This is a genomic window from Herbaspirillum lusitanum, from assembly GCF_046025995.1.
In the GTDB taxonomy this organism is placed as follows: Bacteria; Pseudomonadota; Gammaproteobacteria; order Burkholderiales; family Burkholderiaceae_D; genus Herbaspirillum; species Herbaspirillum lusitanum_A.
Genome location: NZ_JAQQFM010000007.1, coordinates 1 through 57,671, shown reverse-complemented (window position 1 = coordinate 57,671; position 57,671 = coordinate 1). Strand labels below are relative to the sequence as shown.

Below are 57,671 nucleotides of genomic sequence, written 5' to 3'. Positions count from 1 at the left end.
TTTCTACTGGCTGTGGCTGGACCCGTCGATGAGTTACTCGGCCGCTATCTTCTCCGGCAAGGACGATCAGACGCTGGAACAGGCGCAATACGCAAAGTACCGCCGCGTGCTGCAGCAATTGCAGGTCAAGCAAGGCAGCCGCGTGCTGGAAATCGGTTGCGGCTGGGGCGGCTTCGCCGAGACTGCGATCCGCGAAGGCGGTGTCAGCCTGACCGGCCTCACGCTGTCGGAACAGCAATTGCGCTACGCGCAGAAGAGATTGCAGGAAGCCGGCCTGGACGGTCGCGGTAATCTGCAACTCTGCGATTACCGCGACGTCGACGAGCCATACGATGCCATCGCCTCCATAGAAATGTTCGAAGCGGTCGGCGAAGAATACTGGGACAGCTACTTTGCCTGCCTGAATCGCAATCTGCGTCAGGGAGGCCGCGCCTGCATTCAGAGCATCGTGATTGACGACGCGCTGTTTGAGACTTACCGCAAGGGCACCGACTTCATTCAGCAATACGTGTTCCCGGGCGGCATGCTGCCCTCGCGCGAAGTGTTCTGCAAGCTGGCGCAAAAGCACGGTTTGCACGTCGCCGACATTTTCCCCTTCGGTCTCGACTATGCCGAGACGCTGGCGATCTGGCGTCGGCAGTTCCGCGCGCAACTGCGCGAAGTAAGGGTGCAGGGTTTCGACGAGCGCTTCATCCGCACCTGGGACTTCTATCTGGCGTATTGCGAAGCCGGGTTCCGCGCCGGAAATATCAACGTCATGCAATTCACGCTGATCAGGAATTGACGGCGCCAGTTCGGACGGCACTACTTCCACCACAAGAGGGCAGTCAGAATGGATACAGCACAACTCCGGGCAGGCCAGTTGCCGAGGAAGGCCCTCATCAATACACAGACAGCAAGAACCAGCCTTGTGCAGCCGCAAAGGCGATGGCTGATTCACTGCGCCACGCTGCTGGTGCTGAGCGTCATGCTGTGCATTGCCACGCTTCCCGGCGCACGTGCCGATGACGATAAATTGGCAGCGACAGCGGCAGCCGCGGCACCGCCGCATATCGCCCAGGCGCTGCCGCATGCTTTCGCCTCCGGCAGCGGCGGCTTTCGCTGGTTCGGCATGCGCATTTACGACGCCAGACTGTGGCTGGATCAGCCGCTGCCCGCCAATAGTGCGAACGCATTCGATGCCCTGCTGAAATCCTCGGCGCCGTTTGCGCTCGATCTGCGCTATGCGCGCAAGCTGAGCGGCAAGCGCATCGCCGAGGCCAGCGCCGATCAGATCGAGAAACTGGGACTGGGCAACCCCGGCCAACGCCAGCAATGGCTGGATCAGATGCGCGCCTTGTTCCCGGATGTTCAGGAAGGCTCTCACCTGAGCGGCATCTTCACACCGAACAAGGGTGTCAGCTTTTTCATGGATGGCAAAGCCATCGGCCAGATTGAAGATCCGCAATTCGGCAAAGCCTTCTTTGCCATCTGGCTGGCGCCTGAGACCAGCGCGCCCGAGCTGCGCCAAGCTCTGCTGAAAAAGAGCGCCGGCGAATGATGCAGGGCTCCGGCGCCCGGGCTGGCGACGATTCCGGCAAGCAGGCCATGCCATCAACAGAGCAGACGCTGAAGGCAGGCGCGCTGCTCAACTACGGCGCTTTCGGCCTGCCGTTGACCATGGCGGCGTTGCCGCTCTACATGTTCGTGCCGGCGTTTTACCAACGCCAGTTCGGCCTGTCGCTGGCGCTGATCGGGGCCGCCTTGCTGAGCTTGCGCATGGCCGATGCCTTGATCGATCCGTTGCTCGGCGCATGGGTCGATCGCGGTCACGAGCCAAGCCGGTACCGGCGCCTGACCGGCATCGCGCTGCTGCCGCTGGCGCTCGGTTTCGTCGCCCTGTTTCAGCCGCCGCAGCAATGGCTGACGCAATCCGCACTCGCCCTGGCGCCGCTTTACTGGCTGCTGGCGAGCACTGCCTTGTGCTATTTCGGCTTCAGCCTCGGCAACATCTGCCATCAAAGCTGGGGTGCGGCATTGACGCAGCAGCCGGGTCAGCGAACCCGGCTGGCAGCAGCGCGTGAAGGCGCCGGGCTGCTCGGCGTGGTGCTGGCATCGATCGTTCCGGCGCTGGTCGGCATGCCGGGGTTGAGCGGCCTGTTTCTGTTCAGCCTGGTGCTAGGCGCCTGGCTGTTGCTGCGCCGTGCACCTTTACCTGCTCGCGTCATTGTCCAGCCGGAATCAAAAAACATGGCCAGCGGCTGGCGCGCGGCGCTGTCGAACCAGGCTTTCCGCCGGCTGCTGGCAGTGTTTGTGCTCAACGGCATCGCGGCCGCCATACCGGCCACGCTGTTTCTGTTTTTTGTGGGCGACCGGCTGCAAGCGGCCAACTGGGCCGGCCCGTTTCTGCTGCTGTATTTCGTGTCGGCAGCGCTGTCGATGCCGGGCTGGGTGCGGCTGGCCAACAGCTTCGGCGAAGCGCGCAGCTGGTTGCTGGCAATGCTGCTGGCAGTGGCCGTGTTTATCTGGAGCTGGCAATTGCCGGCGGCGGCGCTATGGTCGTTCGGCCTGATCTGCATTTTGTCCGGCTGCGCGGCCGGCGCCGATCTGGTGCTGCCGCCGGCCATGCTGACCGGAATCATCGCGCGTGCCGGTCACAGCGGGCGCCGCGAGGGCAGCTACTTCGGCCTGTGGAACTGCGCCTCCAAACTGAATCTGGCGCTGGCCGCCGGGCTCGCCCTGCCCTTGCTCGACTACCTCGGCTATACGCCCGGCAGTCGCCAACCGGCGGCATTGGCGGCGCTGTCGTTTTCGTATGCGCTGCTGCCCTGCCTGCTGAAATTGCTGGCGGCGGCACTGCTATGGCGGATGCCCGCTCAGGCCAAAAGCTGAAGATCAATCAACAAGAACTGAAATCAAGGAGAACTCGCATGAAGCATCCCATGAACAATCCCATTTCCTCCCTCCGCCGCCCCTCTGGCGCCTTCATCCACAGCCTGCGTGCGATGTTCGCCGGTCTGCTGCTGTGCCTGCTGAGCGCCTGCGGCAGCATCGAACCCGCCACCTATGCACAGGAAAAACCGGTGCTCGACCTGCAGCAATATTTCAACGGCAAGCTGCAGGCGCACGGCATGTTTCAGGATCGCTCGGGCAAGGTGATCAAGCGCTTTGAAGTCGACATGGATTGTCAGTGGCAAGGCGAGGTCGGCACGCTGGATGAGCGCTTTGTCTATTCCGACGGCACGCGCCAGCGCCGCGTCTGGACCTTGCGCAAGACCGGGCCGAATACCGTCACCGGCACCGCCGACGACGTGATCGGCGAAGCGCGCGGCGAAATCGCCGGCAATGCGCTGCACTGGAGCTACGTGCTGGCGCTGCCGGTGGACGGCAAGGTCTACAACGTCAACTTCGACGACTGGATGTATCTGATGACCGACCGCGTGATGCTGAACCGCGCCGCCATGAGCAAATTCGGCCTCCATCTGGGCGACGTCACGCTGTCGTTCTACAAGCAATGATGGGCGCCATGAATCTGCCGATCCGCGACTGGCAAGGCAAGCGCGTATGGATCATCGGCGCCTCCAGCGGCATCGGCGCAGCGACCGCCCGCCTGCTGCTGAGCCGCGGTGCGCTGGTCGGGCTGTCGGCACGTAATGTCGACAAGCTGCAGGAAGTCAGCGCCGCGCACGCCAATGCCAGCATTGCGCCGCTCGACGTGACCGACATCGACAGCATCCGCAGTGCACATGCCGGCCTGCTGACGCAATGGCAGGCCATCGATCTGGTGCTGATCGTGGCCGGCAGCTATGTCGAAATGCGGGCCGACAGCTTCGATCTGGCGGCCGCGCAAAAGCTGGTCGACACCAATTTCAATGGCGTGCTGCGCTGCCTGGATGTGGCGCTGCCCGGCTTGCTGCAACGCGGCGCCGGCGGGATCGGCATCGTGTCCTCGGTGGCCGGTTATCGCGGCTTGCCGAAGGCGCTGGCCTACGGACCCGGCAAGGCGGCGCTGATCAATCTGTGCGAGTCGCTGTTCCTCGATCTACGTCCGCGCGGCATCTCGGTCTACCTGATCACACCGGGTTTCGTCGAGACCCCGCTGACGGCCGGCAACGACTTTCCCATGCCGGCGCTGATGTCGCCTGAACAGGCAGCGCAGGAGCTGGTCGCAGGTGTGCAGCGCGGCGACTTCCTGATTCATTTCCCGCGCCGCTTCACCAATGTCGTCCGGCTGATGCGACTGCTACCCTATCGGCTTTATTTCGCACTGACGCACAAGGCAACCGGCTTATGACTGACCATATCGCTACTGAGCACACTGATCATGCTGAGCACGCAGGCAACATCGTGCACTTCTTCGAAACGCTGACACTGGAGAGCGCGGCGCAGGTCGAGCGCATCTACAGCGAGGATGCCTTTTTCAAGGATCCCTTCAACGAAGTGCGTGGTCTGTCCACCATCAGAAAACTGTTCGAGCACATGTTCGTGCAGGTAAAAAATCCGCGCTTCGAAGTGACCGAGACCGTACAGCAAGGCGACCAGTTGTTCATGACCTGGAATTTCCTGTTCCACATGCCGCGCTACGCAACGCAGGAGCAATGCATACGCGGCGCCACCCATTTCCGTCTGGCGCCCGACGGCCGCGTCACTTATCATCGCGACTACTGGGACGCCGCCGAAGAGCTCTATGAAAAACTGCCGCTGCTGGGCAGCCTCATGCGCGGCCTGAAACACATCGCTAGAAAATAAAACGCATGCCTCAATTCGACAAGTCTCTGGTCTGGTTCCGCCGCGACCTGCGCATCAACGATCACGCCGCGCTGTATTACGCGCTCAAGCAAAGCCGCGCGGTGTATTGCGCCTTCATCTTCGATACCGACATTCTCGATCCGCTGTTGAAAGACGGTGTGCAACGGGATCGCCGCGTCGAGTTCATTCACGAGAGCGTGGCCGAACTCGACGCGGCCTTGCGCGCAACCGGCGGCGGCCTGATCGTGCGCCATGCCGCCGCGCCGGAAGAGATTCCGGCGCTGGCAAAAGAGCTGGGCGTGACTGCGGTATTTGCCGCCACTGATTACGAACCGCAAGCGATCGAACGCGATACGGCGGTGGCCGCGTCGCTGAAGCAACACGGCGCCGTTTTGTTGACGTGCAAGGATCAGGTGATCTTTGAAAAGGATGAAGTGCTGACGCAGACCGGCAGACCGTTCTCCGTATTCACGCCTTACAAGAATGCGTGGATGGCGCGGCTGGCGGCCGCCGACGGAGATTTCTTCCTCAAGCCTTATCCGGTCGATGCCTATCTGAGCGGGCTGGCGCCGCCGCCGGCCAATGTAAGACATGCACTGCCTGCACTAGCGCAGATGGGCTTCGAAAAATCCAATCTGCAGGAGCTGCGCATGCCGACCGGCATGTCCGGCGCGCAGCAATTGCTGGACGACTTCATCGACCGCATCGGCCAGTACGGCAGCGCGCGCGACTATCCGGCGATCAAGGGGCCTTCCTATCTGTCGGTGCATCTGCGCTTCGGCACGGTGTCGATACGCACGCTGGCGCGCACCGCGCTGCAAGCCATGCATGCCGGCCCGGGCGCCGGTGGCGCCGGCGCGGCGGTGTGGCTGTCGGAGCTGACCTGGCGCGATTTCTATTTCATGATCCTGCACCATCATCCGCGCGTCGCGCAACGCGCCTTCAAGCCGGAGTACGATGCCATCCGCTGGGAGCAAGGCGAACAGGCGCAGGAAGATTTTGCCGCCTGGTGCGAAGGCCGCACCGGCTATCCGCTGGTCGATGCCGCCATGCTGCAGATCAATCAAAGCGGCTACATGCACAACCGCCTGCGCATGGTGGTGGCGAGTTTTCTGACCAAGGATCTGGGTATAGACTGGCGCTGGGGCGAGCGCTATTTCGCACAGCATCTCAACGATTTCGACCTCTCGGCCAACAATGGCGGCTGGCAGTGGGCGGCCTCATCGGGCTGCGATGCGCAACCCTATTTCCGCATCTTCAACCCGGTCACGCAGTCGGAGCGCTTCGACGCCGACGGCAAATTCATCCGCCGCTATCTGCCGCAACTCGACAAGCTGCCGGCCAGGCGCGTGCATGCACCATGGACTGCGACGCCGGCCGAACTGCAGACGGCCGGTCTGAAACTGGGCACAGACTACCCTTACCCCATCGTCGATCACGCGCAGGCGCGGCAGCGCACGCTGGAGCGCTATGCCGTGGTCAAGAAGGCCGAGGTCAAAGAGGCGGCGCAAAAAGAAGAAGCGGACGACTGAGGCCGTCCGCTTCTTCTTTCGTTCCGAATGATAGCGCTCGTGTTCGCCGACTATTCCGACATCACCGGTTCCACCTTGGCGTTGCTCTGGAACTTGATCGGCGGCACCCGGCGCACCAGCATCAGACCGGCCAGCGCCGTCAGAATCGCAATCGCGATGCCCATGTGAATCGCGCCGACCAGCGCATCGCGCGCGGCATCAAGCAAGGCCGAGCCGTTGTGTCCGGCCTGCATCATCTGGCTCAACAAGGTCGATTGAATGTCGTGGTTGACCAGCACTTCAGGATCCTGAAACTCCTTCAGCCATTGCGCCGCATGGTCGCTTTCCAGCGCCTTCTGCACACCGCTGCCATACATCTGGCTGACCAGCGTGCCGGTGATCGCAGTCCCCAGCATGCCGCCTATCATGCGCAGCGATTGCAGCAAAGCGGTGGCGATGCCGAGATGCTCGCGGCTGGCGGCCTGTTGCGCAAACACCGTCAGATTCGGCAGCACCAGACCAAGCCCGAAACCACCCGCCAGCATGGTCGCCAGCATGAAACCGTTGGAGGTGCCGCGGCCTGACAGGACGATGCCCAGGCAGGACAGCGACACCAGCGCGAAGCCCAGCGTCATCATCATGTTGGGATTGGGAATACGCGTGATGATGCGGCCGTTGACGATGCTGGCCACGGTGATACAGGCCACCAGCGGCGTGATCAGCAGACCCGCCTCGCGCGGCGCCATGCCGAAACCGCCCTGGAACAACAGCGGCGCATACATCAGCATCGAAAACATCGAGAAGCCGGCCAATACCGACAGAATGAACAGGCTGGACAAGGCGCGGTCGCGCATCATCTCGAACGGCAGGATAGGTTGCGCGGCGCGCTGCTCCCACTTCCACAACGAATAGAAGGCGGCTACCGCGAATGCCAGCAAGCCGAGCATGCCCATGGTGAATCCGCGCTTGGGCAGCATCTCGACCAGCAGTTGCAGGCTGCCCAGCGACAGCGTGATGAGCACGGCGCCCGGCCAGTCCAGACGCATCTTGCCGGCATGCTTCATGTGGCGGATGTGGGGCACGAAGCGCCAGACGAAGAACAAGGAAATCACGCCCACCGGCAGATTGCAGTAGAACACCCAGCGCCAGCCCAGAGACTGCGTCAGAAAGCCGCCCAGCGACGGTCCCACGGCAGTCGCGATGCCGAACGAGGCGCTCAGGATCACCTGCCAGCGCAGCCGCACGCGCGCATCGGGAAACAGATCGGCGATCGATGCAAACGCGGTGCCGACCAGCATGCCGCCGCCTATGCCCTGCAGGCCGCGCGCCAGCACCAGAAACAGCATGCTGTCGGCGATCCCGCACAAGGCTGAAGCGGCGACGAAGATGATGATGGAGGCAATCACGAAAGGCTTGCGCCCGAAGTAGTCGCCCAGACGACCGAAGATCGGCACCGTGATTACCGAAGTCAGCAGATAGGAAGTGGCGACCCAGGCATACAGATCGAATCCCTTGAGCTCGGCGACGATGGTGGGCAAGGCCGTGCCGACAATGGTCTGATCCAGCGCCACCAGCATGATGACGAAGCAGATACCCAGGGTGGCCAGCAAAGATTCTCGGAACGGCAGCATTTGGCCGCTGGAGTGAGCGGCGTCGGTATGGAGAGACATGTGGGATGTGGTCCGGCTGTCGCGAAAGGCAGCTCAATGCGAATTCAGACTCTCATTTTACCAACGATGGGCTTTTTGTGCGGCGCTTAACACCTGCCCAAAGACATCAAATTGATGGCTACAGCCATCGCATCGCGGCCGACCATATCAGAACGATAAGTTTATTTGCCTTGCCGGCAACATCTGCGCGCTGCGCTGCTCTTTGAGCACAGCGCCTTCTTGAGAGGGAAGTCATTCACAAACCGTCCGGCACCTGTGAACCTGATGCGACTTCAATGCAATACCGGAAACGATGCGGCCCCATCCGACAGCTCGCCGCCAGGGCAGAAAGCTGAAAGATGAGGCCGGACTTGCTGGTCGCCGGGTCGAAGCCTGCGACCATTTTTGCTACTGCTTTTTCAAACGGAGTTGCATATGATTTACGCAACTCACGCCGACCTGTTTCAGTCGCCCGCCACCGTCATGTTTTCCAGCAGGATGGAGCCGGTTTCCTTGGTGCCGCGAATCAGAGTGTCGTTGCCGATGGCGACGATCTGACGCAGCATTTCCTTCATGTTGCCGGCGATAGTGATTTCCTCCACCGGATACTGGATCACGCCGTTCTCAACCCAGTAGCCGGAAGCGCCGCGCGAGTAATCGCCGGTGACGTAGTTCACGCCCTGGCCCATCAGTTCGGTCACCAGCAGGCCGGTGCCCATCTTTTTCAGCATGCCCTTGAAGGTGTCGGCCTTGGTGGTCAGCGTCGAACGCAGCGTCAGGTTGTGCGAGCCGCCGGCATTGCCGGTGGTCTGCATGCCCAGCTTGCGCGCCGAATAGGTCGACAGGAAATAGCCTTGCACCACGCCATCGCGCACCACTTCGCGGCGCTGCGTCTTGACGCCTTCTTCATCGAAGGGTGCCGAACCGACGCCGCCGACCACGTGCGGATCTTCCAGAATCTGGAGGTGGGCGGGCAAGACTTGCTGACCCAGCGAATCCAGCAGGAAAGTCGACTTGCGATACAAGGCACCGCCCGAGACGGCCTGCACGAAAGCACCGAGCAGACCGGCCGCCAGCGGCGCTTCGAACAGCACCGGACATTTTCGGGTCGACAGCTTGCAGGCGTTCAGGCGCGCCAGCGCGCGTTCGGCGGCATAGCGCCCGATGGCTTCCGGCTTGGCCAGCTTGCGCGGGTCGCGCATCGACGAATACCAGTCGTCGCGCTGCATGTTGCCGCCCTTGCCGGCAATCGGCGCCACCGAAATGGTGTGGCGCGAGAAAGGATAGCCGCCCATGAAGCCGCGCGAATTGGCGCCGACGAAGTGCGACTGCTGAGCGTAGACGCTGGCGCCTTCGCTGTTGGTGATGCGCTTGTCGGTCTCCAGCGCGGCGTTCTCACAGCGTTGCGCGATTACCACGGCTTCTTCGGCCGAAATCTGCCAAGGCGTGCACAGCTTGAGATCCAGCGGATGCATTTCCAGCATCTCGGCTTCCGGCAAACCGGCGCAGTCGTCGATGGCGGTGAAGCGCGCGATGTTGTACGCGGCCTCGACCGTTTCCTTCAAGGCCTGTTGCGAAAAATCGGAGGTGCTGGCATTGCCGCGCCTGACTTTGCGGCCTTCGCCGAGGAAGACGGTGACGCCGATGCCCTTGTCCTTGTTCTGCTCAATCGTCTCGACCTTGCCTTTGCGCACGGCTACCGACAGTCCGCTGCCCTCGCTGATATCGACCGCAGCATCGGATGCGCCCTTCTCTCTTGCATAGCGCAATACGTCCTGCGCCAGCTGTTTCAACTGGTCTTGACTGTGGGTAAATACGGTTTCGCTCATGAGCCTGTTTTCTAAGGAATGCGGTAAAACGGGTATGATAGCAGCCGTTTAGCTTTATTCAGGTTTACCCATGCCAAATCCCAATCGGGGCTCCTGCGGATTCCAATCCAACGAATTCGAACAGGAATACGATCGCCCTTCAAAATCACAGCTCAAGCGTGAGATGACCGCCCTGCAAAAACTGGGCGAAGAACTGGTTGCCGAGCCGCGCGACCGCGTCAAACGCGTGCCGATGCCGGAAGATGTGCGCGAAGCCATCCTCGAATGCCAGCAGATCAAGGATCACGAAGGCCGTCGCCGTCAGATGCAATACGTCGGCAAGAAGATGCGCACGCTGGATGAGGAAGAAATTGCCGCCATTCAACGCACGCTGGACAGCTGGCGCGGCGCCTCCAAGGCCGATACCGCCGCCATGCACGCACTGGAACGCCGTCGCGAAAAATTGCTGAAGGACGACCAGGCTCTGACCGACCTGATGGGACAACATCCGGAACTGGATGTGCAGCATCTGCGCACCCTGATCCGCAATGCCCGCAAGGAACAGGCCGAGAACAAGCCGCCCAAGGCGTATCGCGAAATCTTCCAGATCCTCAAGCAATTGCAAAAGGGAAACAGTTCTTCCAGAGAAGATGACGACGATGTCGACGCCGATGATGAATCGCGCGATGAAGACTGATCCCTCAGAACTGCTGATCGGTCTGGTCTCGATTTCCGACCGCGCATCCGGCGGCGTGTATCAGGATCAGGGAATCCCAGCCTTGCAGGAATGGTTCGGCGCCGCGCTGAGCAGCCCCTGGAAGATGGAAACCCGCCTGATCCCCGACGACCGTGCCGCCATCGAACAGACCCTGATCGAACTGGTGGACGAGGTCGGCTGCGATCTGGTGCTGACCACCGGCGGCACCGGCCCCTCGCGCCGAGATGTGACGCCGGAAGCCACGCTGGCGGTGGCCACCAAGGAAATGCCCGGCTTCGGCGAACAGATGCGTCAGATCAGCCTGCAGTTCGTGCCGACCGCCATTCTTTCGCGCCAGGTCGCGGTGATCCGCGAAACACCGGCACGCGCCGCGCTGATCCTTAACCTGCCCGGCCAGCCCAAGTCCATCAAGGAAACACTGGAAGGTCTGAAAGATGAAGACGGCAAGCAGAAGGTGGCCGGCATCTTCGCCGCCATCCCCTATTGCATCGATCTGATCGGCGGACCGTACATTGAAACCGATGAAGCGGTGTGCAAGGCGTTCCGTCCCAAGTCGGCGATTCGTCCTGCCGGCAAATAAGCTCCGCGCAGACGCCCTGCCTCTGCAAAAGTCAGACATAAAAAAAGCAGCGATCTCGCGATCCCTGCTTTTTTCGTTTGTGCTGCGGGCCAAGCAATAAGATCAGCTCATTTCGGGCAAGCCGGTTCATCATCGGCGCCGCACAGCACGGCACGGTTGAGCAGATCCAGATAGACCTGCAAGCGCTCCGGCGAAATACGGTAGCCGAATTGCTTGTTCTCGTCCTGCGTCGCCGGACGCCAGCCGAACTGCACCACGAACAGACTCTTCTTGCCTTCCACCACGGCGAACACGCTGCCTTCGCCATACGGCGCCGCCGCGCCATAACGATCGCAGAAACCGCCACTGATCGAGGTCGGTGCCGAGCCGGTCAGCGTATCCTTCTGACGCATCTGCATGAACTTGCCGGCGCAATTGCGTTGTACATTCTGCAGCACTTCGCCCACCGCCACCGACGACAAAGTCAGCTGACGCGCACGAATGCCATCCATCAGCGCGCTGCCCGGCAGCGTGCGGCGCTGCACCGACATATAACCCTCGCGCCAGGAATCGTGGGCCTCATTCGGCGGCAGGAACTCGACCACATAATCGCTGCCCGGATCGCCGTTCATGTAGGCCATGCGCCAGTTGGGCGGCGTCTGAATGATCAGATTTTCGCCATTGGGCTGAAACACGCTGCCCTCCAGCAGCTCGGCCGATACATTGGCGCTGGCCAGCAAGGCCGCCAGCATGACTGCAATCCACTTCATTTTCACTCCTTGCCGGAGCGGCGCCACATGCTGCGCATCGCCCGGTTTATCTTAACTATCGTATGATGTGCGGCTGAAGCATTCATCAGCCGGCGCAAAGCGGTATTGTGCACCAAGCATCCATCGCACGCTGGCAACTCCCGCAACAAACCATCGCATCAAGCGATCATCACGCCCCTCATCGCCATGACTACAGCTCTCGACACCATCCAGATCGAATCCGCGCCCAACCCGACTGCCGCCGTCATCTGGATGCATGGCCTGGGCGCCGACGGTTCCGACTTCGTGCCCATCGTGCGCGAACTCGACCTGTCCGGCTGCCCGCCAATCCGCTTCATCTTTCCGACTGCGCCGACCATGCCGGTGACCATCAACGGCGGCTACGTGATGCGCGCCTGGTACGACATCTTCACGCCCGATCTGGTGCGCCGCGAAGACGAACCCGGCCTGCGCGCCTCGCAAGCCCACATCGAAACCCTGATCGCCAATGAAAAGGCGCGCGGCATCCCTGCCGAACGCATCATCCTGGCCGGCTTCTCGCAAGGCTGCGCCATGACGCTGCAAACCGGCCTGCGCCACGCCGAAAAACTGGCCGGCCTGATGTGCCTGTCCGGCTACGCGCCGCTGGCTGCCAAGATCGCCGGCGAACGCCACGCGTCCAATCACGAAACACCGATCTTCATGGCACATGGCCGCATGGATCCGGTGGTGGTGATCGAGCGTGCGGAAAGTACGCGCGACATGCTCAAGGCACTGGGCTACAAGGTGGAATGGCACGAATATCCTATGCAGCACTCGGTGTGCGCAGAGGAAGTCGAAGACATAGGTGCGTGGCTAAGCAAAGTGCTGGCCTGATAACGATCCCGAAAAGCGCGATCCGACGCACGCGGTAGAAGCGCTCGAACAACGATAGCGACACCCGAAAACGCCCTGGCATGCATGCGCTGCCGGGGCGTTTTTGATCGGTGACAGAAGCTGATTTATTTCAGATGCACTTTCAGCTCTTCGCCTGCCTGACGCATTGCCGCCTGCACTGCCGGCACCTTTGCCAGCACGTTGAGCAGACCGAAGTCGTGGATCATGCCATCGTAACGCACGGTGGTCACAGCGACACCCGCCGCAGCCAGCTTGCGGCCATAGGCTTCGCCTTCATCGCGCAACACATCCTTTTCCGCAGTCTGAATCAGGGTCGGCGGCAAACCTCGCAGCTGGGCCGTGGTCGCTTGCAGCGGCGATGCATAGATCTCCTTGCGCTTGGCGGCGTCGGTGGTGTAGCTGTCCCAGAACCATTTCATCATGTTGCGGGTCAGGAAATAACCGTCCGCGAATTGGCCATAGGAAGCGGTGTCAAAACTGGCATCGGTCACCGGCCACAGCAGCACTTCCGAGCGCAGCGCAGGACCGCCCTTGTCCTTGGCCATCAAGGCAACCACCGCTGCCATGTTGCCGCCAACGCTGTTTCCTGCCACCGCCAGGCGTTTGCCGTCGACATTGATTTCCTTGCCATGTTCAGCCACCCATTTGGTGGCGGCATAGGCTTGATTGATCGCCACGCCATAACCGGCTTCAGGCGAAGGCGTGTAGTTCACGAATACCGCCACTGCGCCGGAATTGGCGACCAGATCGCGCACCAGACGTTCGTGGGTAGGGAAATCGCCGAGCACCCAGCCGCCGCCGTGGAAGAACATGAAGGCCGGCAAGGTCTGCTTCACACCTGCCGGGCGGACGATGGTCAGATTGATTTCCTGCCCCTCCACCACGATTTTTTTCTGCGATATATCGGCCTTGGGCAACACCAGCTTGACGCCAGCCTGCGCACCGCTCAGCACGGCACGCGCATCTTGCGGCGAAAGCTGCTCGATCGGCTTGCCCCCGCCGGCCTCCAAGGCCTGCAGGAAGCCTTGCGTGACCGGCTCCACACCGGCATCGCCGGCCGCGTAGGCATTGCTGAAGATCAGAGCGAGGGCTGCAACTGAGGATAATTTCTTGAACGATTTCATGATGTCTTCCTTTGAAGTGGAATGTCGCATGGCGACGGATTTGGCTAAGAAGCCGGCTTTGATACACACTAAAATTGCCAATAAAAAATACAAGCTATTAAATAGCGAACTACTTATATGCCATCGAATTTCCCAGACATTGCTCTGCATCCCGGATTCACAGGCCAGCACCAACAGCCTCAATTAATTACGCTATTAAATAGCGAGCTACTTAATTGACTTAAAAAATGCCCGCACACTTTGCCGTGCCGGGCCGTTGCATCAACTTGATGCTTCAGTCTTCCGAGTTCTTCAACAGACGGGCTCGCAAACTCATCAGTTCTTCCTTCATCGCCGCTAACTCATTGGCGGTCGACTCGGTGGCACGCAAGACTTCACGCGGAAGCTCGGCTGCCGCCTCGCGCATGGCCTCGGCTTCTTCGGTCAGCGACACCACCACCTGGCGCTCGTCGCTGATAGCACGCTCACGCTTGACCAGGCCCTGCGCTTCCATACGTTTCAGCAGCGGCGTCAAGGTTGCCGAATCCAGCACCAGACGCTCGCCGATATCGGAAACAGTGACTTCATTCTGTTCCCACAGCACCATCAACACCAGATATTGCGAGTACGTGATGCCGAGCTTGCGCAACAGCTTGCGATACAGCTTGCTCATGCTGAGCGAAGTCGAATACAAAGCAAAACACAGCTGGGCATCCAGTTGCGGGGCCGCCTTGCGCTTGTCTGTTTTCGAGTTCATGCAGCGGAGTTTAACTAGCCCGATATTAAATAGCAAGCTATTTAAATAAATATTTATGTACATTGCCTGATGAGTGCTCATCAGGCAATGCTGCTCCCTTAGTGCCCGCGCCGGCTCAGCGCAGCATGAACGACATCGACGACAGACTGTTCAGCACACGCACCGCGTATTCCACGCCGGGCGCATCGAACTGCACCGTCACCCCATCGATGCGCTCCAGAATCGGCAGCTGGCAGAACAGATCAGTCAAGGCAGTCGACTGCACTTGCAGACGGCAACGCAGCGGTGCGGCGATCACCAGCGGCGGACAGGATTCAGGATGGCTGCGGCTAGCGGCGAAGTGATGCACCGCCTGCATCGCACCGATCTCGATCAACTCGCAGGAGCGTGCCGGCGACAGCGACTCACCGCTGTTGGCGCCGTGCGCGCGTTTGGTTTCCACGAAAGTCACGTGCGGAAACAGCGCACGGTTTTCATCGATGAAGACATCGTCGCCGCTGCCGAAAATCACCGGCACGCCGTGCTCGCCGGCCAGGGCGCCGTACAAGCCGGCCTCGCCCAGCTCCATGTCATTGAGCCAGACTCTGGCGAAGGCAAAGCTGTTGATGGTGTGTGCGAGGATGCCGCGCCCCTGCGAGCGCGAGTGATAGCCCAGCATCATCACCGCATCGATCTGCTGATCGACGCCGCCCATCATGCCCAGCACGCGCGGCTTGCCGAGCACGCTGCGCGCTTCGGGATGCAGCAGATCGGGGATCAGATTGCGGAAGCCGCCATGCGAATCGTTGACCAGCACACGCGTCGCGCCGGCCGCCAGCGCACCGCGGATGGCGGCGTTGGCCTCTTCCGTCATCCAGCGCCGCGCACGTTCGTATTCGCCGTTGCCGGCGCGCGTCTGCTCGGGATGAAACACGCCGGCGACGCCTTCGATGTCGACCGAAATCAGGATGCTCAACGCATGCGATGCATTGACGTCGCGAGCGGCAGGCGAAACTGAAGAGGACTGTTCTTGCATGATGAATTCTTTCGCGGTTCAGAGAGAAGCGGCTTGCGCCGGCTTCGGATGACAGTTGGCTGAGTTCGGCTCAATGCATTCCAGCGGCTCAGGCGCCCTGTGCGTCGCCGGCTGCCAGCAGCTCGCGCAAGCCGACGCGGCGATGACCGTCACGCCCGCTCACGCTTTCTGCCGCATACAAGGCGTTCAGAATGGCTTGTTCGACGCTGTCGGCGGCGGCATAAAACAAGGGATCCAGCACCTGATCCTGCAGCAGCGACAGCTGCATGCTGGCGGCGCCGGCCTCGATCTGCTGCGCCGTTGAAAATGCCAGCGCGATATCGCCGCTGCCGTGGCCGTAGACCGAGCCGGTGCGCGCCAGACCGGCGGCGGCACGCGTAGCCAGCCGGCCCAACTGACGCGCATCGAGCGGCGCATCGGTGGCGAGGATCATGATGATCGAGCCTTTTTCAGGCGCAGGATCGGACAGCGACTTGTTGCCTGCCATTGATGCCAGCGCGGCGCCGGCGGCGACGCCATCGATCTTCAGATCCGGCAGCTTGCCGAAATTGGCGAGCACCAGCGCGCCGACCGTGTATTCGGCAGCAGCACCGCCCTGCAACACAACTGTGGCCAGCCGCGAAGCCGTACCAATGCCGCCCTTCAGTTCGAAACAGGACATGCCGCGCCCGGCGCCGACCGCGCCCTGCTGCACATCCTGCGACAGCGCCGCCAGCGCAGCGTGGTAATGCGACTCCTGCACGGCGAATGCCTGCTGATCGTTCAGATAGCCGTCATTGCATTCAAATACCAGAGGATTAAGCGTAGGCAGGCTGCGGCCGATTTCGGGGTTGTCTGCCAGCGCCGCACGGATCTGAGCGGTCGCAACCGTGCCGACCGCGAAGGTATTGGTCAGTGCAATCGGCGTTTCGAGCACGCCCAGTTCCTGCAACTGCATCAGGCCGACGCTCTTGCCGAAGCCGTTGATCACGCTGACCGCGGCCGGCAATTTGTGGGTGAACGGATTGCCTGCGTGCGGGGCAATCACGGTCACGCCGCTCTGCACTGCCCCCTGATCCAGCGTGCAGTGGCCGACGCGCACTCCTGCCACATCGGTGATGCTGTTGCGCGGGCCGGCCGCCAGGCGGCCCAGGTGTGGTGCGGTGTGGCGCATGACCAAATCAACGCTGATCGATCTTCGGATCCAGCGCGTCGCGCAAGCCGTCGCCCAACAGATTGAAGGCCAGCACCGTCAGGAAAATCGCGATGCTCGGAAACAGCGCGATATGCGGCGAGGTCATCATGTCGGCGCGTGCTTCGTTGAGCATCAGGCCCCATTCAGGCGTCGGCGATTGCGCACCCAGACCGAGGAAGGACAGACCGGCCGCAGTGATGATGGACGTGCCGATGCGCATCGTGAAATACACCACGATAGGCGAGATCGTACCCGGGAAAATATGGCGCCACATGATGGTCATGTCGCTAGCGCCGATACTGCGCGTGGCTTCGATATAGGTCAGGTTTTTCAGCGACAGCGTATTGCCGCGCACCAGCCGGGCAAAGGCCGGGATGCTGAACACCGACACCGAAATGATGACGTTGGTCATGCCGCCGCCGAGGATGGCGACGATGCCGATCGCCAGCAAAATGCCCGGGAAGGCGAACAGCACATCGCACACGCGCATGGTGATGCGATCCCACCAGCCTTCGTAGTAGCCGGCCAGCAGACCGAACACAGTGCCGATGATGGCGCCGATGGCGACCGACAGGAAGCCCGACGCCAGCGAGACACGGGTGCCCATGATGATGCGGCTGAAGATGTCGCGCCCCAGCGAATCAACACCGAACCAGTGCACCCAGGTCGGCGGCGAATTGAGCGCATCGTAGTCGAAGAAGGTCTCGGGATCGAAAGGCACGATCCACGGCGCCAGGATCGCGATCAACACCAGAAACACCACGAAGCCGCCGGCCGCCAGCGCCAGATGCTGCTTCTTGAACTTGCGCCAGAACTCGCGCCAGGGCGTGCGGATTTTCTGCCCGGCGGCGGTGGTCTGGATCGGCGTCGGCGGCGGCAAAGGCAGGCCGGATTCCGTGATGGGTGAATTGGATAAGGACATGTTCAGCTCACTTGAAACGGATGCTGGGATTGATCACGGCATACAGCACGTCGACCACCAGATTGATGAAAATGAATTCCAGCGAGAACAGCAGGATCTCGGCCTGAATCACCGGGTAGTCGCGCATCTCGACGGCATCGACCAGCAGCCGGCCCATGCCGGGCCAGTTGAACACCACTTCCACCAGGATGGAACCGCCCAACAGGAAGCCGAACTGCAGCCCCATCATGGTCACCACCGGGATCAGCGCGTTGCGCAGGCAATGCTTGATGACGACCACGGTCTCAGATAAGCCCTTGGCGCGCGCGGTGCGCACGAAGTCTTCCTGCAGGATTTCGATGAAGGAGGAACGGGTAAAGCGCGCCATCACCGCCGCCACCGCGGCACCCAGCGTAATAGAGGGCAGGATGTAGTGGCGCCAGGTATCGGCGCCCACGGTCGGCAACCAGCCCAGCTTGACCGAAAAAATCTGCATCAGCACGATGCCCAGCGAAAACGCCGGGAAGGAAATGCCGGATACCGCCAGCGTCATGCCGAGCCGGTCGGGCCAGCGATTGCGCCAGACTGCGGACGAAATGCCGATCACCAGACCGAAGATCACCGCCCACACCATGGCGGCCAGCGTCAGCCACATGGTGGGCCAGAAACGCTCCATGATTTCGGTGCTGACCGGACGCTTGGTACGGATAGAACGGCCGAAATCGCCTTGCGCGGCGTTGACGAAGAAGTTGACGAATTGTTGCGGCAGCGGCTTGTCGAGGCCGAGATCGGCGCGCACCAGCGCCACAGTCTTCTCATCGGCTTCCGGGCCGGCCGCCAGCCGCGCCGGATCGCCCGGCAACAGGTGGATAAACAGAAATACCAGTACCGCCACCAGCAGCAGCGTTGGAATCAGACCCAGCAGGCGTTTTAGGACATAGGAAAACATAGTGCTCTCAAAAAATGGCTGCCTGGCGCCGGTGGCAAAAAATCTTGGACATGCTTGTGGTGCCTGTTACTCGTTACTTGGCTTTATTTGCTTGTTGCTGCTTGCGCGCCGATCGTCGGCATCGCACGCAAATCAGACTGTGGCTTTAAAACTGCGGAAACGGAACGGCGGCAATCAAGCCTGCCGCCACCCTGCTTCCGCTTACATCCTTACATCGCTTGAAACGTTTGCGGCAATTACTTCAGTTCGATGTTTTCAAACTCGAAGGCCTGGTCAGGCATCACATACATGCCCTTCAGGTTCTTGCTGCGGGCGTACAACAGCTTTTCGGTCACCAGGAAGGCCCATGGCGCATCCTTCCAGATTTCTTGCTGAGCTTCCTTGTACAGCGCTTCTTTTTCCTTGCGGTCGGTCACGGTCAAGGCCTTGGCGATGGCAGTGTCGACCTTGTCGCTCTTGTAGTACGCAGTGTTGAACAGGCGTGGCGGCATGGATTCCGATGCCAGCAGCGGACGCAGGCCCCAGTCGGCTTCGCCAGTGGAGGACGACCAGCCGGCGTAGAACAGGCGTACCGGTGCAGTCGCAGGATCCTGCCAGCTTTCCACGCGTTCCACGCGCTGGCCGGCTTCCAGGGCGGTGATCTTCACCTTGATGCCCACTTGCGCCAGCTGTTGCTGCAGGAACTGCACGATCTTCATCGCGGTGGTGTGGGTGTAGGCCGACCACAGTTCGGTTTCGAAACCGTTCGGATAACCGGCTTCAGCCAGCAGCGCCTTGGCCTTCTTCACGTCATACGGCCATGCACCGCTTTTGTAGGCGTAGTCCACGCCCTGCGGCAGCACGCCTTCCATCGGCATGGCATAGCCATTGAACGCCACCTTCACCAGCGCCTGCTTGTTGATCGCGTAGTTGATCGCTTCGCGCACCTTGGGATTGTCGAACGGCTTTTGCTTGACGTTCATCGACATGTAGCGCTGGATGATCGACGGTCCGGCGATCACGTCCAGGTTGCTCTTGCTCTTGAGCAGATCGGCCTGTTCGTATGGCAGCGGATAAGTCCACAGTGCTTCGCCGGTCTGCAGCATGGCGGCGCGCGAGTTGTTGTCGATTACCGGCTTCCACAGGATTTCGTCGACCTTCGGATAGCCGGTCTTCCAGTAACCGTCGAACTTGGCGACCTTCAGATAGTCGGTCTGTTTCCATTCGACGAACTTGAACGGACCGGTGCCGACCGGATGGAAAGCGATGTCCTTGTTGCCGTACTGCTTCAGCGCGGCCGGCGAGATCATGACCGCCGATGGGTGCGCCAGCACGTTGATGAAGGCCGAGAACGGTTCCTTCAGCACGATCTTGACGGTGTAGTCGTTCAGTACTTCGGTCTTGACGATGCGGTTGAACAGGTTGTAGCGCTTGAGCTTGTTGTCCGGATTGGTCACGCGGTCAAACACCGCTTTGACGGCGTCGGCCTTGAACACGGTGCCGTCCTGGAACTTCACGCCCTGGCGCAGACGGATGGTGTATTCCAGACCGTCCTTGCTGACCAGATAACCTTCCGCCAGCACGTTGATCAGCTTCATGTCCTTGTCGAAACCGAACAGACCTTGATAGAAGGACTTGGCCACCGACAGCGAGAGCGTGTCGTTGGCGTCGTAAGGATCCATGGTCGTGAAGGTCGAGGCCACAGCCAGGGTCACGGTCTTGGCCGCGAACGCTTGTGCCGCACCGAATTGCATGGCCGCGCCCAGTGTCCCAATGGCCAGCCATTTGACGGCGGACATCCTCTTCTGTGTTGCTGTTGTAGACATTTGTCTCTCCTGATCAGTGAGTGCGTGGTTAAAACTGCGATTGAATGACTGCATCGACTACAAGAAAAAAACCAAAACTGCCGTACTGCCTTGCTGCTTGCTCAATATCAATATTCAAATTCAAACTCAAAATGCGGCCGAGATGCGATGCGTCGCGACGAAATGGCCGGGCCCGATCTGTTTCAGCGGTTCGACCTTGGGCTCATCGCCGACCAGCCGGATCGGACTGGGAATCTCATCCGTCTGCAATTTCTTGCCTGGCTGGCGCTGGGTGGGATCGGCCACCGGCACCGCCGCCATCAGCTTGCGGGTATAAGGATGCTGCGGATTTTCAAAAATCGCGCGACGCGGGCCGATCTCGACGATCTGGCCCAGATACATCACCGCCACGCGATGGCTGATGCGCTCCACCACCGCCATGTCGTGCGAAATGAAGACAAAGGAAATGCCCAGCTCGGCCTGCAGGTCCAGCATCAGATTGACGATCTGCGCCTGGATCGAGACGTCGAGCGCCGACACCGATTCATCGGCAATCACGATCTTCGGATTCAGCGCCAGCGCGCGTGCGATGCAGATGCGCTGACGCTGGCCGCCGGAGAATTCATGCGGATAACGCTGCGCATGTTCCGGCAGCAGGCCGACGCGGGTCAGTAAGGCATCCACGCGTTCCTGCGCGCCCTCTTTCATGCCATGCACCAGCAGCGGCTCCATGATGGAGTAACCGACCGTCATGCGCGGATCGAGCGAGGCGAACGGATCCTGAAAAATGAATTGAATGTCGCGCCGCAGATTGCGCAGCTCGGACTTCGGCAGTTCAGCCAGATTGCGACCGCCGAATTCGACGCTGCCGCCGCTCAGTTCGACCAGACGCAGCAAGGAACGGCCGGTGGTCGATTTGCCGCAGCCGGACTCGCCGACAATGGCCAGCGTCTCGCCGGCATACAGATCGAAGCTGACGCGCTCCACCGCGTGCACGCGCTGTTTGACGCGGCCGAAGATGCCGCTCTTGACGTCGAAACGGGTGGTCAGATCGCGTACCTTCAGAATCGGCTGGCGCTGCTGCGCGGCGATCTCGGCCTGGCCCTGCAATTCTTCAGCGATGCCTTCCGGCTTGGCTTCCGCCGCCACATCAATACCGAAGCGGCGCGGCACGTCGGTGCCCTTCATCGAACCCAGACGCGGCACCGCCGCCAGCAGGCTTTGCGTGTAAGGATGAACCGGTGCGGCGAAGATGCTGCGCACATCGTTTTCTTCCACCTTCTCGCCACGGCACATCACCACCACGCGATCGGCGACTTCAGCCACCACGCCCATGTCGTGGGTGATGAAGATCACGCCCATTTTCATTTCTTCCTGCAGCGCGCGGATCAGTTGCAGGATCTGCGCCTGAATCGTCACGTCCAATGCCGTGGTCGGCTCATCCGCGATCAGCAGCGATGGCCGGCAGGACAAGGCCATCGCGATCATCACGCGTTGCCGCATGCCGCCCGACAACTGGTGCGGGTGACGCCCCAGCACGCGCCTGGCCTCGGGAATGCGCACCATCTCCAGCATGCGCAGCGCCTCGGCCTGGGCCGCGCTGTGGCTCTTGTTCTGATGCAGACGGATCGATTCGGCGATCTGCTCGCCCACCGTGAACACCGGATTGAGCGAAGTCATCGGCTCCTGAAAGATCATCGCGATCTCGGCGCCGCGAATGCCGCGCATGGTTGAATTGCTGGCCTTGACCAGATCCAGAGTCTGACCGCTGCGGCGCTGGAACTGCATTTCGCCGCCGATGATGTGGCCGCCGCCATGCTCCACCAGACGCATCATGGCCAGCGAAGAAACCGACTTGCCGGAACCGGATTCGCCGACGATCGCCAGCGTTTCACCGGCCGCAACATGGAAAGACAGATCGCGCACGGCATCCACCGTCCGCTCCGAGGTAGCGAAGCGCACACTGAGATGCCTGACATCGATGACGTTTGATTGCTGCATGTGCTTCCTTCTGTCCTTCGCAGCCGCTAGCGGGCTGCTGCGCTGTTACGAATATTCAAATACTTCTCTGCTGATTCCGCTGCCCGGCTTGCAGCACTTGCTGCGGTCAATTTCACCTAAGGCGAAATTTGTGCCTGCCGGTGCAAATGGCCGAATCAGCGATAAATCTCGGTCACCGGCGCCAGTTCACCGCGACCGTAGCCGCGATACATGCCTTCGGTGTTGAACGGCAGGCAGACGTTGCCCTGCGCATCCACCGCGATCAGGCCGCCGCGACCACCGACCGCCGGCAGGATCTTCATCACGACCTTGGTAGCCGCAGTTTCCAGCGAATCGCCGGCATACGCCATGCGCGCTGCAACATCGTAGGCAGCCACGGTGCGGATGAAGGCTTCGCCGGTGCCGGTCGAGGAGATCGCTGCAGTGGAATTCGAGGCGTAGCAGCCGGCGCCGATAATCGGCGAATCGCCGACGCGACCGGGCTGCTTGTTGGTGATGCCGCCGGTGGACGTGGCCGCCGCCAGATTGCCGAAGCGATCCAGCGCCACGGCGCCGACGGTGCCGAATTTGGTGTCGGGATCGATCGGCGCTTTTTCCGCCTGCGCAGTCTTTTCAGTGAACGCCAGCGACGAGGCATCATGATCCAGCATCACGCCGGCCTGCCCACGCGCGCGCTGCCATTGTTCGTAACGGGCGTCGGTGTGGAAGTAATCAGGCTCGACGATGGCGAGCCCTTGTTCGCGCGCAAAATTTTCAGCGCCGACGCCGGCCAGCAGAATGTGATCGGTGTGTTCCATCACGCGTCGCGCCGCCAGTATCGGATTACGCAGGCAGGTCACACCGGCGACTGCGCCGGCTGCCAGCGTGGCGCCATCCATGACCGCGGCATCGAGCTCGAACTTGCCGGCGCGCGTCAATACCGCGCCCTTGCCGGCGTTGAACAGCGGGCAGTCTTCCAGCAGCCGTACCGCTTCGGTGACCGCTTCCAGCGCCGAGCCGCCGGCGTTGAGCACCGACTGGCCGGCGCTGACGATCTCGGCCAGCGCTGCGTGATATTTCGCTTCGTCTTCAGCCGTCAGGGAACCGCGCGCGATAGTGCCGGCGCCGCCGTGAATTGCAATGACCGGAGTATTCATTTTCTGTTCTGAACCTTTGTCTCTTTCGTTTCTTTTAGCTTGGCGGAGCCGCCGCCATGGCCGCGCTCCACCAATTGTTTCTTGCTCACCGCCTGCGCCGGCGGACGCATCTGCTGCTCCGGCAGATACAGCCAGGGCAGCACGAATTCGGCCATTTCCGATGCGGCCTGCACCGGCCGCCGCGCTCTGTGTGCCACAGCATCGCACAAAGCCTGAATCAGCATCAGCGCCGAGGCATCCGAGGTCGGCGACAGGCTGCGATCGGTGCGCACAAAAATCGTCACATCGGCCAGCGGCACCAGCGGCGAAGACGGCACATCGGTAATCGCCAGCACCTTGGCGCCCTTTTCCACCGCGCGCTGCGTCAGCCAGACGGTGTCCGACACATAGCGCGGAAACGCCATCGAAATCACCAGATCGCGGCTGTCGAGCTTGAAGAACTGACGCCCCGCCTGCGACGGCCCGCCGGGGTAGGCCGCCGAATTCACGGTGCGGCAATACGGCTCCAGCGCATGCGCCATCAAACCCGACAGATAGGCGCTGGCGCCGAAGCCGGTGATGAAGATGCGATCCGCCTTCAGGATCATATCGACCGCCTGCTCGCAGTGCTCCGGCACCAGCATCTGACGCGTGGCTTCGATGTTCAGAATATCGTTTTCCAGCGCACTCGCCATGATCTCGGCACTGCTGGCGGCGCGCTGCACTTCGCTGCGCAGCTTTTCCACCGGCGCCAGCGTCGAAGCGAAGTCCGCCACCAGCGCGGCGCGGAACGAGGCGTAACCGTCGAAACCCAGCGCATGCGCAAAACGGTTGGCAGTCGCCACCGACACGCCGGCCGCTTCCGACAGCTCATCAATGGTCATGGTGGCCGAGCGGAACGGATTGCCCAGCACGTAATCAGCCGCCTTGCGGTGCGATTTGGACAAGTCCGGATACAGCTTGCCCAGCATGCCGGCGATGGCGCCTGCGCCCTTGAGCGTACTGGATTTTGGTGACGGCATGGCTGATGTCATACGGACCCGTGGAAGCTGCAAAAATCGACTATGCTGAACTTTGCAGTGCACGTCGTACGAATGAATCGCACGCATCCCCACAAATGAAACTCACAATAAGTCGCGCTACTCTGCACGCTGCTGGCGTGCTTTTGTTTTAATGATCGACTGCCGGATGCTGGCCCCGAATCAGATCGCGCTGTGGCATCAGACAAAGCCATCAACAAGAATACGCGTCCGAACTTGCATCCTTATGAAAAATGTAAATATATTTTCATTTTTTTCCAAAGTAAAGGAAATATTCTTTCAAAAATCAAATAAGCAAATGCATGCACCAGACTTAGGCAAATGGAAGCAGGAATGCACTTTTATTGGTAGATTTTTTCTTGCATCGCACCAAAAATGAATTGGTGAGCAGCGCGGGTTCGGGCCGCAAATAATATTCAAACGGTGCAGATCCTGATCCACTCATCCACTCCGCCATCACACTTCAGCACCCCGCAAAACTCACGCCTCACCTGCGGACAGGAGTATCCTTGCGCGCTCAAGCCTTACGCATGCAAAGCAAGGTATTCAATCCCAGTCTCTAGCCAGGTCTCTGCCGCATCGCCATGAACATCCGCTTTCTCGAAACCTTCGTCTGGCTGGCCAAGCTGAAGAATTTCCGCCTGACCGCCGAGCGTCTGCACACCACCCAGGCCGCCGTTTCCAGCCGCATCGCCTCGCTCGAACAAGACTTCGGCGTGCGCCTGTTCGACCGCGGGGCGCGCGAAGTGGCGCTGACCACCGACGGCAGCAAGGCGCTGGTGTATGCCGAACGCATGGTCAAGCTGATGCGCGAGATGAAGGACGACATGTCCGACAAGCAGGTCTATGCCGGCGTGATTCGCATCGGCGTGATCGAGTCCATCGTGCATAGCTGGTTTCCGGATTTTCTGGGGCGCCTGCACAAGATGTTTCCGCGCCTGCAGATCGAGATCGCCAGCGACACCACGCTGCATCTGCGCGAGCAGTTCAGCAAGGGCAACCTCGATCTGGTGCTGCAGGCGGAGCCGGTCATCGGTCCGCAGGTCAGCAACATCGCGCTGTGCGAATTCCCGATGCGCTGGGTCGGCAGCCCCAAACTGGAGATCGGCAACGAAACCCTGACGCTGTCGGAACTGGCGGCGTTTCCGGTGGTGAGCTTCGCCCGCAACTCGGGGCCGCATGAAGTGATCGAGCGCCTGTTCTCCAACAGCGAACGCGGCGCGCTGCATATCAATTGCATCGCCTCGGTGGCGACCATGATCCGGCTGGCGACCGACGGCTTCGGCATTGCGGCGGTGCCTCCTGCCATCATCCAGCGCGAACTCAATGAAGAAACGCTGCATCTGCTGCGGGTCGATACCGAGTTCCCGGCGCTGACGCTGATCGCCTGTTTCCGCACCGATCACGACAACCCGCTGACCGAAACCGTGGCGCGCATCGCGCAGGAAACCGCCTCCGACTTCGCACTCAATTGGGGCCAGGAAATCGCGCGGCTGCCGACACATTTGTCGGGCGGCAAGACCGGGGCCGAAGAAAATACGCCGGACTGAGACTATCCGGATCGGCGGAGACAGACCGAGCCGAAAACGGCGCCGCCCGCGCCGCGCAAGGACTGGCGGGTCGATCTGAATATCAGGACCAGGCGCCGGCCGGGCAAGATCTGCGACGGCGAAGGGGCATCCCGGCAAGCCGCCGGCGAAGACTGCAAGCGGCACCACAATCGGGCAAAGGCGACCCACTTTTGCTCATAAGATTTTTCAATCATTTCTGTTCAGATTTTCTTGTTGGACAGCCCTCGCCCGTCTCCCCATACTGAATTTAAGCGAACAACGCTGGCCGCCTCTGCAATTTGCACGACACGCTCAACGGACCTTGCAACAGATTCGCTATAAATAATATCCGTCCGATCCGGCGCTTCCACGCTCCGCTACAAGAAGAACAGCCCGGATCGATTGCCCTGCTCAATGACCGCCCACGCCTGACCAGGGCGGCGCTGCGCACCGGCAATTGGTACATGCCGTACATGCCGTACATACGTACATCGACGCATCGACATATCAATATGAACGGTCGCCACAAGCAACCGCAACACACTCAGGAGGTATTCATGACTTATTCATCGTCCGCCACGCTCAAGCCGCTGGCCGGCGCCAGCGGCGCTTCATCCGTCAGCATGGAGCTGACTTATCGCAAGATCGCCTGGCGCCTGATTCCGTTTCTGGTGTTCCTGTTCGTGCTGGCCTGGATCGACCGCGTCAACGTCGGCTTCGCCAAACTGCAGATGCTGCAGGACCTGCAATTCTCGGAAGCCATCTATGGCCTCGGCGCCGGCATTTTCTTCATCGGCTATTTCCTGTTTGAGGTGCCGAGCAATCTGCTGCTGGAAAGAATCGGCGCACGCAAGACGCTGGCGCGCATCACCATTCTCTGGGGTCTGGCCTCGATGGCGATGGCCTATGTCACCACCCCGCTCAGCTTCTATGTGCTGCGCTTCATGCTGGGCGTGTTCGAAGCAGGTTTCTTCCCGGGCGTGGTGCTGTATCTGACCTATTGGTTCCCGGCTGAACGCCGCGCGCGCGTCAATGGTCTGTTCATGACTTCGTTCGCGATTGCCGGCGCTGTCGGCGGCCCGATTGCCGGCCTCATCATGAGCAGCATGGAAGGCGTCGGCCATCTGGCCAACTGGCAGTGGCTGTTCATTCTGGAAGGGATTCCTTCGCTGATCGCCGGCGTGTTCGTGCTGATGTATCTGCCGGAAAAACCAGCCAATGCCAAATGGCTCAGCGAAGCTGAAAAGAATGCCGTGACGCAGGCGCTGGTGGCTGAAAACACTGCCGCCGGCAAGCACCTGTCGTTCAAGGATGCCTGTGCCAACTACCGCGTCTGGATCTGCGCGGCGGTGTACTTCTGCGTGGTCAGCGGCAATGCCACCATCGCCTTCTGGACGCCGTCGATCATCAAGGAAATCGGCATCAAGGGTAATCTGCAGATCGGCCTGATCTCGGCCATCCCCTTCATCGCCGGCACCCTGGCCATGATCTGGAACGGTATCCACTCCGACAAGACCGGCGAACGCCGCATGCACTGTGCCATCGCCACGCTGATCGCCAGCGCCGGCCTGATCATGACCGGCCTGACGCTGGGCAATGCCACCGCCGCTCTGTGCGCACTGACGCTGGCCGCCATCGGCATCCTCGCCGCGTTCCCGGTGTTCTGGTCGCTGCCGGCCGCCTTTCTGGCCGGCACCGCAGCCGCCGGCGGCATTGCGCTGATCAATTCGATCGGCAATCTGGCCGGCTTCGTCGCGCCTTACCTGATCGGCTCACTCAAGACCTCCACCGGCTCGCTATCTTCCGGCCTGTACTTCGTCGCCGCGCTGGAATTCGCCGCCAGCTTCCTGGTGGTGCTGTTCTTCAAAAAGTCCCGATAAAAGTCCGGATAACTGCGGGCATGGCATGGGCGGCAGTCTTCACAAGGCGCCACCCGGCCATAGATACAGACGGCAATCGCAACAAGGGCTTCACCCCTATTAAGAATTAAGGAACTGGTTTCATGAAGATCTCATTTTTGACAGATGACGCAGCCCAACCCACGCTCAACGTCGACATCCATACCCTGATCATCGCCGGCTGGGCCGGGCGCGACATGGCCGCCATCGAACATCACATCGAAGAACTGGAAGCGCTGGGCATTTCGCGTCCGAGCGCAGTGCCGCTGTATTACCGCGTCTCCAGCAATCAGCTGACGCAGGATGCGAACGTGCAGGTGCTGGGCGGCGAATCCTCGGGCGAAGTCGAAACCTTCGTCTTCAATGCCGGCGGCGAACTGTATGTCAGCATCGCCTCCGACCATACTGACCGCAAGCTGGAAGCGCACAGCGTGGCCTTTTCCAAGCAGGCTTGCGTGAAGCCCGTGGCTTCGTCGGCCTGGAAACTGAGCGAGGTGGCCGAGTATTGGGATGAACTGGTGATCCGTTCCTGGATCATCGAAAACGGCATCAGCGTGCTGTACCAGGAAGGCACACTGGCCAGCCTGCGCACACCTCAGGATCTGATCGCCGGCTTCACCAAGGGTGAAGTCACGCTGCCGGAAGGCTGCGGCATGACCTGCGGCACGGTCGGCGCCATCGGCGGCATCCGCCCGGCGACCTCGTTCACGATGGAACTGTTCGACCCGCGCCGCCAGCGTTCGCTGCGTCACAGCTATGTGACCGAGACCCTGGCTGAAGTGGCCTGAGGTCTCAAGCTTCGACACGCCTGGAGACTGTCGCCGGCGTCCCGGCTTTATGCAGGACGACGGCGACCGCATCGAGCTTCGCGCACTTGCCACAACGATGCGATACTCTCTCCTCCCCCATTGACTGCACCTGAATCCATATCAACATGTATCCCAGACTGTCCCAACTCGCCGCCGATCTCGACGCCGGCCGCACCACTTCCGCTGAACTGACCGAACAGGCGCTGGCAAAGATCACCGATGCCGGCGGTGAAGGCGCACGCGTCTTCACCAAGGTCTATGCAGATCAGGCGCGCGCCGCCGCACAGGCCTCCGATGCGCTGCGCAAGGCCGGTCTGCAACGCTCGGCCATCGACGGCCTGCCGGTTTCGGTCAAGGATCTGTTCGACGTCGCCGGCGATACCACGCAGGCCGGCTCGGTGGTGCTGCGCGGCAAACCTGCCGCCACCGAACATGCGACCGTGGTCAAGCGCCTGCTGGCAGCCGGCGCGGTGATCATCGGCCGCACCAACATGACGGAATTCGCCTACTCCGGCCTCGGCATCAATCCGCATTACGGCACGCCGCGCAATCCATGGCAGCGCGAGATCGACGGCGGCCGCATTCCGGGCGGTTCTTCTTCCGGCGCGGCGATTTCGGTGACTGACGGCATGGCGGCAGCCGCCATCGGTTCCGACACCGGCGGTTCGGTGCGCATTCCTTCTGCGCTGTGCGGGCTGACCGGCTTCAAGCCGACCGCGCGCCGGGTCGACATGCGCGGCGTGCTGCCGCTGTCGCTCAATCTGGACTCCATCGGCCCGCTCGCACCCAGCGTGCGCTGCTGCGCGTTGCTCGATGCAGTGCTGGCCGGTGAAGAATTCGATCTGCCGGCGCCGATGCCGCTGCGGGGTCTGCGCCTGCTGGCGCCCACCAACATCGTGCTGGACGGCATGGATGCACAGGTCGCCGCCGCCTATGAAAAGGCGCGCAACAAACTGCTCGCCGCCGGCGCCATCATCGACGATCAGAAAGTCGCGGCCTTCGACCGGCTGGCAGCGATCAATGCCAAGGGCGGCTTCAATGCCGCCGAAGCCTATACCTGGCATCGCGCCCTGATTGCCGAAGCCAAGGACGCCTACGACCAGCGCGTGGTGTCGCGCATTCTGCGCGGCAAGGACATGAGCGCCTCCGACCTGCTGGACGTGATCAATGCGCGTGGGCAATGGATCGCCGAAGTCGAGCAGCAACTGGCCGGCTACGACGCCATGCTGATGCCGACCGTGCCGCTGGTGGCGCCGCGCATCGCCGATCTGCAAGCCAGCGACGAAGCCTACTTCGGCGCCAACGGTCTGATGCTGCGCAATCCTACCTTCATCAACTTCCTCGACGGCTGTGCGCTGTCGCTGCCCTGCCATGCCGCCGGCGATGCGCCGGTGGGCCTGAGCATCGCGGCCAAGGCCGGCGACGACAAGCGTCTGCTGGCCATCGGTCTGGCGGTGGAGGCGCTGCTGGCGAACTGAACAGCAAGCTGCGGCAAATAAAAAAGGGAGCGTACCGTGCAGGTTCGCTCCCTTTTCATTTGTATTGTCGCTTTGTCATTCAGACAGCGGCAATGGTGCATCGCATGGCGCGAAGACCTCGGCCGCTCAACCCGGCCACCTTGAAATTCTTCGCCACTGCCCTATGTCATGACTAAACGGAGCGCTTCTTGCGCAGCCTGGCCGCACCGTTCAAGGCAATTCGGCAGGGCTTCAAACTGTCGGGAGACGACTCCATGTACACTTGCCCGATTGCAACGAGCAGCTAAAATTACGGCAGATCCGAATCTGGCCGCGTTTTATCACTAAAATACAAACCCTTCAGCGCCCTGCGCGTTTCATCGTTAATTTTCTTCCTGCATGGCAACTAAAAAAACATCCCCGTCCGATTACAGTGAATCATCGATCCGCGTCCTCAAGGGCCTGGAGCCGGTCAAGCAGCGTCCGGGCATGTATACCCGCACCGAAAATCCGCTGCACATCATTCAGGAAGTCATCGACAACGCCTCCGACGAAGCGCTGGGCGGTCACGGCAAGACCATCATCGTCACGCTCAATGCCGACGGCAGCGTCAGCGTCGAGGACGACGGCCGCGGCATTCCGGTCGGCCTGCACCCTGAAGAAAAGGTGCCGACCGTCGAAATCGTCTTCACCCGGCTGCATGCGGGCGGCAAATTCGACAAGGGTTCGGGCGGCGCCTATGCATTTTCGGGCGGCCTGCACGGCGTCGGCGTCTCGGTCACCAATGCCTTGGCGACGCGCCTGGAAATCACGGTCTGGCGCAAGGATGATCAGGGCCGCGGCGTGCACCAGCTGGCATTTGCCGATGGCGATCTGATCGAAAAACTGAGCTCACGTGCGGCCGGCTCGGGCGACAAGAAATCCGGCACCCGCGTTACCGTGTGGCCCAACCCCAAGTACTTCGACTCGCCGGTGATTCCGCAACAGGAACTGCAACGTTTGCTGCGCTCCAAGGCAGTGCTGTTGCCGGGCGTGAAGGTCACGCTGATCAACGCCAAGAGCGGCGACAGCCAGACCTGGCAATACGATCAGGGCCTGCGCGGCTATCTGCAGGAAATGCTGGCGCAGTCCTCCAGCAGCGAACCGCTGATTCCGCTGTTTGAAGGCGAGCAATATGCCGGCAAGGATGCCGAAGGTTTCGCCGAAGGCGAAGGCGCGGCCTGGGTGGTGGCATGGACCGAAGACGGCAATGCGGTGCGCGAGTCTTACGTCAACCTGATCCCGACCTCCAACGGCGGCACCCATGAATCGGGCCTGCGTGAAGGCTTGTTCTCGGCCGTGAAGAGTTTTGTCGAAATGCACTCGCTGCTGCCCAAGGGCGTCAAGCTGCTGGCCGAAGACGTGTTTGCGCGCGTGTCCTTCGTGCTGTCGGCCAAGGTGCTGGACCCGCAATTCCAGGGCCAGATCAAGGAGCGCCTGAACTCGCGCGATGCGGTTCGGCTGGTGTCCACCTTCTCGCGTCCGGCGCTGGAGCTGTGGCTGAACCAGCACGTCGAATACGGCAAGAAGCTGGCCGAACTGGTGATCAAGCAGGCGCAGAGCCGTCTGCGTTCGGCACAGAAAGTCGAAAAGAAAAAATCCTCCGGCGTGGCGGTGTTGCCGGGCAAGCTGACCGATTGCGAATCCAGCGACATCAGCCGCAACGAACTGTTTCTGGTCGAGGGCGACTCCGCCGGCGGCTCCGCCAAGATGGGCCGCGACAAGGAATTCCAGGCCATCCTGCCGCTGCGCGGCAAGGTGCTCAATGCCTGGGAAACCGAACGCGACCGCCTGTTTGCCAACAATGAAATTCACGACATCGCAGTGGCCATCGGCGTCGATCCGCACGGCGCCAGCGACACGCCGGATATCTCCGGTCTGCGCTACGGCAAGATCTGCATCCTGTCCGATGCGGACGTCGACGGTTCACACATTCAGGTGCTGCTGCTGACCTTGTTCTTCAAGCATTTCCCCAAGCTGATCGACAACGGCAACATCTGCGTCGCACGGCCGCCGCTGTATCGCGTCGATGCGCCCGCGCGCGGCAAGAAACCGGTGCAGAAGCTGTATGCGCTGGACGACGGCGAGCTGGAAGCGATCGAAGACAAGCTGCGCAAGGACGGCCTGAAGGAAGGCGCCTGGAGCATCTCGCGTTTCAAAGGCCTGGGTGAGATGAATGCCGAGCAATTGTGGGAAACCACCATGAATCCGGACACCCGCCGTCTGTTGCCGATCGGCCTGGGCGAACCGGGGCAGGAAGCTTCGGAAGCGCGCTTCACCATGCTCATGGGCAAAGGCGAAGCCTCATCGCGCCGCGCCTGGATTGAAGAGCACGGCAACGAAGCCGAAGCGGATATCTGACATGCCCGCCATGGCGCCACGCTGCACGCTGACCAGGCTGAATAAGCTGACCGGCACCCTGATGCTGGGTGTCGGTTTGCAGCTGTGCGTGCCGCCGGTGCTGGCCCAGCGTCTGGTCACCTACACCGATGCCGATGGCGTGTCGCATACCCATGCGCAAACGGACAACGAACCCAGCACCGACAACAAGAGCATCGTCTATCGCTACACCGATGCGGACGGCGTGTCGCACTTCTATGCCGAAAGGGTGGAAAATCGCGACAAGCTGCTGGCCAGCAGTGCCGCCACGCTGAACCATCCGGGCAGCAAGCAGGCCGGCGCCACCGAAGCCGATCCGCCATTCGTGCGGACCATGATGGCGCATCCGGATGCGCGCAAGTACGACGGCTTGCTGACGCAAGCCTCGGGCGAATTCGGCGTGGATGCCGCTCTGCTGAAGGCGGTGATGACAGCCGAATCGGGCTTCAACGCTGGCGCGGTCTCGAACAAGGGCGCGGTTGGCCTGATGCAGGTGATGCCGGCCACGGCCGAACGCTACGGCCTGCAGGGCGACCGCCGCAAGAGCCTGAATCAGAAGCTGAGCGATCCAAAAATCAACATCCGCCTGGCGGCCCGCTACCTGCGCGACCTGATGGCCATGTTCCCGCAACGCGCCGAGCTGGCGATCGCCTCCTACAATGCGGGCGAAGGCGCGGTGCAGAAGTACGGCAACAAGATTCCGCCCTATCCCGAAACCCAGGGCTATGTGCGGCTGGTCTCGCGCTTTTACCAGCTCTATCGGCCGGGCGGCGCCGTCGATGTCGCCGGCGCAGATCGCACGGGCCCGGCCGGCAACAACAAATCGCGGCTGCAGGTCACGCTGCCGCCGCACAGGCCAAATATGCCGGCGCCAGAGATCGCCGGCACTAGCACCACATTGAACGATCAACACGATTAACCAAGTACGCAACGAAAACACTGCTCCATGACCGAACAAGCCAACCTGTTTGACCAGACCCCGCCACCGCCGGAAGGCGAATCGCTGACGCTGTCGACCTTCGCCGAACGCGCTTATCTGGACTACGCCATTTCGGTGGTCAAGGGCCGCGCCCTGCCCGACGTCGCGGACGGCCAGAAGCCGGTGCAGCGCCGCATCCTGTACGCGATGAATGAGCTGGGCCTGAACGCCACCGCCAAGCCGCGCAAATCGGCCGCCGTGGTCGGCGACGTGCTGGGTAAATTGCATCCGCACGGCGACCAGTCGGTGTACGACGCGCTGGTGCGCATGGCCCAGGACTTTTCGCTGCGCTATCCGCTGATCGACGGCCAGGGCAACTTCGGCTCGCGCGACGGCGACGGCGCGGCGGCGATGCGCTACACCGAAGCACGCCTGACGCCGATCAGCAAACTGCTGCTCGATGAAATCGACATGGGCACCGTGGATTTCCAGCCCAACTACGATGGTTCGACCGAAGAACCCAGGCTGCTGCCGGCGCGCCTGCCCTTCCTGCTGCTCAACGGCGCCTCCGGCATCGCGGTCGGCATGGCGACTGAAATCCCGTCGCACAATCTGAATGAAGTGGCGCGCGCAGCAGTCGCGATGATACGCAATCCCAGGATCGAGCATGCCGAGCTGATGACGCACATCACCGGCCCTGATTTCCCGGGCGGCGGTCAGATCATCACTTCGCAGGCGACCATCTCCGAGATGTATCAGAGCGGGCGCGGCAGCCTCAAGGTGCGCGCGCGCTGGAAGATCGAAGACCTGGCGCGCGGCCAGTGGCAGGCGGTGATTACCGAGCTGCCGCCGGGCGTGTCCTCGCAAAAGGTATTGGAAGAAATCGAAGAGCTGACCAACCCCAAGATCAAGCTCGGCAAGAAGACCCTGACGCCGGAACAGCAGACCCAGAAGCAAAGCATTCTGGCGCTGCTCGACACCGTGCGCGACGAATCCGGGCGCGAAGCGCCGGTGCGTCTGGTGTTCGAACCCAAGTCCAAGAATCAGGACCAGACCGAGTTCATGCACACGCTGCTGGCGCAGACTTCGCTGGAAACCAGCGCCTCGATCAATCTGGTGATGATAGGCGGCGATGGCCGCCCGCGTCAGAAGGGCCTGGGCGATATCCTGCGCGAGTGGATCGACTTCCGCTTCACCACCATCACCCGCCGCACCCAGTTCCGCCTGCAAAAGGTCAATGACCGCATCCATATTCTGGAAGGCCGTGAAGCGGTACTGCTCAATATCGACAAGGTGATCAAGATCATCCGCGAGTCGGATGAACCCAAGCCCGCGCTGATGGATGCCTTCAAGCTGTCCGACCGCCAGGCTGAAGACATTCTTGAAATCCGCCTGCGTCAGCTGGCGCGTCTGGAAGCGATCAAGATTCAGCAAGAGCTGGCCGAACTGCGGGGCGAAAAAACTTCGCTGCAGGATCTGCTGGACAATCCCGCCTCGATGAAGCGTCTGGTGATCAAGGAAATCGAAGCCGACGCCAAGCAGTTCGGCGATGCCCGCCGCACCATCATCGAAGCGGCAGAACGCGCCGTGGTGGAACAGCGCGTGATCGATGAACCGGTCACCGTCATCATTTCGCAAAAGGGCTGGGTGCGTGCCCGCACCGGCCACGGCCACGATGCCGCGCAATTCACCTTCAAGGCCGGCGACGGCCTGTACGGCGCCTTCGAGTGCCGCACGGTGGACAACATGCTGGCCTTCGGCTCCAACGGCCGGGTCTACACCATCGCCGTCAACGCCCTGCCCAATGCCCGCGGCGACGGTATCCCGGTCACCACATTGGTGGAGCTGGCCAGCGGCAGCAACATCCTGCATTACTTCGCCGGCCCCGCCGACACCGCCCTGCTGCTGGCCTCCGACACCGGCCTCGGTTTCATGGCCAAGGCCAGCGACATGTTCGGCCGCGTCAAGGGCGGCAAGAGCTTCTTCACGCTGGACGAAGGCGCCACCCCGCTGGCCCCGCGCGTGATCGCCGCCGAAGCCGGCGCCGTGGCCTGCCTGTCGCAGCAGGGCCGGCTGCTGGTATTCGGCCTGGACGAAATGAAAACGCTGTCGTCCGGCGGCCGCGGCGTGATCCTGATGGAGCTGGAGAAAAACGAGAAGCTACTGGCGGCGCAAGCCATCAGCCAGCGCGGCGTGATCGTCTCCGGCATCGGCCGCGGCGGCAAGGCGCAGGACGTAGCCCTGTCCGCCAGCGCCCTCGCCCCGCACATCGGCAAACGCGCGCGCAAGGGCAAGGCGCTGGAATCGAAACTGAAGGCAAATGCCTTGACGGCTCAGAGCTGATGAAAAAGCCGCAGAAACCCGGCGGCTGATATTGCGATACTGCAGCAGGCCTGAAAAGAAAAGCCGGCATCCCTTCAACGGGACGCCGGCTTTTTCTATCGTGCTGAACTGACTCTTCTCAGTTCAGTTGAGCTGACCTCCGCGTAGCAATGCGTTATCGCAATGCCGCGCAAGCAAATCAATGTTGAGCGCCGCTGCGCCACATCACCAGCAAGGCCGCCACACAGGCCAGCGCGCCTGCCATGAAAGCCGATGGATAACCGTAAAGCCCGATGACCACGCCGACGATGGGCCCGGTCAGGCCGGCCGCGACATCAACAAAGGCCATGAAGCTGGCCACCGCCAGTCCGCGCGAATGCGCCGGCACATTGGCCATCGCCTGCAAGCCCATGGAAGGAAATACCAGCGAGAAGCCGATGCCGGTCAGCACTGCGCCCGCCAGCGCCATCGTCGGATCGTGCGCCAGCCACAGCAGCAACTGACCGCAAAACTCAATGGCCACCGATACCGCGCCGACCTTGCGGCCGCCGAGACGATCGGGCAGATGCGCGAACAGCAGACGCACGCCGATGAAGCCGACCGAAAAGCCGAAGATGGCATTGCCTGCCCCATCCCAGTTGTGGGTCTTGTATAGCAGTACCAGAAAACTGGAGAGAATGGCAAACGGCATCGAGCTGAGCGCGGCCGCCATGCCGAAACGCCAGATCAGACTCATCACGGCGCGGAACGGCAAACCTTCGGTATGACCGCGCACCACCGCCAGCGCGCCCAGCATGCTGGCAATCGCGAGACCGATCAGGGGTAAGGCGATGGTGCTCCAGGCGATACCTGAGAAACCGTAGCGCTGCTGAATCAACACGCCGAGCAGGCCGCCGACGCCGAGCGCCGCGAACATGGCGATGCCCTGCCATGCCATCACCTTGCTGGTGCGCGGCACGCCGACGCGGCCTATGCCCCAGGTCATGGCGCCGGTCAGGAACAGGCTTTCGGCCGGGCCCATCAATAGCCGGCCGGCGATCAGCACGATCAGACTCCAGAGCGGGTCTGCGATCCAGGTCGAGGCGAGATAGATGAAGCCGGCACAGGAAGCCAGCGGCAGGCCGATGCAGACCGCGCGCTTGGGCCCGAAGCGGTCGCTGTAGGAGCCGGAAAACTTGCGTGTCAGAATGGTCGAGAACGACTGGATGCCGACCACCCAGCCGACGATCAGCGCGCTGTAACCGAGCACGCCGTTGACGTGCAGCGGCAAGGCCGAGAGCGGAATGCCGATGGATAGGAAGCCGGTGAAGATGATCGCCACCAGCGGCAGCAGACTACGTGCCGTCGAGCGTTCGGTGGTGGAAGGATGAGTGCTGGTGGTCATGCGGCGCGTCCTGTCTGAATCTGGAACGGCAAGCCGGCGCTGTCATCGCAGCGGCATTCATGCAGACTCATGTCGCCTTGCGCGCGCCGTGTTTGCGGAGCTCATTTCTCTCAGCCTGGCCCGGAGAATTCTGCGGCGATTATACGCAGCTTTCCCACCCGCATTTATGCATGCTGTTTATGGTCGTCATTCATGGCGACGATGCGCAGGCTTGCCTGATCTGCAACATGGCAAGAGCATCGAGCCAAGTCCGGCAACGCAAAAAGGCCCGCCGGATGGCGGGCCTTTGAGCACCGGCGCGGCGCTGATGTCGCGCCCCGCTTTTACTACGCCTCTACTGCGATTGCCTCATGCCGTGAACAGCTCAGGCAGCGGCGCGTTCCAGACGCTGCACATTGCTGTCGAAGGCGCCGATTTCGATCTTGCGTGGTTTCAGTGCTTCAGGCACTTCGCGCACCAGCTCGATATTCAAGAGGCCGTTTTCCATTTGCGCGCCGACCACCTTGATGTGATTGGCCAGCTGGAAGCGTTGCTCGAAATCACGCGCGGCGATGCCGCGATGCAGGAAGTTGGTTTGCTGATCTTCCTTCTGTTTGCGGCCGACGATTTTCAGGGTGTCGTTTTCAGTTTCGATTTCGATTTCACTGCGGGCGAAACCGGCCACGGCCATGGTGATGCGGTACTTGTCTTCGGCCACCAGCTCGATGTTGTATGGCGGGTAGCTCGGTTGCGATTCTGCACGTTGCGCACTGTCGAACAATTGGGCCAGACGGTCAAAGCCGATGGCGGAACGGTACAGGGGAGAGAAGTCGTAGGAACGCATGAAAATATCCTTTCAAATTTAAGCGATAAGTTTTCGCAGACCTCGCGTTTGAGCATCTGCTGTTACCGATATACGGATACGATTTTCTATTTCAAGAGATTTTTTTCAATCTTTTTGATGCGCTTTCCAGAGCTGATTTTCTCTCCGTCAATTTGATTCAGACCCCTTGAATTCCTCAGCCTCAGCCCATATGGAGATGCGTCTGCGATTTAACAACAGGCCCTTCCAGCATGCCCTCCCGCCACTTTTTCGGGTTCTTCTGCGCGCACCTCTTACAGGCGACGTTCGCGGAAATAAGCCTGCAATTCCTGACCGGCCCGCGCCCCTTCCATCTCGGCAACTCCCACACCACCCGCCAATCCTTCCATGCTGAAAAACCGGATATCTTGCAGCCCTATGGTTGCCAGCGCGAGCTTCAGATACGGCCTCAGGAAATCCGGCTGGCGACTCGTCTCACCTGAAAATCTGCCACCGGATGCAATCGCCACAAACACCGGGCGGTCGCGCAGCAGCCCGAGCTTGCCGTCCGGCGTAATAGCGAAACTGCGCCGCACGCGCACCACATGATCGATCCAGGCCTTGAGCGATGAAGGCACGGTGTAGTTGTGCATGGGTGTAGCGATCACCACGCAATCGGCGGCCTCCAGTTCACGGATCAACAGTTCGGAGCGTTGCAGCGCGTTGAGCTGTTGCATGGCATTTTCACAAGCAGCATTGCCGCCTGCTTCCGATTCTTCCGATTCTTCCGATGCCTCGGGCGATCCCAGCGATACAGCGTATTCGCTATCCACATGCGGCAGCGCATCCTTCCATAAAGCGCGTTCGCGTACCTCGGCCCCTGCGTATTTTTGCTGGGTCTGCAAACATGCAATGATGCTTTGCGAGAGGCGATAGCTGTCCGATTCCAGCCCTCGCGGACTGGTGCTGATGTGCAAAATATTCATTCAGGTTTTTCCATATTGACGATGACTTGAGCGCACACCGCATTCCCGATTTGGCAACGTGTCTTATTGATCCAGTTGCTTGCCGAAACGCATGGAGCTGCTCAGCAAGCCCTGCCGAAAATAGAAGCGCTGCGCCAGGGCATTCGACAAGCCGGTGTCCAGCACCAGACGACGGCAAGCGGCCGCGCGCGCCAGAATCGTCAAGGCATCCAGCAGCCGTGCGCCCCAGCGCTGCCCGCGTGCGTGCTCAGCGCTGATCAGATCGTCCACGTAGAGAAATTTTCCGTACACCAGATTTTCCTGCAGCCGATAGCCGGCAATGGCGACCACCTCGCCGCCCTCCCAGGCCGCCAGCATGCGATAGCTGTCGGCAGCCATGCGCGTGATGCGCTGCATGAAGTCGGCTTCGTTCTCAAGATGTGGCCGCAGCTGCTTCATGACGGCATAACAGGCGCGCTGTTCGGCTTCGCTGTCGGCGTGCCGCAGGGCAAGATCGGCGATGGTTTCGCGCGCGGCGATAGCGCGCTCCGGCAAACTGTTTTGTTGCATGATGCATTTCCTCCGATTGTCTCGAGGGGTTTATCCTAGCGAGTCAATGGCATAATCATCAGAGCCAAGAAATGACATAAAGACTGGGCCATGAAAAAATCAGACATGCATGCATTGCCGCCGCTCGACCCTGGCGCCGCCGAACCGTTCTACCGGCAGATTTATCTGCGTTTCCGGCACGCAATTGCCGAAGGTCTGCTCAAGCCGGGCGAGCGTATTCCGGCGGCGCGCACGCTGGCCGAAGAGCTCGGTCTGGCGCGCGGCACGGTGGAGGCGGCCTATGCCCTGCTCAATGCCGAAGGCTATGTTGAAACACGCGGTCAGGCCGGTACCGTGGTCACCCCGGGACTCAAACCCGACTCGGCGGCCCTGCCCGCTGCAAGACCCGCGTCATCAAGACCCGCAGCCTCAAATGCCGTCTCAAGAAACACAGGAACATCGACAAAGCCGGCCTCGATATTGCTGCCGCCGCTCAGGCCGTTTCAGTTGGGCGTGCCTGCGCTGGATGCCTTCCCGCGCAAGATCTGGGCACGGCTGGCGGCGCGCGCGGTCAGGGCCACGCAGATTCCCGACATGATGTATCCGCAGGTATTTGGGCAGCAGGCGCTGCGGGTGCAGATCGCGCGTTATCTGCAACTCTCGCGCGGCATCGTCTGCGCGCCGGAACAGGTGTTCGTCACCTCAGGTTATCGCGACAGTCTGGCGCTGGTCGCGCGCGCCTTGCTCAACAGCGGCGATCAGGTATGGATAGAGGATCCATGCTACCAGCCTAGCGCCGATCTGCTGCACATGGCCGGTATGCGTCTGGCGCCGATACCGGTAGATGGCGAGGGTCTGCAGGTCGGACAAGGACTGCAGCTGGCGCCCAGAGCGCGTGCTGCAGTGGTCACGCCGGCGCATCAGAGTCCGCTCTGTGTCTCGCTCTCGCTCCCGCGTCGCATGGCCTTGCTGGACTGGGCCGCGCGCAATCGCAGCTGGATTGTGGAGGACGATTACGACGGCGAATACCGCTATGTGGGCCGCCCGCTGCCGGCGCTCAAGAGTCTGGACCGGGCTGATCGCGTGCTGTATTCCGGCACCTTCAGCAAGGTGCTGTTTCCGGCGATACAACTGGCGTATCTGGTGGTCCCGCTGTCGCAGGTGACGCGCTTCGAAGAAGTCAGACGCGCCTTCGGCACGGGACAGCCGGCGCTGATGCAAAGCATCGTCAGCGAATTCATGGCCGAGGGTCATTTCGCCCGCCACATCCATCGTATGCGCAAACTCTACGCCGAGCGGCGCGAGATCGCTGCAGACGGGCTGGGCGCGGTGCTGGGCAAGCAGGTGCAGATCGAAGCCCAGCCGGGCGGCATGCACCTGATCATGCGGCTGCGCGGCCGTCGTTCGGATCGTGCACTGGCGGCGCGTATGCATGAAGACGGCATGTATGGTCACAGCATGGCGCAGCGCCTGCATCAGGCCGCGCAGCCGCCGGCGCTGCTGCTGGGCTTCACCAATATCGATACCGCGCGCAAGGCGCAGGAGCTGGGAAAGCGCTTGCTGGCGCTGCTGTGACAACGACGATGCACCCCATGATCATGGCCCAGTAGAAAATCGTGGTCTTGGCACTTCCCGATTAGGCCAAGCGCTTGCATGATGAGGGCTCTGTATCGCCGTATTTACCCCACATTCACTCTCTTCCAGAGGCTGTCATGAGCAAACGTTTCGATATTTTCAAGCACGCCCCCGCCGCCTATCAATCGCTGATCGCGATCAAGACCTATCTGCAGGATTGCAGCCTGCCGCATGCGCTGGTGGATCTGGTCAATCTGCGCATCTCCCAGATCAACGGCTGCGCCTTCTGCATCGACATGCATTCGCGCGATTTGCTGAAGCACGGCATGAAAGTCGACAAGCTGGTGCTGGTGCCGGTCTGGCGCGAAGCCGCCGAGCTGTTCGACGCCCGCGAGCGCGCCGCGCTGGCCTGGGCTGAAGTGGTGACGCGGGTCGCCGAAACCGATGTGCCGGACGCCGACTACGCAGCCGTCTCGGCGCAGTTCAGTGAAAAGGAAATATCGGATCTGACCATGGCCGTCTCGCTGATGAACGCCTTCAACCGTATCGGCGTCAGCGCGCGTCTGGTGCCGGCCGCCGTCAGTCAATAAGCGGATTCAGGCCGCCTTCAGGGCCGCCACCAGCGTGCGCAACACTTCGCGGCAGCGCGTCTCCTGCAGGGTGGAATGCAGCACGATCTGGGCCAGCGGCAAGGGCGGCAAGCCTAGCCTGGCGCCGATCTCGATGACGTCCGGCGGCGCCGTGCGATGCAGCAAGGCGGACACCGCCAGCCCGGCGCTGACCGCAGCGCCGACGGCGTGAATGCCGCCGCCGATGAACACTTCCATCCACGGTATGCCGGAGTCATCCAGCCGCCGCAAGGCGAGGTCGCGGATCTTGCAGGAAGTGGAGAAGGTCGCCACGCGCAAGGTATCGCCGGCCCGATATTGCCACTGCGGCGCGGCGAACCAGCCTATCTTTTCTTCCATCACCAGTTCGCCGTCGTTGTCTTGCGGTTCGCGCCGCACGATGGCGGCATCCAGCTCGCCGCGCTCGTATTGCTGCATGACCTCGCGTGAAGGCGCGATCCTGACTTCGATCACGACACCCGGATCGTAGCTGTTGACCTGCGACAGCACGCCGGCGAATCCTATGCCGGCGACATGATCGCTGATGCCGACCGAAAAGCGCCCGCCCTCCTGCTGCAGCTGGCCCATTGCACGATCATGCGCGGCCAGCAAGTCGCGCGCCGCCGGCAGGAATTGCTGGCCGTCGGACGACAGCCGCACCAGACGCGGCGTGCGTTCCAGCAGACGCCGGCCGAGGCGCTGCTCCAGCCGTTTGAGCTTGAGGCTGATGGCCGACTGCGTACTGTCCAGCGCTTCCGCCGCGCGCGTAAAACTCTGCAGATCGGCCACCAGCACGAAGGCTTGAATCGCATCCAGATCGAGCGGTCTTTGCATGGGCTTTCCTCCAGGCATGCATCAATCATTTCAATAAATCATTACTGAAATACTTGAAGATGCGTTTTAAAAATGATTGAGAGATCGTAGCATGGACTCAGGCGCTGGGACATGCAGTGCCGGAAACACCGCCATCCAACCATCAGATCCATCCTTGAAGGAGAAAAATCATGCCCCTGGTCCGAGTCTCCATGCTGCGCGGCAAACCGCCCGCCTACCGCGCCGCCATTCTGGACAACATTTACGAGGCGCTGCGCGACAGCTTCAACGTGCCGGAAGACGATCGTTTCATGGTGCTGAGCCAACACGATCCCGAAGAGCTGGTGTTCAGCCGCAGCTACATGAACATCCAGCGCTCGGACGACTTCGTGCTGATCCAGCTCACCGTCAGCAACACCCGCAGCCAGGAACAGAAGCAGGCGCTGTACCGGCGCATTGTGGAACGCCTGGGCGCCGATCCCGGCATCCGCCCCGAAGACGTCATGATCAGCCTGGTGGAAGGCGACAAGGGCAACTGGTCATTCGGGCATGGAGTGGCGCAATACGTGGTCTGATCGCGATTTCCAGGGCGGACGAAACTGATAGGATGGCAAACATTATTATTTTCAATTGCAGCACGCAGCTTGCCATTTTTTCATGCCAGCGCCTGCCCGCCTTCTTTCATGCGAACCCGCTTAAGCGCCCCCTCCGGCTCAACTTCCGCTTCCGCCTCAGCCTTGTCGCGCACGCGTCTTCATCAGGCACGACTGCGCGCGCTGGCCTGCGCCACGCTTGCCACACTGTTACTGCTGGGCGGCTGTTCCTCCAGTAAATACTACGATCCGAGCAAGTCCAATCGCACACCGGATGGCTTCCGCAACAACTACCAGCAGGAGCCGCGCGCGTCGTTCTGGAAATGGCAATGGGAGCGCCTGACGCAGGGCTTGCCCAAACCGCCGGCCAATCATTATGAGTTCGAGATGGTGCGGCCCGATTTCGAATGGCTGAAGGACAATCGCACCGTCAACAGCGCGACGTGGATCGGGCATGCCACTGCCCTGCTGCAGATCGGCAACAAGAATGTGCTGACCGATCCGATGTTCTCCGAACGCGCGTCGCCGTTTTCTTTCGTCGGGCCCAAGCGCAAGGCGCCGCTGCCTGCCGTCATCTCACAATTGCCGCATATCGACATCGTGGTGATTTCACACAACCATTACGACCATCTGGATAGGCCCAGCATTGAACAGCTCAATCTGCAGCCGGGCGGCCCGCCGCTGTTTCTGGTGCCGCTGGGCGTGGCCGAATGGATGAATCAGATCGGCGTAACCAATGTGCGCGAGCTGGACTGGTGGGACAAGAGCTCGATCGAGAACCTCGATATCTTTTTTGTGCCGGCGGCGCACTGGTCGGCACGCGGGCTGTTCGATCGTTCCGAAACCCTGTGGGGCGGCTGGGTGCTGCGCAGCGTCGCGCCGCCTGAACATTCACGCGCGACGCGGAAGCCCTTCATGCCGCCGGCCTCGATTTATTTTGCCGGCGATACCGGTTACTCCAAGGATTTCCGCGATATCGGCGAGTATTTCGGCGGCTTCGATCTGGCGCTGATCCCAATCGGCGCTTATGCGCCGCGCTGGTTCATGCGTACTCAGCACGTCGATCCCGAGCAAGCGGTGATGATTCATGAGGACGTGCACGCCAAGCGCTCTTTCGGGATTCACTGGGGCACTTTCGAACTGGCCGACGAACCACTGGACGAGCCGCCGGTGCTATTGCGCGAGGCCGTCAAAAAAGCCGGACTGCCGCCTGATTCCTTCATCACCATCAAGCATGGCGAGACGCTCAAGCTGAACGAATAGCAAGAACAAACGCGCCGCCGGCATACACGCCGGCGGCGCTGATTCCCACGGGGCAAGCGCCCGCCTTTCAGAAGCGCCAGGTAGCAGATACTGTTCCGGTCAACTCGGCATCCCCGCCGCGCCACAGCGTAGTCGACATAAGCGCATCCACCACCATGTTCTCCTTCACCCGATAGGACACGCCGGCCTGCAGGCCGAGACTGTCGCGTGCAATCACTTCGCTGCGACTGCTCATGGCCGAGCCGGCATACCCGGCGAAGCTGGCGTTCTGGGTAATCGATCTGTCCAGCATTTCACGGCTCCAGCTGGCCTGCAGATTGGCCCGGAAACTGCGGCCCGACGGCAAGACAAAATCGGTGCGCAGTTCGCCGCCCAGACGCGTACGCAGCGAACGGAAAGTATTGCGGTCCAGCTGCAGGCCCGGTCCATCGCTATTGTTTTCGGTGACCGCCGGCCGGTACAGAGTGGTGTAGTCCATCCCGAGCAAGGGGCCGGCGCTGGTCGCGTCGCTCAGACGCCAGCGCCAGCCGCCGCCCAGCGAGGCGGTGGCTGCGGCGCCGGTCCAGGTGCCACGCGGCATGGCGCGGTAGCCGTTGAAGGCGATCTGGCGTTCCAGCCGCCCCTCTTCCACGCCGACGCGGGCTTGCGCGAAGGCATGCGGCCCGGCTTGCGGATCGGGGGCAAAACCGGCATGCACGCCGACATCCAGCGCAGTGCTGTCGCCGGCCGCCGAGGTCTGACCATCGACGCGGGTGGTCTGGCCGCTGACGGCGCCGTGCAAGCCCAGGCTCCAGGCATCTTGCTCGCTGGCGGCGCGCTCCAGCCCGAACACGATGCCGTAGGTATTGCCGTTGGCGCCGGCGGCGGCACTGCTGCGCCCACGCCAGTAGCCGCTGGCGAAGGGCATGGCGAAGGCGCGCCAGTCGCGCCCCGATTGCTGCCCGGGGCCAAAACCGGATGCCCCCGGCGCGCGCGTCTGCGCCACCATGTTGCTGATCTGCCGCTCGCGCAGCAGCGCACCGGAAAACATTTCGCCGTAGGCCAGCGGCGACAACTGCCGCAAGGCCGGTGCAATGGCGCTGCCGTCGGCGGCAGAAAAATCCAGCGCCGCCACCAGCGATTGCATGTCGCCACGGGCGTTGCCGGCCAGCGTGTCCATGACCGCCCCGACTTCTGCGGTGTTGTCGTCGGTGGCATAACGCGAATACGCGCGCGCGGCGCGGCTGACATCGATACGGTAGAACTCCCCTCCTGCGGCGGAGGCAGTGGCGCTCAGCGTGGGCGAGGCCAGCAACGCAGTCACGCCCGAGAAGGCGCCGGTGAGGCTGGTCGCGCGCAACCATTGATCCGTGGTAAAGCTGAAATTGTTGGCGAACCAGCTGCGTTCCGGCGCGATCGTCAGCGTGCCGTCCAGCGTGGCGTTGCCGCTCACCAGCAGGCTGCTGTAGGCGCCCGCGCCCGACACCGCGACCTGCAAGGTCCCGCTGGCGGTCTGCACGTAATTGCCGACGATGCCGATGTTGCCGCCTGCCGGTAAAGGCGCCAGCGTGCCCTGATTGATGAAATGGCCCAGGCTGTTCAACTGGTAGCGGCTGTTGCCGGCCAGCGTCGCGCCCTGCTCAATGTCGACCTGATACACCTGATGGGCGCCGTTGATCAGGCTCACGCCGCCCTGAAACGCCAGCGCCAGATTGTTGATGCCGGTGATATTGCCGTCGTAGCGCAGCGCGAAGCTGGCGTCTGCGGCGGAAGTGGCGTGACCGTCGGCATCGGCCAGCAGGCCGAAGCTGAGCGTCGTCAGGCGTTGCGCGCCGCCGCCGTCCACCTGCGCATAGTCTGAGCGGATGTCGCCCTGCAGCGAGGCGCCGCGCATCACATTGATCTGGCCGACGTAGGCATTGCGCGAAATGTAGATCGCCGCATCACTGCCGGCCAGACGGCCGGTCAGGTCGAAACGCGTGACCAGCGGACCGTTCAGCTCGTCCGGCATCGCTCCTGTGGCTTGCGATCCCTCATAAATGTAGGAGCCGCGGTAATCGCTGTCGTTGCCGAGTATGTTGTTGCCGAAGTCGAAGCTGGCGGCAATGCCGTGCAGGCCCAGCGCCTGTACATCGCCGCGCTGGGTGAAGCTGTGATTTTTGCCGTAGGTGAACATCACGCCGCGCCCATAGGCGCCATCGGCATACACCCGCGTGCCCGGCAGGATGATGATGTTGTTGCCCTGGCCATCGACCCGGATGCCGGCGCCGCCGGCCCCCGCCGACAACAGGTCGGCGCGCTGATAGATGGTGTTGTAGCTGCCGTAGACATGCAGGCCCAGGCCCAGTGTGGCGGTATTGTAGGTATTGGGCAGATAGTCGGTGCCGTCGGCGTTGCGCTGAAAGAAGCCGTCGTCGTTGTACTTGGTGATGCCATCGCCGTAGACCGAGGAGCCGAAGAAGTTGCGGCGGTCGATGTCATAGCCCAGGTCCTGCAGGATCGCCAGTTCGGCCTCCATGAAGGTGGTGTAGTTGCGATAGTTCTGATGGCTCATCAGGCTGTTCTTGAGCTCGACGTGCGACATGTACGGCGGGTCGGGGTTGGTCGCCGTGCCGGTGCTCAGCGGAATCCCGCGCATGCCGGAGCCGGCCAGCACCTCGCTGACATGAGCGCCGGTGAAATAGCCGGTATTCAGACGCACGTCGAAGGCATTGTCGGTCGCCACCTGGAGGCAGGTCATGCACCAGATCACCTGCCCCGGTTGCGCCGGATTGCCGTTGTCGTCGCGCAGATGCGCGGTCCACTGATTGATGTTGTCGCTAAATTTGTATGCAAGGTAACCGAAAGGCTGGGCGGTTTCACTGATTGATGAACTGATGCCCAGCGCATGGCCGATCTCGTGAAAGGCAACTGCCGGCAAATCCCAGCCGCTCTCGTTGCGCGGCAGCTGCGACGGGACGTAGGTATTGGTGCTCACCGGCAAATTGCCGATCCCCACAAAGCCATGCGCTTCAAGGACCAACGCCCCCGGATCGAGATTCTGCAGCGCCGCCTGAACCTGTGTCGGCGCGATGATCAGACCGGGCACCGACGGGCTGTAGGCATGCGCATTGTCGTTGTTGTTTTCGCTGCCGATGTTGATCACCGCCGGCGCCTGCCCCGGTATTACCTTGATGTAATTGGCCCACTGCTGCAAGCCGGCCAGCGCTTGCTGCTTGAACATCTCCGACAGCGCGAACGGCGAGGATTGACGACCATTTTCATCCTCCATATAAGCGCCATCGCCCGGTGCATAAAAGCGCGCCTCGAAGATCGGCACGCCATTGGCATCGTTGATGGTATGCGGCTCGTATGCCTGTGCGTACGAACATGCCAGCATCGCCGCTGCGGCGGCGATGACCTTCAAACTGAATCCCTTCATGACACCCCTGTCTGCGGATGGGCCGACACGCACCCGGGCGCGATGCTTAACATCACGCCATTTTTTGTAAAGACAGAACTTTACAAAGTACCGCGGGCGGTCAAATGCGACAAATAAAGGGAGTTTTCGGGTCTTACTTCGTGCGGCTCGGCAATGCTCGCCATAGGGATGAGAGCGGCGACGGCATGATCCATGCCGTACCCCTTGCAAATACTGACGTATCACTGACAACACGCTGCATATCAGGCTTCGGCATGGTGACGAACTCGTATTTATGGGCGAGACGAAAAATCATCGCGGCAATGAGGCGGTTTGGAAATCAGATTCTTGCCCCAAAGAAAAAGCCCGCATCGGAAGATGCGGGCTTTACGGGAAGTGCTGGTGTGCAACCCTGTCTGTGAAACATCAATCCACGATGAACAGCTTGGCGCCGATAGTCGTCGAAGAACGATGCGGTTCCGCATTGTCCGCCACCTGATAACTGACGCCGGGCTTGAGCATGAAGGTGCGGCCATCTTCCAGTTCGGTCAGCAATTCGCCTTCCAGACACAGCAGGATATGCCCCTTCACGCACCAGTGATCGGCCAGATAGCCGGGTGTGTATTCCACCATGCGCACCCGGATATCGCCGAACTTGCAAGTGCGCCACAGCGCCTTGCCGGTGATACCCGGGTGCTCGGTGGCCTCGATGGTGCTCCAGTCGGTGGTGCCGAATGGCAGTTGGTCTATGCGCATCGTCGCTTACCGCTTACAGCTTGGAAGCGATCAGCTTGCCCAGTGCTTCGATGCCGACGCGGATCTGCGCCGGCGGCACGGTGACGAAGCTCAGGCGCATGGTGTTGCGCTCCGGCGTGTTGGCGAAGAACGGCGCGCCCGGCACGAAGGCCACCTTGATCTTTTCAACGGCTTCGGCCAGCAAAGTACCGGTGTCGATCTGCTTGGGCAGCGTGACCCAGACGAACATGCCGCCTTCCGGCTTGCTCCAGCTGCAGCCGGCCGGGAAGAAGTCTTGCAGCGCGCCCAGCATGGCTTCGCACTGATCGCCGTACAGCTTGCGGATGGTCGGCACGTGCTGCTCGAGGAAACCGTCCTTGATCGCTTCGTACACCACCATCTGCGTCAGCTGCGCGGTGTGCAGGTCGGTCGCCTGCTTGGCCTGTTCCATCTTCTGGATCAGCGGCGTCGGCGCCACCACGTAACCGAGGCGGATACCCGGCGTCAGCACCTTGGAGAAGGAACCCATGTAAATCACGCCGGACGGATTCATGGTCAGCATCTTTTGCAGCGGCGCATTGCGATAGCTCAGCGCGCCGTATGGATCGTCTTCGATCAGCGGCAGGCCAAGACGGGCACAGGTTTCCACCAGCTTGATGCGGCGTTCCAGCGGCAAGGTGCGGCCGGTGGGGTTCTGGAAGTTCGGCAGCGAATACAGCATGCGCGCGCCCTGGGCGATGCCGTCCAGGGTTTCCGGCAGCAGACCGTTTTCGTCGCTCGGCACCGATTCAAACTGTGCGCCGTACAGCGCGAAAGCTTGCAGCGCGCCCAGATAGCTGGGTGTTTCAACCAGTACCTTGCTGCCTTCATCGACCAGCACCTTGCCCAGCAGATCCAGGCCTTGCTGGGAACCGGACACCATCAGCACCTGTTCCGGCACAATCTTGGCGCCATCGGTCGACAGCGAATCGGCGACCCATTGACGCAGCGGCAGATAGCCGTCGGTCGGACCGTATTGCAGGGCAACCTTGCCTTGCTGAGTCAGCACGCGATCAAACGCGGTTTTCATGTGTTCGACCGGGAAGGTCGCAGGCGAAGGCAGACCGCCGGCGAAGGACGTGATGTCCGGACGCATGGTGATCTTCAGGATTTCGCGGATGGCCGAGCTTTGCATCTGTTCGGCACGGTGGGAAAACTGCCATTGCAGCTGGCTTGGATTTTCGAGTTTCATGGGTTCTGCCTGAAATAGTAATGGCCGCCTTGCGGCCATGTCAGTTCTTGTTCGTCAGTGCGTTGGCGCATCGGTGCAATGCCGCCCCGGCGTGGCCAGGGACGATAGTTGCTGCGCGCGGCGTAAAGTCCTTATGCGATTTCGGCGATCATTTCGATCTCGACGCAAGCGCCCATCGGCAGTTGCGCCACGCCAAACGCCGAGCGCGCATGCTTGCCCTGTTCGCCGAAAATTTCGCCGATCAGTTCGGAAGCGCCGTTCGTCACCAGATGGTGTTCAGTAAATTCGCCGGTCGAATTGACCAGGCTCATCAGCTTGACGATGCGCTTGACCCGGGTCAGGTCGCCGCCGCAAGCTGCCTGCAGAGTTGCGATCAGGTCGACCGCTACGCCGCGTGCTGCAATTTTTGCATCATCGGTACCGATGTCGCGTCCCAGCTGGCCGACCCATACCTTGCCGTCTTTCTTGGCCAGGTGGCCGGACAGGAACACGGTGTTGCCGGTCTGCGCATACATGACGTAGGCGGCAGCAGGCGCCGCGACAGCCGGCAATTCGATGTTGAGGGCTTTCAGCTTTTCATAGACAGACATGCAGTACTCCTCGCTTTGCATTGCACCATGGTTCCGGGGTTGCCGGCCGTCCGGTGCGCGTTAAAAAATTAGATCGTGATTATCTCAAATATCCGGAGTTTTAGCCCGACTAATGCGGCTGGCGGGCTGCTCGCAATGCATTTCAACGACGTTTTTAATGCTCAGCGCCTTACCGCCATGCGCCGTCCGATGGCCACCACGGCAATCACCGCCGCCGCGAACAGAAGATTGCTCGCATCCAGCACCTCGCCGGCAATCAGCGCCGCGCCCAGCAAGGTCATGAAAGGTTGCAACAATTGCACCTGGCCGACGCGCGCGATGCCGCCCAGCGCCAGGCCCTTGTACCAGAAGAAAAATCCGATGAACATCGAAAACAGCGAAACATAAGAGAAGGCCAGCCAGGCCTGCGGCGAAGCGCTCACGCCGTATTCCCAGGCCAGCCACAGCGAGGCCGGCAACATGACTGGCAAAGACAGCACCAGCGCCCAGGCGATCACCTGCTGCCCGCCCATGCTTTGCGACAGGCGCCCGCCTTCGGCATAGCCCATGGCGGCCGCGATCACGGCTGCGAACAGCGCGAAATCGGCCGCATGAAAATGGCCGCCGCCCTGACGCAGGGCAAACGCGATCACAATGCCGCTGCCGGCCAGCGCCGCCAGCCAGAATCCCAAGGAAGGCCGCTCGCCGAAACGCAAGGCGCCGAATACGGCGGTGGCCAGCGGCAGCACGCCCAGCACCACCGCGCCGTGCGAGGCCGGCACATAGCGCATGGCAATCGATGAAAACAGAGGAAAGCCAACCACCACGCCCAGTGCCGTGATCAGCAAAGCCTTGACCTGCACCCGCGTCGGGCGCGGCGCCTTCATCTGCCATAGCAGCAGGATCGAACACAGCGCCGCCACCACCGCGCGTCCGAAAGCGACGAAGGCCGGATGCAACTCGGCCACGGCGATCCGCGTGAACGGCAAGGTCAGGCTGAACACGGCAACGCCGGCCAGTCCCAGCCACATGCCGCGCGACTCCTTGTTACTGCCGATACTGTTTGCATGCGCCTGCATTATTTCTTCCCCTGTACTTGTCTCTTATCTCTTTTTCTGCCGCGCTTTCAGACCACGCGGAACGCAAATCTACAGCCAGATCGCCAAGGCCGAATACACCGTCAGCAGCACCATGGTCGCGGTGAAAACGGTACGCCACAGCGGCTGATTCAGATAGCGGCGCAGCACTGCGCCGGCGCCGGTCCAGACTGAGATGCACGGCAAATTGATGGCGCAAAAGATCAGGCAGTAAATGGCGATCGCCAGCCACACCGGCTGCATCAATGGCAGGAAGGCGGAGGCGCCGGTAATCGCCATGACCCAGGCCTTGGGGTTGGCGAACTGAAACACCGCCGCGCCCCAGAACGACATCGGCCGCACGCCGGACTCCAGGCGCTCACTGAAACCCATGTCGCGCAGCTTCCAGGCCAGATACAGCAGATAGCCGGAACCCAGCACCTTGAGCAGCACATGGATCGCCGGCACCGCGATCACCAGGCTGCCGATGCCGGCAGCGCACACTGCCAGCAGCACGCCGAAACCGAAGGTGATGCCCAGCATGTGCGGAATCGAACGCGCGAAGCCGAACCAGATACCCGACGAAGTCAGCATGATGTTGTTCGGCCCCGGCGTAATGGACGACACGAAGGCAAAACTCATCAGCGGCACCAGTGAAAACAGGATCTCCATTTCAGCGCCCCAGATGCATGGCCCAGGCCGATACACCTGCCAGCGCGCGCGCAGTACGCCGTAACTGACGCGCCACATGCCGCACGCTCAATGCAGCCGCGCCGTCCAGCATGCGCCCCGCCGATTGCAGCAAGCCGACGGTGGAATTCAGCACGATGGGCTCGATCTGCAAGCGACTGGCGCCGGCGGCTTCGATCACGATCAGACTGCCCGGCAGCAGCACCAGCGTGTCGCCGCCGTCCAGCCAGAAATCTTCGGCGCGACCCTGCTGCGTGACCCATACCCGACCACTGGACAGCTTCAGCAAGGAAACCTGATCCACCTGACCGGCGCGCAAACCGGCCGCCTCCAGGCCTGTCGCTTCAGAAGAAAAGGTCTGATTCAAGCTCTTCATGCCGCCCTCCGCTGCTGTAGCCGTGACTCATCGCCGGCGCCGCCGTTGCTGCAGGCGGAATCCGCATATTCCCGTGCCGGCCGGCGCAGAATGTCGGCGAACATGTCGTGATCGACATTGCCGCCCGAGAGCGTGACGCCGACCTTCTTGCCGCGCAGACGGCCGCGAATCTGCAAGGCTGCCGCCAGCGCCGCAGCGCCTGCGCCTTCCGCCACGTTGTGGGTGGCGGTGAAATACAGCTTCATGGCATCCGCGACTTCGTCATCGGTGACCGCCAGTACTTCGTCCACCTGCGACTGCATCACCGCCAGCGAGGCCTCATCCGGCACGCGACAGGCCATGCCGTCGGCGATCAGCGTGGTCACCGGCGACTCCAGCTTGATGCGCTGTTCGAAGGACAATTTGTAAGCCAGCGCATGCGCCGACACCACGCCGATGATGCTGGTACGCAGACCCAGCGCATTGCGCGCCGCCACTGCTGCGCACATGCCTGAGCCCTGGCCGACCGGCACCAGCAGCACATCCAGATCCGGCTGCGCGCTCAACAACTCCATCCAGTAACTGGCGACGCCGCCGACCAGATCGCGATGGAAGGATGGAATCATGTGCAACTGGCGTTCGCGCGCCAGTTGCGCGGCGTGTTCGCGGCTCTCCTGAAATTCCTTGCCATGCTCGATCAACGACACGCCCAGGGCGCTCATCGCTGCATTCTTTTCGCGGCTGTTGCCTTGCGGGACCACGATGCTGGCTTGCACGCCGAAACGGCGCGCCGCCAGACCGACCGATTGCCCGTGATTGCCGCGTGTGGCGGAAATCACGCCGCGCAGCTGCGGCTGTTCGCGGCTCAGTTTTTCCATGTACACCAGGCCGCCGCGCACCTTGAAGGCGCCGGTCGGTGCGTGATTCTCATGCTTGACCCACAACTCGGTCCCGAGCGCCTGATTGAGCAACGGCCACGAATACTGCGGCGTCGCCTGCATGGCCGCATAGACGGTGCGCGCAGCAGTTTCAATTTCGGTGCGGTTCGGCAGCAGGTCATGGAGGGCAGCGGTCATGGCGTTCTCTTTTCATCAAGGTCGTGAATGAACCGGCATCTGCTTGCACCAACCACACAAAGACACCGGATTGATGAAGATGCTAATCGACAGAACCGGTACAGTACCTATACAATTAATCAAATAAGCTTTTATATTGTCACGGCAAAATGACCAATACACTTACTTCCACACAAACTAGCGCCCTGCCTCTGTCTGCCAGCGCCTGGCCGCTGCTGTCGCGCGAAAGCGGCGACTCTCTGGTGGATCAGATTGTGCGCACCATCCAGTCGCGCATTGACGACAAGCTCTTGCGCACCGGGGCGCGCATGCCTTCGATCCGCCAGTTTGCAGATCTGCATGCGGTGTCGCGTTTTACCGTGGTGGACGCTTACGATCGGCTGGTCGCCAAGGGTTTTCTGGAGTCGCGCCGCGGCTCTGGTTTTTACGTGCGTGAACGCTCGCCGATGGGCGGCATTGCCGTCAAGGACACGGTGACGGCGCAGGCAAACGGCCTCAGCCAGGCCGAAGCGGCGCCACAACAATTGGATGTGGTCTGGCTGGTGCGCAACATGTTCCGCCAGATGCCGCCGCAAAAAATGCCAGGCGGCGGACTGCTGCCGGCGGACTGGCTGGACGGCGATCTGATTGCCAACGGCCTGCGCGCCATCAGCCGTGAAAACCAGTCGCTGCTATTGGGCTACGGCACGCCGCAGGGCTTCCTGCCGTTGCGTCATCAGTTGCAGCTAAAGCTGGCTGAACTGGAAATCGCTGCCGCGCCGGAACAGATCGTAATGACGGCCGGCGTGACGCAGGCGCTGGACATCGTGGCGCGCCACTTTCTGCGCCCCGGCGACGTCATCTTCGTCGATGATCCGGCCTGGTTCCTGATGTTCGGTTCCTTCGCCGCGATGGGCGCCAAGGTGGTCGGCATTCCGCGTCTGGCCGACGGCCCGGACATTGCCAAACTGACGGAGCTGGCCGCGCTGCACAAGCCGCGCCTGTATGTGCTCAACTCGGTGCTGCACAATCCGACCTCGACCTCGATGTCGGCGGCCAAGGCGTTTCAGGTGCTGCGCATCGCCGAGGAACACGACTTCATCATCGTCGAAGACGACATCTATTGCGACATGCACCCGGGTGCGGCGGTACAGGCCGCAACCCGCATCGCCGCGCTCGACCAGTTGCACCGGGTGATTTATCTGGGGGGATTTTCAAAGACGCTGTCGGCCAATCTGCGCGTCGGCTTCATCGCCACCTCGCCGGAACTGGCGCGCCATCTGGCCGACCGTAAAATGCTGTCGACCCTCACCACCTCCGAAATCGGCGAGCGTGTGGCCTACAAGGTTCTCTCTGAAGGCCATTATCGCAAGCACACCGAGCGCCTGCGCGGCCGCCTCAACAGCGCGCGCGACAAGGTGATCCGGCAACTGGAAAAGATCGGCATGGATGTCGGCAATCCGCTGCCCTGCGGCATGTTCATCTGGGCCGATGCCGGCTGCGACACCAATGTGCTGACCGAAAAAGCCATGACGCAAGGCTTTTTGCTGGCGCCGGGCAGCCTGTTTTCGCCCAACCAGCTGCCATCGACCAAGATGCGCTTCAACGTCGCCACCATGAGCGACCCCGGCATCTGGCGTTTTCTGGAGCAGGAGCTGGGGCGCTGAAGCACACGACTGCAGGTGCGTGCCTCATGCCATATTGTTCGGCGCGTCAGGCCGCCAGCTGGATGTGAATACGCGCCACCTCGTTACTCAGCGCGGCATCGCTGTAAAACACGTAATCGCCGGTACCGAGAATCTTGTAGTTGCTGCCGTTGGTGATCTGCAAGCTCTCGGTCGCGGTCATCTTGATGGTCAGCAGATGGTTTGAGGTCTGCGCCAGCGAGACGATGTCCTGGGTAGTGATCAGTACGTTGGTATTCGTGCTGGTCGAGATATCCAAGGTAGTAATGCCGCTCACCTTGCTGGAGAAATTGCTCAGCGTCAGTGTATTTCCCAGATTGTCGAAGTGCAGCGTGGTATTGCCGGCGCTGCCGTTGGCGCTGACCAGATTGGATGAATGCGTGGTCTGATTGAAAATGCCGTCCAGTCCGGCGGCGCTGACGTTGAAGATGTTGGTACCGCTGCCGGCCGTCAGCGTGTTGCTGCCGCCCAGCAGCGCGTTGTAGACGTCGGTGCCGCTGCCGGCCCCCATGCCTTCCAGGATGTTGGTCGTGCCGCTGCCCTGGGCGGTCAATATGTTGGCGCCGCTGTTGCCGATCAGGTGGCTGTCCACGTTCTGGCTGCCGACCAGATTGGAGATGCCGGCATAGGTATCGCCTGCGGCATAACTGCCGCTGCCACTCCCGGTGCCGGAAGTGAGGCTCGCGGTAAAGCCGCTGCCGGTCGCGCTTTCGTAGCTGACGGTATCGTTGCCGCCGCCGCCCGTGAACGCATTGGCGGCGCTGCTGGCGATGAAATAATCATTGCCGGACGAACCCACGACGTTCTGGATGTTGGTGTAGGTGTCGCCATTGGCAAAGCTGGTCACGCCGGTCACCGCGTCGCTGCCGAAGCCTGTATCCAGATTGACCTTCACGCCCACGCCGGAGTGCGAGTAATTCACGGTATCCGAACCGCCTGTGCCGCCGTTGAAACTGTTGGCTGCCGCCGTCGCATAAAACGTATCGTTCTGCCCGGTGCCGACCACATTGGCGATGGCGTTATAGGTATCGCCCTGCGCGTAGCCGCCCGAGGTAAAAGTGCCGTCGTACAAGTCGACTGTGACGCCGGCTGCCGAATAGTGGTAATCCACCGTATCGCTGCCGCCGTTGCCTTCAAACTTGTTGGCCGCGGAGCTGGCGTAGAACAGGTCGTTGCTGCCGGAACCGACCACGTTGACGATGTTGTTGAGTGTATCGTTGAGCGCATCGCCCGCCAGCCCCTTGGCCTGCACAAAGTCAACCGTGACGCCGCTGCTCGAATAGCGATAGCTGGCATAGGTGTTTGATACGTTACCCGTTGCCGCATGCAGATCGTCGGCGCCGGCGCCGCCGATCAGTTCCGAGCGATTGCTGTTGGCGCCGGTCAGCACATCGTTGCCGCCGGTACCGATGACGTTGGAAATGCGGACATACGTATCGCCTGCAGCGTATCCGCCCACGCCGACAAAACCGGCAGTAGACAGATCGACCGTGACCGGGCTGGCGGATGCCGCATAGCTCACGGTATCGAGGCCACCGGCGCCGCCGTCGAAGCTATTGGCCTGGTCATTGGCAATGAAGGTGTCGCTGAAACTACTGCCAATCAGATTATCGATAAAGCGTAACTGGTCGCCGGTAGCATCGCCGCCGGTGGTGCCGACGCCTGTCGTGCTGGTGAGATCAACCGTCACGCCGGCGCCTGAACCGGCATAGCTGGCGTAGGTGTAGGCGCGGTTGGCTTGCACCCCGGCCAGAATGTCGCCGCCGTTGCCGCCGGTCAGTACAGATTTGACCCCGACCACACCGTAGCCCGTCAGCGTATCGGCACCGCTACCGCCAATCACATTCTGGATATTGACGTAAGTATCGCCGGCCGCTGCGCCGCCGCCGGTTCCAGTCGCGGTCGACAGATCAACAGTCACTGAAACGCCGCGATTGGCGTAACTGACGGTATTGGAACCCAGACCGCCATCGAAGAAGTTGCTATCGGTACTGGCGATGAAGGTATCGTCCCAGTTGGTGCCGATGGCGTTTTCGATACTGGTGTAAGTATCGCCTTGAGCAAACCCGCCGGTTCCGACGCCATTGGTCAGATCGACCGTGACGCCAACGCCGTCATTTGCCTTGGCATAGCTGACCGTGTCGCTGCCGCTGCCGCCGTCGAATCTGTTGGCGGCCGCACTAGCGATAAAAATATCGGCGAAATTACTGCCGGTCGCATCCTGAATATTGAGGTAGGTATCGCCGTTGGCATAACTGGTCGTACCGTTGATTGCGTCGCCGCCGACATTCAGGACCAGATCAACTATGACACCGGCATTTGAAGCCGAGTAATTGACTCTGTTGTGCGAGGCGGACGTGCTGGTGCCGCCGTCGAACTTGTTGGCCACGGCACTGGCAAAGAACGTATCGTCGTATTGCGTACCGGTCACGTTCTCGATGCCATTGAACTTGTCGCCGGCAGCAAACCCGCCGCTGGTGCCGGTGCCGTCGGTGTAGTTCAGATTGATCGTGACCCCGTTGCCGTCGTTGGCG

49 protein-coding genes (1 of these 49 running past the window's edge) are annotated in these 57,671 nt (G+C 61.4%); 22 read left to right on the top strand and 27 right to left on the bottom strand.

What is annotated here, in order from left to right; all coding sequences use genetic code 11:
- From PQR62_RS16190 to PQR62_RS16160, 7 genes are all read left to right on the top strand, one after another.
- Positions 1 to 784 carry the 3' portion of a class I SAM-dependent methyltransferase gene (locus PQR62_RS16190; protein WP_408159366.1) on the top strand. Its footprint begins 440 nt before the window's first position, so only the last 784 of its 1,224 coding nucleotides appear in the window; its start codon lies off the left edge, out of view; its stop codon occupies positions 782 to 784.
- 126 nt (positions 785 to 910) lie between these two features.
- Positions 911 to 1,540 carry a chalcone isomerase family protein gene (locus tag PQR62_RS16185; RefSeq protein ID WP_408159022.1) on the top strand — a complete coding sequence of 210 codons (630 nt, stop codon included), beginning with the start codon at positions 911 to 913 and terminating at the stop codon, positions 1,538 to 1,540.
- 47 nt (positions 1,541 to 1,587) lie between these two features.
- Positions 1,588 to 2,871 (top strand): MFS transporter, encoded by a 1,284-nt coding sequence (locus PQR62_RS16180; RefSeq protein WP_408159021.1) that lies wholly within the window; start codon positions 1,588 to 1,590, stop codon positions 2,869 to 2,871.
- Between the two features lie 113 nt (positions 2,872 to 2,984).
- A complete protein-coding gene (locus tag PQR62_RS16175) occupies positions 2,985 to 3,497 on the top strand; it encodes a DUF3833 domain-containing protein (protein ID WP_408159365.1) in 513 nt (170 codons plus the stop codon).
- Positions 3,498 to 3,505: 8 nt separating this feature from the next.
- The gene (locus PQR62_RS16170) at positions 3,506 to 4,273 is read left to right on the top strand and encodes an SDR family NAD(P)-dependent oxidoreductase (RefSeq protein ID WP_408159020.1); all 768 of its coding nucleotides are present in this window, start codon (positions 3,506 to 3,508) and stop codon (positions 4,271 to 4,273) included.
- Complete coding sequence (locus PQR62_RS16165) at positions 4,270 to 4,728, top strand: nuclear transport factor 2 family protein (RefSeq protein ID WP_408159019.1); 459 nt, start codon at positions 4,270 to 4,272, stop codon at positions 4,726 to 4,728. The genes PQR62_RS16170 and PQR62_RS16165 overlap by 4 nt, the downstream gene beginning before the upstream one ends.
- A 5-nt stretch (positions 4,729 to 4,733) precedes the next feature.
- Positions 4,734 to 6,260, top strand: a complete 1,527-nt coding sequence (locus tag PQR62_RS16160; RefSeq protein ID WP_408159018.1) for a cryptochrome/photolyase family protein — start codon at positions 4,734 to 4,736, stop codon at positions 6,258 to 6,260.
- 50 nt (positions 6,261 to 6,310) lie between these two features.
- On the opposite strand, the gene PQR62_RS16155 is transcribed toward PQR62_RS16160, so the two are convergent.
- Together PQR62_RS16155 and pmbA are read right to left on the bottom strand one after the other, a co-directional pair.
- Positions 6,311 to 7,909 (bottom strand): MFS transporter, encoded by a 1,599-nt coding sequence (locus PQR62_RS16155; RefSeq protein WP_408159017.1) that lies wholly within the window; start codon positions 7,907 to 7,909, stop codon positions 6,311 to 6,313.
- Between the two features lie 443 nt (positions 7,910 to 8,352).
- Positions 8,353 to 9,717: a metalloprotease PmbA gene (pmbA, locus tag PQR62_RS16150; RefSeq protein ID WP_408159016.1), complete on the bottom strand. Its 1,365-nt coding sequence runs from the start codon at positions 9,715 to 9,717 to the stop codon at positions 8,353 to 8,355.
- 70 nt (positions 9,718 to 9,787) lie between these two features.
- On the opposite strand from pmbA, the gene yjgA reads away from it, so the two are divergent.
- Positions 9,788 to 10,393 (top strand): ribosome biogenesis factor YjgA, encoded by a 606-nt coding sequence (gene yjgA / locus PQR62_RS16145; RefSeq protein WP_408159015.1) that lies wholly within the window; start codon positions 9,788 to 9,790, stop codon positions 10,391 to 10,393.
- Entirely contained in the window at positions 10,383 to 10,994 is a 612-nt protein-coding gene (mog, locus tag PQR62_RS16140) for a molybdopterin adenylyltransferase (RefSeq protein WP_408159014.1), read from the top strand. Before yjgA ends, mog begins: the two co-directional genes overlap by 11 nt.
- Positions 10,995 to 11,101: 107 nt before the next feature.
- On the opposite strand, the gene PQR62_RS16135 is transcribed toward mog, so the two are convergent.
- Positions 11,102 to 11,743 (bottom strand): hypothetical protein, encoded by a 642-nt coding sequence (locus PQR62_RS16135; protein WP_408159013.1) that lies wholly within the window; start codon positions 11,741 to 11,743, stop codon positions 11,102 to 11,104.
- A gap of 186 nt (positions 11,744 to 11,929) precedes the next feature.
- On the opposite strand from PQR62_RS16135, the gene PQR62_RS16130 reads away from it, so the two are divergent.
- Positions 11,930 to 12,598: an alpha/beta hydrolase gene (locus PQR62_RS16130; protein WP_408159012.1), complete on the top strand. Its 669-nt coding sequence runs from the start codon at positions 11,930 to 11,932 to the stop codon at positions 12,596 to 12,598.
- A gap of 125 nt (positions 12,599 to 12,723) precedes the next feature.
- On the opposite strand, the gene PQR62_RS16125 is transcribed toward PQR62_RS16130, so the two are convergent.
- From PQR62_RS16125 to PQR62_RS16080, 10 genes are all read right to left on the bottom strand, one after another.
- A complete protein-coding gene (locus tag PQR62_RS16125) occupies positions 12,724 to 13,743 on the bottom strand; it encodes an alpha/beta hydrolase (RefSeq protein WP_408159011.1) in 1,020 nt (339 codons plus the stop codon).
- A 274-nt stretch (positions 13,744 to 14,017) separates the two neighbouring features.
- Entirely contained in the window at positions 14,018 to 14,479 is a 462-nt protein-coding gene (locus tag PQR62_RS16120) for a MarR family winged helix-turn-helix transcriptional regulator (protein ID WP_408159010.1), read from the bottom strand.
- Positions 14,480 to 14,594: 115 nt separating this feature from the next.
- Positions 14,595 to 15,434 carry a M55 family metallopeptidase gene (locus tag PQR62_RS16115; protein ID WP_408159364.1) on the bottom strand — a complete coding sequence of 280 codons (840 nt, stop codon included), beginning with the start codon at positions 15,432 to 15,434 and terminating at the stop codon, positions 14,595 to 14,597.
- 148 nt (positions 15,435 to 15,582) lie between these two features.
- Positions 15,583 to 16,647, bottom strand: coding sequence for a DmpA family aminopeptidase (locus PQR62_RS16110; protein WP_408159009.1), 1,065 nt, complete (start codon positions 16,645 to 16,647; stop codon positions 15,583 to 15,585).
- 7 nt (positions 16,648 to 16,654) lie between these two features.
- Positions 16,655 to 17,590, bottom strand: coding sequence for a glutathione ABC transporter permease GsiD (gsiD, locus tag PQR62_RS16105; RefSeq protein ID WP_408159008.1), 936 nt, complete (start codon positions 17,588 to 17,590; stop codon positions 16,655 to 16,657).
- A 7-nt stretch (positions 17,591 to 17,597) separates the two neighbouring features.
- A complete protein-coding gene (gsiC, locus tag PQR62_RS16100; RefSeq protein WP_408159007.1) occupies positions 17,598 to 18,518 on the bottom strand; it encodes a glutathione ABC transporter permease GsiC in 921 nt (306 codons plus the stop codon).
- Positions 18,519 to 18,754: 236 nt separating this feature from the next.
- A complete protein-coding gene (gsiB, locus tag PQR62_RS16095; protein ID WP_408159006.1) occupies positions 18,755 to 20,323 on the bottom strand; it encodes a glutathione ABC transporter substrate-binding protein GsiB in 1,569 nt (522 codons plus the stop codon).
- Positions 20,324 to 20,449: 126 nt separating this feature from the next.
- Complete coding sequence (locus PQR62_RS16090; RefSeq protein WP_408159005.1) at positions 20,450 to 22,303, bottom strand: dipeptide ABC transporter ATP-binding protein; 1,854 nt, start codon at positions 22,301 to 22,303, stop codon at positions 20,450 to 20,452.
- A gap of 155 nt (positions 22,304 to 22,458) precedes the next feature.
- Positions 22,459 to 23,439 (bottom strand): isoaspartyl peptidase/L-asparaginase family protein, encoded by a 981-nt coding sequence (locus PQR62_RS16085; RefSeq protein WP_408159004.1) that lies wholly within the window; start codon positions 23,437 to 23,439, stop codon positions 22,459 to 22,461.
- Positions 23,436 to 24,440 carry a MurR/RpiR family transcriptional regulator gene (locus tag PQR62_RS16080; RefSeq protein ID WP_408159003.1) on the bottom strand — a complete coding sequence of 335 codons (1,005 nt, stop codon included), beginning with the start codon at positions 24,438 to 24,440 and terminating at the stop codon, positions 23,436 to 23,438. Before PQR62_RS16080 ends, PQR62_RS16085 begins: the two co-directional genes overlap by 4 nt.
- 602 nt (positions 24,441 to 25,042) lie before the next feature.
- Here PQR62_RS16080 and PQR62_RS16075 point away from each other — a divergent pair.
- The 7 genes from PQR62_RS16075 (at position 25,043) to parC (ending at position 35,852) form a co-directional block, all read left to right on the top strand.
- The gene (locus PQR62_RS16075; RefSeq protein ID WP_408159001.1) at positions 25,043 to 26,008 is read left to right on the top strand and encodes a LysR family transcriptional regulator; all 966 of its coding nucleotides are present in this window, start codon (positions 25,043 to 25,045) and stop codon (positions 26,006 to 26,008) included.
- A 557-nt stretch (positions 26,009 to 26,565) separates the two neighbouring features.
- A complete protein-coding gene (locus PQR62_RS16070; RefSeq protein ID WP_408159000.1) occupies positions 26,566 to 27,888 on the top strand; it encodes an MFS transporter in 1,323 nt (440 codons plus the stop codon).
- 122 nt (positions 27,889 to 28,010) lie between these two features.
- Complete coding sequence (locus tag PQR62_RS16065; protein WP_408158999.1) at positions 28,011 to 28,694, top strand: DUF2848 domain-containing protein; 684 nt, start codon at positions 28,011 to 28,013, stop codon at positions 28,692 to 28,694.
- 146 nt (positions 28,695 to 28,840) lie between these two features.
- Positions 28,841 to 30,193 (top strand): amidase, encoded by a 1,353-nt coding sequence (locus PQR62_RS16060; RefSeq protein ID WP_408158998.1) that lies wholly within the window; start codon positions 28,841 to 28,843, stop codon positions 30,191 to 30,193.
- 378 nt (positions 30,194 to 30,571) lie between these two features.
- Entirely contained in the window at positions 30,572 to 32,572 is a 2,001-nt protein-coding gene (locus tag PQR62_RS16055) for a DNA topoisomerase IV subunit B (RefSeq protein WP_408158997.1), read from the top strand.
- Position 32,573: 1 nt separating this feature from the next.
- Positions 32,574 to 33,509, top strand: coding sequence for a lytic transglycosylase domain-containing protein (locus PQR62_RS16050; protein ID WP_408158996.1), 936 nt, complete (start codon positions 32,574 to 32,576; stop codon positions 33,507 to 33,509).
- Between the two features lie 27 nt (positions 33,510 to 33,536).
- A complete protein-coding gene (gene parC, locus PQR62_RS16045) occupies positions 33,537 to 35,852 on the top strand; it encodes a DNA topoisomerase IV subunit A (protein ID WP_408158995.1) in 2,316 nt (771 codons plus the stop codon).
- Positions 35,853 to 36,030: 178 nt separating this feature from the next.
- Here the strand turns inward: parC and PQR62_RS16040 are convergent, their stop codons facing one another.
- The 4 genes from PQR62_RS16040 to PQR62_RS16025 all read right to left on the bottom strand — a co-directional run bounded on the left by PQR62_RS16040 (position 36,031) and on the right by PQR62_RS16025 (position 39,531).
- Positions 36,031 to 37,215, bottom strand: a complete 1,185-nt coding sequence (locus PQR62_RS16040; RefSeq protein WP_408158994.1) for an MFS transporter — start codon at positions 37,213 to 37,215, stop codon at positions 36,031 to 36,033.
- Between the two features lie 364 nt (positions 37,216 to 37,579).
- Positions 37,580 to 38,038: an Hsp20 family protein gene (locus PQR62_RS16035; protein WP_408158993.1), complete on the bottom strand. Its 459-nt coding sequence runs from the start codon at positions 38,036 to 38,038 to the stop codon at positions 37,580 to 37,582.
- Between the two features lie 272 nt (positions 38,039 to 38,310).
- The gene (locus PQR62_RS16030; RefSeq protein WP_408158992.1) at positions 38,311 to 38,982 is read right to left on the bottom strand and encodes an FMN-dependent NADH-azoreductase; all 672 of its coding nucleotides are present in this window, start codon (positions 38,980 to 38,982) and stop codon (positions 38,311 to 38,313) included.
- 63 nt (positions 38,983 to 39,045) lie between these two features.
- Complete coding sequence (locus PQR62_RS16025; protein ID WP_408158991.1) at positions 39,046 to 39,531, bottom strand: GNAT family N-acetyltransferase; 486 nt, start codon at positions 39,529 to 39,531, stop codon at positions 39,046 to 39,048.
- Positions 39,532 to 39,621: 90 nt separating this feature from the next.
- Here PQR62_RS16025 and pdxR point away from each other — a divergent pair, with 90 nt between their 5' ends.
- Both pdxR and PQR62_RS16015 read left to right on the top strand, forming a co-directional pair.
- On the top strand, positions 39,622 to 41,085 hold the full coding sequence (pdxR, locus tag PQR62_RS16020; RefSeq protein WP_408158990.1) for a MocR-like pyridoxine biosynthesis transcription factor PdxR: 1,464 nt from the start codon (positions 39,622 to 39,624) through the stop codon (positions 41,083 to 41,085).
- Between the two features lie 137 nt (positions 41,086 to 41,222).
- Positions 41,223 to 41,675, top strand: a complete 453-nt coding sequence (locus PQR62_RS16015) for a carboxymuconolactone decarboxylase family protein (RefSeq protein WP_408158989.1) — start codon at positions 41,223 to 41,225, stop codon at positions 41,673 to 41,675.
- A gap of 6 nt (positions 41,676 to 41,681) precedes the next feature.
- On the opposite strand, the gene PQR62_RS16010 is transcribed toward PQR62_RS16015, so the two are convergent.
- Complete coding sequence (locus tag PQR62_RS16010) at positions 41,682 to 42,527, bottom strand: LysR family transcriptional regulator (protein WP_408158988.1); 846 nt, start codon at positions 42,525 to 42,527, stop codon at positions 41,682 to 41,684.
- Positions 42,528 to 42,697: 170 nt separating this feature from the next.
- Here PQR62_RS16010 and PQR62_RS16005 point away from each other — a divergent pair, with 170 nt between their 5' ends.
- Both PQR62_RS16005 and PQR62_RS16000 read left to right on the top strand, forming a co-directional pair.
- Positions 42,698 to 43,081 (top strand): tautomerase family protein, encoded by a 384-nt coding sequence (locus PQR62_RS16005; protein WP_408158987.1) that lies wholly within the window; start codon positions 42,698 to 42,700, stop codon positions 43,079 to 43,081.
- Positions 43,082 to 43,189: 108 nt separating this feature from the next.
- Positions 43,190 to 44,362, top strand: a complete 1,173-nt coding sequence (locus PQR62_RS16000; protein ID WP_408158986.1) for an MBL fold metallo-hydrolase — start codon at positions 43,190 to 43,192, stop codon at positions 44,360 to 44,362.
- A gap of 67 nt (positions 44,363 to 44,429) precedes the next feature.
- On the opposite strand, the gene PQR62_RS15995 is transcribed toward PQR62_RS16000, so the two are convergent.
- From PQR62_RS15995 to PQR62_RS15960, 8 genes are all read right to left on the bottom strand, one after another.
- A complete protein-coding gene (locus tag PQR62_RS15995) occupies positions 44,430 to 47,762 on the bottom strand; it encodes an autotransporter domain-containing protein (protein ID WP_408158985.1) in 3,333 nt (1,110 codons plus the stop codon).
- A gap of 405 nt (positions 47,763 to 48,167) precedes the next feature.
- A complete protein-coding gene (locus tag PQR62_RS15990) occupies positions 48,168 to 48,497 on the bottom strand; it encodes a DHCW motif cupin fold protein (protein ID WP_408158984.1) in 330 nt (109 codons plus the stop codon).
- A 13-nt stretch (positions 48,498 to 48,510) separates the two neighbouring features.
- On the bottom strand, positions 48,511 to 49,707 hold the full coding sequence (locus PQR62_RS15985) for an aminotransferase-like domain-containing protein (RefSeq protein WP_408158983.1): 1,197 nt from the start codon (positions 49,705 to 49,707) through the stop codon (positions 48,511 to 48,513).
- A gap of 131 nt (positions 49,708 to 49,838) precedes the next feature.
- Entirely contained in the window at positions 49,839 to 50,297 is a 459-nt protein-coding gene (locus PQR62_RS15980) for a RidA family protein (protein WP_408158982.1), read from the bottom strand.
- A gap of 161 nt (positions 50,298 to 50,458) precedes the next feature.
- Positions 50,459 to 51,355: a DMT family transporter gene (locus PQR62_RS15975; protein ID WP_408158981.1), complete on the bottom strand. Its 897-nt coding sequence runs from the start codon at positions 51,353 to 51,355 to the stop codon at positions 50,459 to 50,461.
- Positions 51,356 to 51,424: 69 nt separating this feature from the next.
- The gene (locus PQR62_RS15970; RefSeq protein ID WP_408158980.1) at positions 51,425 to 52,024 is read right to left on the bottom strand and encodes a LysE family translocator; all 600 of its coding nucleotides are present in this window, start codon (positions 52,022 to 52,024) and stop codon (positions 51,425 to 51,427) included.
- A gap of 1 nt (position 52,025) precedes the next feature.
- The gene (locus PQR62_RS15965) at positions 52,026 to 52,418 is read right to left on the bottom strand and encodes a DUF2917 domain-containing protein (RefSeq protein WP_408158979.1); all 393 of its coding nucleotides are present in this window, start codon (positions 52,416 to 52,418) and stop codon (positions 52,026 to 52,028) included.
- The gene (locus PQR62_RS15960) at positions 52,415 to 53,473 is read right to left on the bottom strand and encodes a threonine dehydratase (protein WP_408158978.1); all 1,059 of its coding nucleotides are present in this window, start codon (positions 53,471 to 53,473) and stop codon (positions 52,415 to 52,417) included. Before PQR62_RS15960 ends, PQR62_RS15965 begins: the two co-directional genes overlap by 4 nt.
- Before the next feature lie 149 nt (positions 53,474 to 53,622).
- Between PQR62_RS15960 and PQR62_RS15955 the strand changes: the two genes are divergently transcribed.
- A complete protein-coding gene (locus PQR62_RS15955; RefSeq protein ID WP_408158977.1) occupies positions 53,623 to 55,119 on the top strand; it encodes an aminotransferase-like domain-containing protein in 1,497 nt (498 codons plus the stop codon).
- A gap of 46 nt (positions 55,120 to 55,165) precedes the next feature.
- Here the strand turns inward: PQR62_RS15955 and PQR62_RS15950 are convergent.
- Positions 55,166 to 57,671, bottom strand: a 2,506-nt coding sequence (locus PQR62_RS15950; RefSeq protein WP_408158976.1) for a beta strand repeat-containing protein, incomplete at its 5' end; no start/stop codon positions are given.

Coding starts and splice junctions, on each gene's coding strand:
- PQR62_RS16180 (WP_408159021.1), top strand. CDS start 1,588: ATGCCATCAACAGAGCAGACGCTGAAGGCAGGCGCGCTGCTCAACTAC.
- PQR62_RS16175 (WP_408159365.1), top strand. CDS start 2,985: ATGTTCGCCGGTCTGCTGCTGTGCCTGCTGAGCGCCTGCGGCAGCATC.
- PQR62_RS16170 (WP_408159020.1), top strand. CDS start 3,506: ATGAATCTGCCGATCCGCGACTGGCAAGGCAAGCGCGTATGGATCATC.
- PQR62_RS16165 (WP_408159019.1), top strand. CDS start 4,270: ATGACTGACCATATCGCTACTGAGCACACTGATCATGCTGAGCACGCA.
- PQR62_RS16160 (WP_408159018.1), top strand. CDS start 4,734: ATGCCTCAATTCGACAAGTCTCTGGTCTGGTTCCGCCGCGACCTGCGC.
- PQR62_RS16155 (WP_408159017.1), bottom strand. CDS start 7,909: ATGTCTCTCCATACCGACGCCGCTCACTCCAGCGGCCAAATGCTGCCG.
- pmbA (WP_408159016.1), bottom strand. CDS start 9,717: ATGAGCGAAACCGTATTTACCCACAGTCAAGACCAGTTGAAACAGCTG.
- yjgA (WP_408159015.1), top strand. CDS start 9,788: ATGCCAAATCCCAATCGGGGCTCCTGCGGATTCCAATCCAACGAATTC.
- mog (WP_408159014.1), top strand. CDS start 10,383: ATGAAGACTGATCCCTCAGAACTGCTGATCGGTCTGGTCTCGATTTCC.
- PQR62_RS16135 (WP_408159013.1), bottom strand. CDS start 11,743: ATGAAGTGGATTGCAGTCATGCTGGCGGCCTTGCTGGCCAGCGCCAAT.
- PQR62_RS16130 (WP_408159012.1), top strand. CDS start 11,930: ATGACTACAGCTCTCGACACCATCCAGATCGAATCCGCGCCCAACCCG.
- PQR62_RS16125 (WP_408159011.1), bottom strand. CDS start 13,743: ATGAAATCGTTCAAGAAATTATCCTCAGTTGCAGCCCTCGCTCTGATC.
- PQR62_RS16120 (WP_408159010.1), bottom strand. CDS start 14,479: ATGAACTCGAAAACAGACAAGCGCAAGGCGGCCCCGCAACTGGATGCC.
- PQR62_RS16110 (WP_408159009.1), bottom strand. CDS start 16,647: ATGCGCCACACCGCACCACACCTGGGCCGCCTGGCGGCCGGCCCGCGC.
- gsiD (WP_408159008.1), bottom strand. CDS start 17,590: ATGTCCTTATCCAATTCACCCATCACGGAATCCGGCCTGCCTTTGCCG.
- gsiC (WP_408159007.1), bottom strand. CDS start 18,518: ATGTTTTCCTATGTCCTAAAACGCCTGCTGGGTCTGATTCCAACGCTG.
- gsiB (WP_408159006.1), bottom strand. CDS start 20,323: ATGTCTACAACAGCAACACAGAAGAGGATGTCCGCCGTCAAATGGCTG.
- PQR62_RS16090 (WP_408159005.1), bottom strand. CDS start 22,303: ATGCAGCAATCAAACGTCATCGATGTCAGGCATCTCAGTGTGCGCTTC.
- PQR62_RS16085 (WP_408159004.1), bottom strand. CDS start 23,439: ATGAATACTCCGGTCATTGCAATTCACGGCGGCGCCGGCACTATCGCG.
- PQR62_RS16080 (WP_408159003.1), bottom strand. CDS start 24,440: ATGCCGTCACCAAAATCCAGTACGCTCAAGGGCGCAGGCGCCATCGCC.
- PQR62_RS16075 (WP_408159001.1), top strand. CDS start 25,043: ATGAACATCCGCTTTCTCGAAACCTTCGTCTGGCTGGCCAAGCTGAAG.
- PQR62_RS16070 (WP_408159000.1), top strand. CDS start 26,566: ATGACTTATTCATCGTCCGCCACGCTCAAGCCGCTGGCCGGCGCCAGC.
- PQR62_RS16065 (WP_408158999.1), top strand. CDS start 28,011: ATGAAGATCTCATTTTTGACAGATGACGCAGCCCAACCCACGCTCAAC.
- PQR62_RS16060 (WP_408158998.1), top strand. CDS start 28,841: ATGTATCCCAGACTGTCCCAACTCGCCGCCGATCTCGACGCCGGCCGC.
- PQR62_RS16055 (WP_408158997.1), top strand. CDS start 30,572: ATGGCAACTAAAAAAACATCCCCGTCCGATTACAGTGAATCATCGATC.
- PQR62_RS16050 (WP_408158996.1), top strand. CDS start 32,574: ATGCCCGCCATGGCGCCACGCTGCACGCTGACCAGGCTGAATAAGCTG.
- parC (WP_408158995.1), top strand. CDS start 33,537: ATGACCGAACAAGCCAACCTGTTTGACCAGACCCCGCCACCGCCGGAA.
- PQR62_RS16040 (WP_408158994.1), bottom strand. CDS start 37,215: ATGACCACCAGCACTCATCCTTCCACCACCGAACGCTCGACGGCACGT.
- PQR62_RS16035 (WP_408158993.1), bottom strand. CDS start 38,038: ATGCGTTCCTACGACTTCTCTCCCCTGTACCGTTCCGCCATCGGCTTT.
- PQR62_RS16030 (WP_408158992.1), bottom strand. CDS start 38,982: ATGAATATTTTGCACATCAGCACCAGTCCGCGAGGGCTGGAATCGGAC.
- PQR62_RS16025 (WP_408158991.1), bottom strand. CDS start 39,531: ATGCAACAAAACAGTTTGCCGGAGCGCGCTATCGCCGCGCGCGAAACC.
- pdxR (WP_408158990.1), top strand. CDS start 39,622: ATGAAAAAATCAGACATGCATGCATTGCCGCCGCTCGACCCTGGCGCC.
- PQR62_RS16015 (WP_408158989.1), top strand. CDS start 41,223: ATGAGCAAACGTTTCGATATTTTCAAGCACGCCCCCGCCGCCTATCAA.
- PQR62_RS16010 (WP_408158988.1), bottom strand. CDS start 42,527: ATGCAAAGACCGCTCGATCTGGATGCGATTCAAGCCTTCGTGCTGGTG.
- PQR62_RS16005 (WP_408158987.1), top strand. CDS start 42,698: ATGCCCCTGGTCCGAGTCTCCATGCTGCGCGGCAAACCGCCCGCCTAC.
- PQR62_RS16000 (WP_408158986.1), top strand. CDS start 43,190: ATGCGAACCCGCTTAAGCGCCCCCTCCGGCTCAACTTCCGCTTCCGCC.
- PQR62_RS15995 (WP_408158985.1), bottom strand. CDS start 47,762: ATGAAGGGATTCAGTTTGAAGGTCATCGCCGCCGCAGCGGCGATGCTG.
- PQR62_RS15990 (WP_408158984.1), bottom strand. CDS start 48,497: ATGCGCATAGACCAACTGCCATTCGGCACCACCGACTGGAGCACCATC.
- PQR62_RS15985 (WP_408158983.1), bottom strand. CDS start 49,707: ATGAAACTCGAAAATCCAAGCCAGCTGCAATGGCAGTTTTCCCACCGT.
- PQR62_RS15980 (WP_408158982.1), bottom strand. CDS start 50,297: ATGTCTGTCTATGAAAAGCTGAAAGCCCTCAACATCGAATTGCCGGCT.
- PQR62_RS15975 (WP_408158981.1), bottom strand. CDS start 51,355: ATGCAGGCGCATGCAAACAGTATCGGCAGTAACAAGGAGTCGCGCGGC.
- PQR62_RS15970 (WP_408158980.1), bottom strand. CDS start 52,024: ATGGAGATCCTGTTTTCACTGGTGCCGCTGATGAGTTTTGCCTTCGTG.
- PQR62_RS15965 (WP_408158979.1), bottom strand. CDS start 52,418: ATGAAGAGCTTGAATCAGACCTTTTCTTCTGAAGCGACAGGCCTGGAG.
- PQR62_RS15960 (WP_408158978.1), bottom strand. CDS start 53,473: ATGACCGCTGCCCTCCATGACCTGCTGCCGAACCGCACCGAAATTGAA.
- PQR62_RS15955 (WP_408158977.1), top strand. CDS start 53,623: ATGACCAATACACTTACTTCCACACAAACTAGCGCCCTGCCTCTGTCT.